Source organism: Reinekea blandensis MED297 (genome assembly GCF_000153185.1).
Taxonomy (GTDB): Bacteria; Pseudomonadota; Gammaproteobacteria; order Pseudomonadales; family Natronospirillaceae; genus Reinekea; species Reinekea blandensis.
Genome location: NZ_CH724154.1, coordinates 138,416 through 189,735, shown reverse-complemented (window position 1 = coordinate 189,735; position 51,320 = coordinate 138,416). Strand labels below are relative to the sequence as shown.

At 53.6% G+C, this 51,320-nt stretch carries 60 protein-coding genes (1 of these 60 cut by a window edge); 31 read left to right on the top strand and 29 right to left on the bottom strand.

What is annotated here, in order from left to right; all coding sequences use genetic code 11:
* Nucleotides 1-398 (bottom strand): protein-tyrosine phosphatase family protein (locus MED297_RS22365; protein ID WP_008047678.1); only part of this gene is annotated, 398 nt, incomplete at its 3' end.
* 231 nt (nt 399-629) lie between these two features.
* On the opposite strand from MED297_RS22365, the gene MED297_RS18480 reads away from it, so the two are divergent.
* The gene (locus MED297_RS18480; protein ID WP_008047677.1) at nt 630-1,310 is read left to right on the top strand and encodes a nitroreductase family protein; all 681 of its coding nucleotides are present in this window, start codon (nt 630-632) and stop codon (nt 1,308-1,310) included.
* Here the strand turns inward: MED297_RS18480 and MED297_RS18475 are convergent.
* The 8 genes from MED297_RS18475 to MED297_RS18440 all read right to left on the bottom strand — a co-directional run bounded on the left by MED297_RS18475 (nt 1,295) and on the right by MED297_RS18440 (nt 10,918).
* Nucleotides 1,295-2,428 (bottom strand): GGDEF domain-containing protein, encoded by a 1,134-nt coding sequence (locus tag MED297_RS18475; protein ID WP_008047669.1) that lies wholly within the window; start codon nt 2,426-2,428, stop codon nt 1,295-1,297. The two genes, MED297_RS18480 and MED297_RS18475, sit on opposite strands and share 16 nt — an antisense overlap.
* 186 nt (nt 2,429-2,614) lie before the next feature.
* Complete coding sequence (locus MED297_RS18470; protein ID WP_008047668.1) at nt 2,615-3,511, bottom strand: DMT family transporter; 897 nt, start codon at nt 3,509-3,511, stop codon at nt 2,615-2,617.
* Between the two features lie 102 nt (nt 3,512-3,613).
* Nucleotides 3,614-5,392, bottom strand: a complete 1,779-nt coding sequence (locus MED297_RS18465; protein WP_008047667.1) for an alpha-amylase family protein — start codon at nt 5,390-5,392, stop codon at nt 3,614-3,616.
* A gap of 174 nt (nt 5,393-5,566) precedes the next feature.
* Nucleotides 5,567-6,247, bottom strand: a complete 681-nt coding sequence (locus MED297_RS18460; protein ID WP_008047665.1) for a TIGR02466 family protein — start codon at nt 6,245-6,247, stop codon at nt 5,567-5,569.
* A gap of 54 nt (nt 6,248-6,301) precedes the next feature.
* On the bottom strand, nt 6,302-7,348 hold the full coding sequence (locus tag MED297_RS18455; RefSeq protein ID WP_008047663.1) for a DUF1513 domain-containing protein: 1,047 nt from the start codon (nt 7,346-7,348) through the stop codon (nt 6,302-6,304).
* Nucleotides 7,338-8,198 carry a hypothetical protein gene (locus MED297_RS18450; protein ID WP_008047661.1) on the bottom strand — a complete coding sequence of 287 codons (861 nt, stop codon included), beginning with the start codon at nt 8,196-8,198 and terminating at the stop codon, nt 7,338-7,340. The genes MED297_RS18455 and MED297_RS18450 overlap by 11 nt, the downstream gene beginning before the upstream one ends.
* A 26-nt stretch (nt 8,199-8,224) precedes the next feature.
* Nucleotides 8,225-9,613 (bottom strand): di-heme oxidoreductase family protein, encoded by a 1,389-nt coding sequence (locus MED297_RS18445; RefSeq protein WP_008047659.1) that lies wholly within the window; start codon nt 9,611-9,613, stop codon nt 8,225-8,227.
* 81 nt (nt 9,614-9,694) lie between these two features.
* On the bottom strand, nt 9,695-10,918 hold the full coding sequence (locus MED297_RS18440; RefSeq protein ID WP_008047658.1) for an imelysin family protein: 1,224 nt from the start codon (nt 10,916-10,918) through the stop codon (nt 9,695-9,697).
* Between the two features lie 137 nt (nt 10,919-11,055).
* Between MED297_RS18440 and MED297_RS18435 the strand changes: the two genes are divergently transcribed.
* Both MED297_RS18435 and MED297_RS18430 read left to right on the top strand, forming a co-directional pair.
* Nucleotides 11,056-11,394 (top strand): hypothetical protein, encoded by a 339-nt coding sequence (locus tag MED297_RS18435; RefSeq protein WP_008047655.1) that lies wholly within the window; start codon nt 11,056-11,058, stop codon nt 11,392-11,394.
* Nucleotides 11,395-11,534: 140 nt separating this feature from the next.
* A complete protein-coding gene (locus tag MED297_RS18430; protein ID WP_154651002.1) occupies nt 11,535-12,209 on the top strand; it encodes a hypothetical protein in 675 nt (224 codons plus the stop codon).
* A gap of 38 nt (nt 12,210-12,247) precedes the next feature.
* On the opposite strand, the gene MED297_RS21595 is transcribed toward MED297_RS18430, so the two are convergent.
* Together MED297_RS21595 and MED297_RS18420 are read right to left on the bottom strand one after the other, a co-directional pair.
* Entirely contained in the window at nt 12,248-13,021 is a 774-nt protein-coding gene (locus MED297_RS21595) for an META domain-containing protein (protein ID WP_008047652.1), read from the bottom strand.
* 63 nt (nt 13,022-13,084) lie between these two features.
* Nucleotides 13,085-14,281, bottom strand: coding sequence for a sugar efflux transporter (locus MED297_RS18420; protein WP_008047649.1), 1,197 nt, complete (start codon nt 14,279-14,281; stop codon nt 13,085-13,087).
* Between the two features lie 131 nt (nt 14,282-14,412).
* On the opposite strand from MED297_RS18420, the gene MED297_RS18415 reads away from it, so the two are divergent.
* Together MED297_RS18415 and MED297_RS18410 are read left to right on the top strand one after the other, a co-directional pair.
* Nucleotides 14,413-15,285: an AraC family transcriptional regulator gene (locus MED297_RS18415; RefSeq protein WP_008047647.1), complete on the top strand. Its 873-nt coding sequence runs from the start codon at nt 14,413-14,415 to the stop codon at nt 15,283-15,285.
* A 109-nt stretch (nt 15,286-15,394) separates the two neighbouring features.
* Nucleotides 15,395-16,510: a GGDEF domain-containing protein gene (locus MED297_RS18410; protein WP_008047643.1), complete on the top strand. Its 1,116-nt coding sequence runs from the start codon at nt 15,395-15,397 to the stop codon at nt 16,508-16,510.
* A 25-nt stretch (nt 16,511-16,535) separates the two neighbouring features.
* On the opposite strand, the gene MED297_RS18405 is transcribed toward MED297_RS18410, so the two are convergent.
* The 4 genes from MED297_RS18405 to hutX all read right to left on the bottom strand — a co-directional run bounded on the left by MED297_RS18405 (nt 16,536) and on the right by hutX (nt 20,852).
* Nucleotides 16,536-17,687, bottom strand: coding sequence for an HmuY family protein (locus tag MED297_RS18405; protein ID WP_008047641.1), 1,152 nt, complete (start codon nt 17,685-17,687; stop codon nt 16,536-16,538).
* Between the two features lie 16 nt (nt 17,688-17,703).
* Complete coding sequence (locus MED297_RS18400) at nt 17,704-19,671, bottom strand: TonB-dependent receptor plug domain-containing protein (RefSeq protein ID WP_008047640.1); 1,968 nt, start codon at nt 19,669-19,671, stop codon at nt 17,704-17,706.
* 231 nt (nt 19,672-19,902) lie between these two features.
* Nucleotides 19,903-20,451, bottom strand: a complete 549-nt coding sequence (locus MED297_RS18395) for a HugZ family pyridoxamine 5'-phosphate oxidase (protein ID WP_008047632.1) — start codon at nt 20,449-20,451, stop codon at nt 19,903-19,905.
* A complete protein-coding gene (hutX, locus tag MED297_RS18390; protein WP_008047630.1) occupies nt 20,448-20,852 on the bottom strand; it encodes a heme utilization cystosolic carrier protein HutX in 405 nt (134 codons plus the stop codon). Before hutX ends, MED297_RS18395 begins: the two co-directional genes overlap by 4 nt.
* Before the next feature lie 137 nt (nt 20,853-20,989).
* On the opposite strand from hutX, the gene MED297_RS18385 reads away from it, so the two are divergent.
* The 11 genes from MED297_RS18385 (at nt 20,990) to MED297_RS18335 (ending at nt 28,964) form a co-directional block, all read left to right on the top strand.
* On the top strand, nt 20,990-21,832 hold the full coding sequence (locus tag MED297_RS18385; protein WP_008047628.1) for a heme/hemin ABC transporter substrate-binding protein: 843 nt from the start codon (nt 20,990-20,992) through the stop codon (nt 21,830-21,832).
* 16 nt (nt 21,833-21,848) lie between these two features.
* Nucleotides 21,849-22,877, top strand: coding sequence for a FecCD family ABC transporter permease (locus MED297_RS18380; RefSeq protein ID WP_008047625.1), 1,029 nt, complete (start codon nt 21,849-21,851; stop codon nt 22,875-22,877).
* A complete protein-coding gene (locus MED297_RS18375) occupies nt 22,874-23,641 on the top strand; it encodes a heme ABC transporter ATP-binding protein (protein ID WP_008047624.1) in 768 nt (255 codons plus the stop codon). Before MED297_RS18380 ends, MED297_RS18375 begins: the two co-directional genes overlap by 4 nt.
* 48 nt (nt 23,642-23,689) lie before the next feature.
* Nucleotides 23,690-24,136, top strand: coding sequence for a hypothetical protein (locus MED297_RS18370; RefSeq protein ID WP_008047622.1), 447 nt, complete (start codon nt 23,690-23,692; stop codon nt 24,134-24,136).
* A 154-nt stretch (nt 24,137-24,290) separates the two neighbouring features.
* Nucleotides 24,291-24,767 (top strand): bacterioferritin, encoded by a 477-nt coding sequence (gene bfr, locus MED297_RS18365; protein WP_008047620.1) that lies wholly within the window; start codon nt 24,291-24,293, stop codon nt 24,765-24,767.
* Nucleotides 24,768-24,778: 11 nt separating this feature from the next.
* The gene (gene bfr / locus MED297_RS18360) at nt 24,779-25,246 is read left to right on the top strand and encodes a bacterioferritin (protein WP_008047618.1); all 468 of its coding nucleotides are present in this window, start codon (nt 24,779-24,781) and stop codon (nt 25,244-25,246) included.
* A gap of 253 nt (nt 25,247-25,499) precedes the next feature.
* On the top strand, nt 25,500-26,339 hold the full coding sequence (locus tag MED297_RS18355; protein ID WP_008047614.1) for a DUF6920 family protein: 840 nt from the start codon (nt 25,500-25,502) through the stop codon (nt 26,337-26,339).
* A gap of 179 nt (nt 26,340-26,518) precedes the next feature.
* Entirely contained in the window at nt 26,519-26,914 is a 396-nt protein-coding gene (locus tag MED297_RS18350; RefSeq protein ID WP_008047612.1) for a GFA family protein, read from the top strand.
* A gap of 79 nt (nt 26,915-26,993) precedes the next feature.
* Complete coding sequence (locus MED297_RS18345) at nt 26,994-27,503, top strand: GNAT family N-acetyltransferase (RefSeq protein ID WP_008047611.1); 510 nt, start codon at nt 26,994-26,996, stop codon at nt 27,501-27,503.
* 136 nt (nt 27,504-27,639) lie between these two features.
* On the top strand, nt 27,640-28,488 hold the full coding sequence (locus MED297_RS18340; protein ID WP_008047610.1) for a hypothetical protein: 849 nt from the start codon (nt 27,640-27,642) through the stop codon (nt 28,486-28,488).
* Nucleotides 28,485-28,964: a pilin gene (locus MED297_RS18335; protein ID WP_008047608.1), complete on the top strand. Its 480-nt coding sequence runs from the start codon at nt 28,485-28,487 to the stop codon at nt 28,962-28,964. Before MED297_RS18340 ends, MED297_RS18335 begins: the two co-directional genes overlap by 4 nt.
* Nucleotides 28,965-29,039: 75 nt before the next feature.
* Here MED297_RS18335 and MED297_RS18330 read toward each other — a convergent pair whose 3' ends face one another.
* Entirely contained in the window at nt 29,040-29,468 is a 429-nt protein-coding gene (locus MED297_RS18330) for an organic hydroperoxide resistance protein (RefSeq protein WP_008047605.1), read from the bottom strand.
* Nucleotides 29,469-29,593: 125 nt separating this feature from the next.
* On the bottom strand, nt 29,594-30,436 hold the full coding sequence (locus tag MED297_RS18325; RefSeq protein WP_008047603.1) for an endonuclease/exonuclease/phosphatase family protein: 843 nt from the start codon (nt 30,434-30,436) through the stop codon (nt 29,594-29,596).
* A 168-nt stretch (nt 30,437-30,604) separates the two neighbouring features.
* On the opposite strand from MED297_RS18325, the gene MED297_RS18320 reads away from it, so the two are divergent.
* The 3 genes from MED297_RS18320 (at nt 30,605) to MED297_RS18310 (ending at nt 31,975) form a co-directional block, all read left to right on the top strand.
* Nucleotides 30,605-30,814, top strand: a complete 210-nt coding sequence (locus MED297_RS18320) for a bacterioferritin-associated ferredoxin (protein WP_008047601.1) — start codon at nt 30,605-30,607, stop codon at nt 30,812-30,814.
* Between the two features lie 227 nt (nt 30,815-31,041).
* Nucleotides 31,042-31,467, top strand: a complete 426-nt coding sequence (locus MED297_RS18315; protein WP_008047599.1) for an RpiB/LacA/LacB family sugar-phosphate isomerase — start codon at nt 31,042-31,044, stop codon at nt 31,465-31,467.
* Between the two features lie 10 nt (nt 31,468-31,477).
* Nucleotides 31,478-31,975: a P-loop nucleotide/nucleoside kinase family protein gene (locus MED297_RS18310; RefSeq protein ID WP_040557612.1), complete on the top strand. Its 498-nt coding sequence runs from the start codon at nt 31,478-31,480 to the stop codon at nt 31,973-31,975.
* A 7-nt stretch (nt 31,976-31,982) separates the two neighbouring features.
* Here the strand turns inward: MED297_RS18310 and MED297_RS18305 are convergent, their stop codons facing one another.
* The 7 genes from MED297_RS18305 to fes all read right to left on the bottom strand — a co-directional run bounded on the left by MED297_RS18305 (nt 31,983) and on the right by fes (nt 37,773).
* Nucleotides 31,983-32,165, bottom strand: coding sequence for a hypothetical protein (locus tag MED297_RS18305; protein ID WP_008047596.1), 183 nt, complete (start codon nt 32,163-32,165; stop codon nt 31,983-31,985).
* 34 nt (nt 32,166-32,199) lie between these two features.
* The gene (locus tag MED297_RS18300) at nt 32,200-32,958 is read right to left on the bottom strand and encodes an iron ABC transporter ATP-binding protein (protein WP_008047595.1); all 759 of its coding nucleotides are present in this window, start codon (nt 32,956-32,958) and stop codon (nt 32,200-32,202) included.
* Entirely contained in the window at nt 32,955-33,947 is a 993-nt protein-coding gene (locus tag MED297_RS18295; protein ID WP_008047594.1) for an iron chelate uptake ABC transporter family permease subunit, read from the bottom strand. The genes MED297_RS18300 and MED297_RS18295 overlap by 4 nt, the downstream gene beginning before the upstream one ends.
* On the bottom strand, nt 33,940-34,878 hold the full coding sequence (locus tag MED297_RS18290) for an ABC transporter permease (protein WP_008047593.1): 939 nt from the start codon (nt 34,876-34,878) through the stop codon (nt 33,940-33,942). Before MED297_RS18290 ends, MED297_RS18295 begins: the two co-directional genes overlap by 8 nt.
* A 3-nt stretch (nt 34,879-34,881) precedes the next feature.
* Complete coding sequence (locus MED297_RS18285; RefSeq protein WP_008047592.1) at nt 34,882-35,781, bottom strand: siderophore ABC transporter substrate-binding protein; 900 nt, start codon at nt 35,779-35,781, stop codon at nt 34,882-34,884.
* Nucleotides 35,782-35,817: 36 nt separating this feature from the next.
* Nucleotides 35,818-36,621, bottom strand: a complete 804-nt coding sequence (locus MED297_RS18280; RefSeq protein ID WP_008047591.1) for a siderophore-interacting protein — start codon at nt 36,619-36,621, stop codon at nt 35,818-35,820.
* Nucleotides 36,622-36,684: 63 nt separating this feature from the next.
* On the bottom strand, nt 36,685-37,773 hold the full coding sequence (gene fes, locus MED297_RS18275; protein WP_008047590.1) for an enterochelin esterase: 1,089 nt from the start codon (nt 37,771-37,773) through the stop codon (nt 36,685-36,687).
* Between the two features lie 188 nt (nt 37,774-37,961).
* Here fes and MED297_RS18270 point away from each other — a divergent pair, with 188 nt between their 5' ends.
* From MED297_RS18270 to MED297_RS18240, 7 genes are all read left to right on the top strand, one after another.
* Nucleotides 37,962-38,387, top strand: coding sequence for a hypothetical protein (locus MED297_RS18270; RefSeq protein WP_008047589.1), 426 nt, complete (start codon nt 37,962-37,964; stop codon nt 38,385-38,387).
* A gap of 50 nt (nt 38,388-38,437) precedes the next feature.
* Nucleotides 38,438-38,878 (top strand): GFA family protein, encoded by a 441-nt coding sequence (locus MED297_RS18265; RefSeq protein WP_008047588.1) that lies wholly within the window; start codon nt 38,438-38,440, stop codon nt 38,876-38,878.
* Entirely contained in the window at nt 38,875-39,735 is an 861-nt protein-coding gene (locus MED297_RS18260; RefSeq protein WP_008047586.1) for a fructosamine kinase family protein, read from the top strand. The genes MED297_RS18265 and MED297_RS18260 overlap by 4 nt, the downstream gene beginning before the upstream one ends.
* Nucleotides 39,725-40,708, top strand: a complete 984-nt coding sequence (locus MED297_RS18255) for a phosphotransferase (protein WP_008047584.1) — start codon at nt 39,725-39,727, stop codon at nt 40,706-40,708. The genes MED297_RS18260 and MED297_RS18255 overlap by 11 nt, the downstream gene beginning before the upstream one ends.
* On the top strand, nt 40,705-41,592 hold the full coding sequence (locus MED297_RS18250) for an inositol monophosphatase family protein (RefSeq protein WP_008047582.1): 888 nt from the start codon (nt 40,705-40,707) through the stop codon (nt 41,590-41,592). The genes MED297_RS18255 and MED297_RS18250 overlap by 4 nt, the downstream gene beginning before the upstream one ends.
* Nucleotides 41,593-41,843: 251 nt before the next feature.
* On the top strand, nt 41,844-42,122 hold the full coding sequence (locus MED297_RS18245; protein WP_008047580.1) for a hypothetical protein: 279 nt from the start codon (nt 41,844-41,846) through the stop codon (nt 42,120-42,122).
* Complete coding sequence (locus MED297_RS18240; RefSeq protein WP_008047579.1) at nt 42,119-42,655, top strand: LOG family protein; 537 nt, start codon at nt 42,119-42,121, stop codon at nt 42,653-42,655. The genes MED297_RS18245 and MED297_RS18240 overlap by 4 nt, the downstream gene beginning before the upstream one ends.
* A 39-nt stretch (nt 42,656-42,694) precedes the next feature.
* On the opposite strand, the gene MED297_RS18235 is transcribed toward MED297_RS18240, so the two are convergent.
* Nucleotides 42,695-43,258 (bottom strand): DUF4145 domain-containing protein, encoded by a 564-nt coding sequence (locus MED297_RS18235; RefSeq protein ID WP_008047577.1) that lies wholly within the window; start codon nt 43,256-43,258, stop codon nt 42,695-42,697.
* Between the two features lie 247 nt (nt 43,259-43,505).
* Nucleotides 43,506-44,405: a hydrogen peroxide-inducible genes activator gene (locus MED297_RS18230; RefSeq protein WP_008047576.1), complete on the bottom strand. Its 900-nt coding sequence runs from the start codon at nt 44,403-44,405 to the stop codon at nt 43,506-43,508.
* A 164-nt stretch (nt 44,406-44,569) separates the two neighbouring features.
* On the opposite strand from MED297_RS18230, the gene ahpC reads away from it, so the two are divergent.
* Together ahpC and ahpF are read left to right on the top strand one after the other, a co-directional pair.
* Nucleotides 44,570-45,127, top strand: coding sequence for an alkyl hydroperoxide reductase subunit C (gene ahpC, locus MED297_RS18225; RefSeq protein WP_473965379.1), 558 nt, complete (start codon nt 44,570-44,572; stop codon nt 45,125-45,127).
* 152 nt (nt 45,128-45,279) lie between these two features.
* The gene (ahpF, locus tag MED297_RS18220; RefSeq protein ID WP_008047571.1) at nt 45,280-46,833 is read left to right on the top strand and encodes an alkyl hydroperoxide reductase subunit F; all 1,554 of its coding nucleotides are present in this window, start codon (nt 45,280-45,282) and stop codon (nt 46,831-46,833) included.
* Nucleotides 46,834-46,900: 67 nt separating this feature from the next.
* Here ahpF and MED297_RS18215 read toward each other — a convergent pair whose 3' ends face one another.
* Entirely contained in the window at nt 46,901-48,121 is a 1,221-nt protein-coding gene (locus MED297_RS18215; RefSeq protein ID WP_008047569.1) for a DUF418 domain-containing protein, read from the bottom strand.
* A gap of 127 nt (nt 48,122-48,248) precedes the next feature.
* Between MED297_RS18215 and MED297_RS18210 the strand changes: the two genes are divergently transcribed.
* On the top strand, nt 48,249-48,608 hold the full coding sequence (locus tag MED297_RS18210) for a MaoP family protein (RefSeq protein ID WP_008047567.1): 360 nt from the start codon (nt 48,249-48,251) through the stop codon (nt 48,606-48,608).
* Nucleotides 48,609-48,628: 20 nt separating this feature from the next.
* On the opposite strand, the gene MED297_RS18205 is transcribed toward MED297_RS18210, so the two are convergent.
* Together MED297_RS18205 and rimK are read right to left on the bottom strand one after the other, a co-directional pair.
* Entirely contained in the window at nt 48,629-49,072 is a 444-nt protein-coding gene (locus tag MED297_RS18205; protein ID WP_008047565.1) for an ATP-dependent zinc protease family protein, read from the bottom strand.
* A complete protein-coding gene (rimK, locus tag MED297_RS18200; protein WP_008047563.1) occupies nt 49,072-49,977 on the bottom strand; it encodes a 30S ribosomal protein S6--L-glutamate ligase in 906 nt (301 codons plus the stop codon). The genes MED297_RS18205 and rimK overlap by 1 nt, the downstream gene beginning before the upstream one ends.
* 183 nt (nt 49,978-50,160) lie before the next feature.
* On the opposite strand from rimK, the gene MED297_RS18195 reads away from it, so the two are divergent.
* Nucleotides 50,161-51,027 (top strand): LysR family transcriptional regulator, encoded by an 867-nt coding sequence (locus tag MED297_RS18195; protein ID WP_008047561.1) that lies wholly within the window; start codon nt 50,161-50,163, stop codon nt 51,025-51,027.
* Nucleotides 51,018-51,320 carry the 5' end (the start) of a mechanosensitive ion channel family protein gene (locus MED297_RS18190; protein WP_008047560.1) on the top strand. 945 nt of this gene lie beyond the right edge of the window, so the window shows 303 of its 1,248 coding nt (coding positions 1-303); its start codon is at nt 51,018-51,020; the stop codon falls past the right edge of the window. Before MED297_RS18195 ends, MED297_RS18190 begins: the two co-directional genes overlap by 10 nt.

Here is a 51,320-nt window from a genome sequence, read left to right as displayed (position 1 = left end):
TCCAGCGATTCGAACAGCGCTTTGGTTGCCTGCAGTTCCTTAAATGTCGGCATCCGGCGCGAGTACATTTTGTGGTTAATCAGTGTCAGACCGGACTGTTCGCAGGCTTCTTTCTCGAGTGCATAAGAGCCCCAGCGACTTGGGCCGCGCAGATTAACAATGGTACGAAAACCTCGACGCGCCAAGCGACGGATACGTCTTGGCGAAGGCTGATTACTGCGCCAGACACTGTGGGTCAGGGGGTGCAGGTTACTCCAGAACGCTCGGAGAAAGGCATGATCGCCCAGGTTTGCGTCTATGTGCGCAAACCATCGCTGACCCCGGCTCTGTATACCGTTGGCCCAGCGTTCCTGAGCCTGGATGTACAGGCGCTTCAGGAAAAAGGATTTTTTGGCCATGAATGTGTAACGTTAGAAATGAGCGCGTATTCTAGGGCCTGTTAACACTATTTGCATCCCTTCTGCCGAGTTTAAAACCATTCAAGACGAGGCTGGATTCGCGAATCGTGGTTTTCCACCTGAGCAAGGGAGAGCGGCGATGTGAATGATTTTAATTCGCCCTAAGGTTGCGTTAAGCCGACAAACGGAAGTGTGATCTCCTGATGATTAAAAAAACAAAAAAGGAAACCTATGAAAAACGCCTACGAGCCCATTCCTCTGAACTTTGAACGATTGACCCCGGACCTGATGGCGCAGCGCGCAGAAGCTTTTTATGCGTCGTTGAAACGACGGCGCACCGTGCGGGATTTTAGCGACGAACCGGTACCGGACGCGGTCGTTCGTAATGCCATTCTCACCGCCGGCACGGCGCCGAGTGGTGCCAATCAACAACCATGGCATTTCGTCGTGATCACTGACCCAGCCTTGAAACGCCGGATTCGCCTGGCCGCCGAAGAGGAAGAGCGGGCGTTTTATCAACAGCGAGCGTCCGAGGAGTGGTTGGACGCGCTTGCACCCCTGGGCACCGATGCCGAGAAGCCATTTCTGGAAACGGCTTCGCATCTGATTGTGATCTTCCTGAAAAAGTTTTCTTACGATGCTGAAGGGCAAAAGCAGAAAAACTATTACACCAGTGAATCGGTGGGCATTGCGACTGGGTTTCTGATCAGTGCGTTGCATCAGGCGTCCGTAGCAACACTGACGCACACACCTAGCCCGATGAAGTTTCTGAATAAGTTGCTGGACCGGCCAACGGATGAACGACCCTATATGATTTTGGTGGCAGGCTATCCGGCCGCTAACTGTCATGTTCCGACCATTGAGAAAAAACCGTTAGCGGAGATTGCCACCTTCATTCAGACGGGCGATTGAACGGAGTTCTCGGCCTCCGGACCCACGACGCAATTACGACCCTGTGATTTTGCCTGGTAGAGGCGGTTGTCCGCTTCTGCGATGGTGCTTTGATGATTCTCCAAATCCAGCATTTCGGCGATACCGAAACTCATGGTCGTGGTCAGCGGCGGTTGGTCACTGTTCAATGGATGCGACTCAATTATGGATCGGATTTTCTCCGCCAATTGCATGGCCTGCCTGGCGTTGGTTTCCGGAAGCAGAAACAAAAACTCTTCACCACCCCAGCGCGCAATGGAGTCCTGTTGGCGAACGGAGTCCTGCAGTAACTGACTGACCTGAATCAGAACGGTATCACCCGTGTCATGGCCATAGTGATCATTGATTTCCTTAAAATGATCAAGATCCGCCAGAATGAAGGTGATCGGTTGGTTGTTGCGCTGCGACCGACGCACTTCATAACGGATACGCTCGCGCATGCCCCGGCGGTTAAGCAGGTGGGTAAGCGTGTCCTGGCTGGCTTGGCGTTCAAAGTCCTGTTTCAGTTCATTCAGTTTCTGATAAGAACTTTGGCGTGACTGTTCATAGACAGCGGCCAGAAAGGTGAGCGTTAAAAAGGAGTACAACAGTCGGGTTTTGAACTCGTAACTGTAGTCAACCGCGCCCAGAGCATTGCCAGGGAAAAACACAATGATCAGATAGCCGAGTACAAACAGGGCGGTGATCATCATGCCGCGTTTCAGTCCGGACAGGAACATCACCACCGGTGGCAACAGATACACCCAAAGCGGACCGGTTTGATTGGCACCGCCGGCATAGACCAGGTACAGACATAAAACAAACAGCACCAACTGAACCAGGCGTGCAGCGAACAGGAAGGCACTCTGGTTACGTTTGATGCGCAGTTGAATATGAGCAAACAAAAAAAGCGCAAACGCAGTGAACAATGCCAGGGCCAGCCAGATATCCTGCGACAGGATGGCCTGTACACCAAGCAAAAACGAAATGCTGAAGCCGACCAGCGCAAACAGGTTTAATACAGAAATACGGCGAACCGTTTCGATATCAGTCTGTTCCGTGGTTCCGGCATGCATAAACCGTTCTATGAAACGCCACGATAAGGTTTTTAACGACTGCATTCGGTCTGTTATGCATGACTAAGTAGTTAAAATGAAGAATAGGACCGCGATGAACCGTGGTAAAGAATTTTGAACCAAATAGTCGGGAATTTCCCAAAAACCGTCGTGTTTTCTCAATAAATGCTGTTAAAACGATGGTTGAAAGTGACTGTCTAAGTTTTGTCTATGTTAGTTCGTTCGTTTGGCTCAGGAAGCGCTGGCTCGGGCGCGAGTATTGATGAATGCCCCGGCCAGAATCAACAGACCTCCGGAGAGTGTCCAGAGTGTTGGGCTTTCGGCAAAGAAAACCAGCCCTAATAAAACGGCAAAGAGCACTTGAATGTAACCGTAGGCGCTGACTTTGCCAGCGTTGTCAGAGGCCATGGCATGGGTCAGCGCCCATTGCCCGATCTGAACAAAAACGCCAATGAGTAACAGCATGCCAAACTGATAGAGCGTCGGCACAACAAACTCATCCCGTATCAGCAGCAGAAAGGCGGACACAGGAAAGGCAATCATCGGAAAGTACAGAATGATCACGGAGGCATCTTCCGTCTGACTCAGTTTACGCACGACAACATAAGCACAGGCGCTGGCAAAGGCGCCGGTCAGTGCCGCACTCAAGCTGAGCCAGGACATCTGTGCCGTTAACGTTGGTGTCCAGTTAGGTGCGGTAACCACCACCAATCCCAGAAAACTGAGCGCAATACAAAGAACGGTCGACAGATGAACGCGTTCTTTGAGAAAGATCAGCGCCAATATCGCAGTAAAGGTTGGGTGGGTGTATTGCAGCAGGGTTGCCTGTGCGATCGGTAAGGTGGTCACGGAATAGAACACAGCAATCAGTCCGACCGTGCCGAAAACACCACGCAAGGCCAGGAAACGACGGTTGTTCCCAAGCAGCGGCAGATGCTTACGACGAATGTCCAGATACGAAATGATCAGCGAAATCAGGGCACGGGCGGCGACAATCTCAAGGATTGGCAAACCCGTGGTACCGACGGCCTTTACGCAGGCGCTCATCAAGGCGAACCCCAGTGAGGACAGCAGCATGAATCGTGCACTTCTGGGCAGATGATTAAAAAGTGCGCTCAACTGATTCATTCTTTCCGACGTTCCTGACAAAAGGCTCGCGACTATAACACGACCCCTCGCTTGAAGTGTGCAGTCGCGAATGAGAATTTTTTACCGTGCTGTTTATGCAGATCAGTTGCTGATTTTAAACACCAGGCCGTTAAAACCCGGGCAGTGAATCGGCACCGTGGCTGCGCCATCATCAGACCAGCCAACCGGTACCTGAAGCCAGGACTCACCGATTTTTTCAAGCAAGATGGCACCTTTGGTCAATCCGGGGAGTTGTTGAACCCGCTCAGCAGGAAGGGTCAGTGTGCAGAAGGCATCGCGAAAATCGAAGTTGATGAACACCAGCAGCCAGTCGTCTCCGTGCTTGCGAATAAAGCTGTATTGGCGTTCGGTGTACCCGTCTTCCGGGTTGAGGTTGTCCTGATGAAGACTGATGAACTCACCCAGCAGGGCAGGCTCTTCGCCAGCCAGCGTCAGCAGCCGCTGATAGGCAGCGTCCAGATCCATCTGCCCGGGCGTTAACCCGCCGCCATCGAAACGCCCATTATTCATCCAGGCCTGATGTGCCGGCACGCCGGCGTAGTCAAAAATTGTCGTGCGACTGGCTTTGCCAAAGCCCAGATCCTGATCCGCTCTTTCGGCCTGTGCCTGGCCGAAATAGAGCATGACGGGACCCCGCCCGAGCAAAGCTGTGGCAATCATGGCCGGCCAGCCCCGCTCTCCGGATCCGGCAAATTCCGGGTGGGCTATGCGCTGCTCATCATGGTTTTCCAGAAAGCGCAGCAGATGCTCATCGATGTCGTCGAGTTTGGCTTGTTCGCCATCGAGTGCTCGACTGTCGGTGCGTTCCTGCACAATGGCTTTCAGCGTGTCATAGACATCCACTTTATCGTACAGATAGTCCATTTTGCCCCGGTACAGATAGTCCCGATAGCGGTCAGGTTGATAAACCTCGGCGATGACTTCGGCGTCTGGACGGTGCTGTTTTATGGCGGAGTTCATGTAACTCCAGAACTCGACCGGCACCAGCTCGGCCATATCGAAGCGAAAACCATCGACGCCAAAGTCCAGCCAGTACAGGGCAATGTCACGAAACTTAGTCCAGCTGTCGGGAACGTCTTTGTCCTGCCAGAAGTCAAAATGGGCCTGAACCGGCCGCTCAGCGTACTCGCCGGGTAACTCGGGAAAGTCGTGGGAGCCATCCGGGCGAACGCCGTAATTGATTTTGACCGTTTCAAACCAGTCATTCCAATGAGGTTGGGCTGTGCGGGCGCCGTTACCGGTCCATTTTGCGGGGATTTCCTGATAGGGCGCTCCCTGAAACTTACCACCCAATGGGGCAAAACCGTCGGGCGTGGCTGGAGGGGAAAACGCCTCTCCCGGTAGATAGTAAAAGTTATTGTCGCGGGCATAGTCGACCTGAGTGTCATCGTCTGCGCCAAAGTCGCGGACACCTTCCGGCGCACTGGTGCTCTGATAATGTCTGGCGACATGGTTTGGCACAATGTCGATGATGACCTTCATGCCGTGATGATGGGTGCGGTCGATCAGCGCTCGGAACTCTTCCAGTCGCTGTTCCGGATCATCGGCCAGATCTGGGTTGACGTTGTAATAATCTTTAACGGCGTAGGGAGATCCGGCCCGGCCTTTAACCACCTGGGGGTGATCGTCACTGATGCCGGAATAGTGACCAATCAGCGCATGGTGCGGAACGCCGGTGTACCAAAGATGTGTGGTGCCATAACCTCGGATGGCCTGCAGTGCCGTGTCGGTAAAATCAGAAAAACGACCGACACCATTTTGCTCTTTTGTACCCCAGGGGAGGTTGGCCGTCACCCTGTTGCCGAACAGCCGGGTAAACACCTGATACACAATCGGCCGGCCGTTTTTTTGAGTTCGCACGCGCAAGGTCCTTGATTCATTGTTTACCACGATTGTAGTGCACAAGGCCGGAAAAGCCGGGATTGAACTGCCGGTGCGGTTGATTTTGGGTTAGGGGTTACGGTCGTTCAGCGGTTTAAATGGTGCTTCGGTACCCTAGTCCATGAATGACTGTGAGTTAGCCATGTTCAGGGATCAAACGTGCAGATGAACCTGCGCATTAAAGGCAATAACGATCCGGTCCTGTTGACCGAAATAAGGTAACGCCGAGTGTTTCAGGTAAGAGGGGAACAGAATGACCTGGCCTTCTTTCGGCTCCATATCGTAGACCCCGTGTGCATTGAGATAGGCGGTACCGGCATCCTGATAATGTTCGGCGTTGACCCTCGGATCGTAAAACCGGTTCAAGCCACTGCGGGAATGAAAGTCCGAATCGCCCGGTTCCAGATAATAGATGCCACACCAGGAACAGTTTGGATGACTGTGCGCATCATGAAAGCCGCCCTGTCGGGTAATGTGATACCAGCTTTCGATGATCTCGGCCTGTGCTTCAGCATCGCCCGGCCAGTGCGCTTCGTTGACGTCGCTGGCAACAGTTAAAATCAGCTCTTCCAGGAAGTGTTTCAGTGTCTGAATATCGGGCTGGTCTCGCTCCAGAAACCCCAGATCACTTTCCGCCAGACCACCCTTGGCAGCCTCGGCGACTTGACTGTTGACGCCGAACCCGGCTTGCTCAGCGTCGGCATAAATAGCCGTTAGCAGCGGTTCTTTCAGCAGCTCATGATAGGGCTGGCTGGCCACAAACAACGGTGTGGACCAGGTGTCGATGGCGTCAATTTCCGGCGCGTCGGAATAAACGGTGGGTGTTTGAGTCATAGCACAGGTCCGTTGAGTGGTGATCAAGACTCAATCATACCACTGTGTGTTTACTCAGCCGACCGTCAGGTGGTTGTCCCAGATGATGCGCGTCTGTATCGAAGGCTCAGTATCACGCCAGAGCTGTCCGGTTCCACTGGCCGCAAACGCCTGCTGTTCGATCGACGTCAGCGCGCAAAGGTCGTGCTGCAAAACCTGGGTCGTCATTGAGAGCGATGACCGGTCAAACACTCCCAGCCAATGAGCTCGGGGACTGCTGGCAAGAATACGCGCACCGCAGGCGTGAATACTGCCGATGTAGCCCTGCAGACGGTCCCAGAGCAAGTTGGGTACCTGAAAAGGGGTCATCGTGTTATTGCGAATGCTCAGCAACAGTGGCTCAGAAGGTTCGTCTAACGCCTGATTCTGCCCGGCAACCAAGATCTGCCCGGTGTTGTCGACGGTGAGATGTCGCCAACTGACAAAATGGGTGTCCGGCCAATAGGCGGCTTCGATGGCCAGGGTGTTGGGGTTGAGCACGAGGACCCCGGATTGAATGGTATCGCGGTTCAGAACGGTGCGACCCTCGGTTTTCAGGCCGCCGATGGCGAGCACCAGTTGCCCCTGTTTAAAGACGATTTCATGTGGTCCTAAATAGTCAAAAGGCCGCTCCCCTGTCCGTGCGAGCTGGCGCTCGTTCAACGTGTAGATTTGCAGGCGGGTCTGCGAGTTGTGTGCATCGCTGGCGGACACGACTAAACGGTTCCCGATCCAGGCCGCGTGACCGTTGAGATGAATAGCCGGGTCAACGGCCAGTTGCTGCAATAACTGACCAGTGCTAACATCAAACAACACCAGATAATGGCCCGGACGTCGGGCGATGGCGACACCTAAACCGTTGTCTGGATGAACAACGACATCATGTCCCCGATCCGGCAATGGCAGTTGCCAATGCAGGCGGCCGTCCGTCGAGATGGCGCTGACGGCATAGTGGTCGGTATCCAGTCGGCTGGCGCCAATCAACAATGTTGGGTCAGTTTCAGCGGCCTGCAAACCGGGCAGGGCTGTGCACAATGTCGTACCGACGCTGGCTTGAATAAATTGTCGTCGGTTAATCGCCATCGAAGTTATTAAACCCGATAAAAATGTTCAACGACGGTGCCAGTGTATCCTCAACGTAACCGGCCAATGCTTCGGCGGCCTGGTTCCACTGTGCGATCTCGGCGCGAGGGGTGTCGATGCTCAGTCGCGGTCGGCTCTGCCATTCCTCTATCTTTAATTGCAGTTCCGGGTTTTGCTCGCTAAATAGCTGCATCAGTTCGAGGCTTTGTTGAATCAGCGCGTTCGCAATGTCAGGCCCTGTCTCAGAGCGCCAGGCCGGTGCCAGTACCCACAGGGTTCGATCTTCACGGCTGATGATTTCTTTGAGAATGGCGTGCAGCGTCAGCGCCGTCCCGTGCAACGCGGTTAGCTGCTCTGCGGTGCCAAAGGTGTAGAACTGTTGCAACTTGGCCAGTTCGTCCGTCTGTTTAACCTGATAGTCTGCGATGGCGTTTAACCAGGGGCAGTGGGAAAGGGGGGTGGCGTCGGTCAGTATCAGTTCAATCGCGGACAGGGATGTAACCGAGCTGGGTAAGGCCGACCAGTCAGTCGCGTCTGGAGGGGTGGTCAGCGCTGTTTGAACCTGGCGTTTTAACCGATCTTTGGGGTCTGGCCAAAACACAAAACGATGGTCAGTCTGCAAAAACTCGCTGGCAGGTAACTGCAACGCCTGAACGGTCATCCACTGGGTGGCAGCGTTGCGAAAGGCGTTCAGGTCGGGTGGTGTTCCTTGCTGACAGCGCTGTGCAATGGTTTCCTGCAACACCGTCTGAGCGGCCACTAACGCTTCAACGCGTGACTGATCGATGGATTGCGCGGCGACCGACGCGGCGCTTAAGCAAAGCACTGTCAGGGGTATCCAGAACTTCATGGTGGTGTGTCTCCTCAGGCCGGGCGTCAAAGTGAGTTCAGAAAATCGAGTAGCGACTGACGGTCTTTCGCAGTCAGGTTCACAAAGGCATCCCGACTGTCTTTGGCCTCGCCGCCGTGCCAGAGAATGGCTGCTTCGAGGCTTTGCGCGCGACCGTCGTGTAGCAGGGCAATCTGGTCGTTGACTTCCATGAGATAGCCGAGCCCCCAAAGCGGCGGCGTGCGCCACTCGCGACCATCGGCCAGAAACTCAGCACGGTGATCCGCTAGCTCCTCACCCATGTCGTGTAGCAGCAAGTCGGTAAACGGATGGAACGTCTGTTCTGACAGGGCTGGCAAGGTTGGCATTACCGGGGTCGAAAAAGTGCTGACATGGCAGGCTTCACAGCCGAGCTCGGTAAAGGTTGCGCGACCATTGAGGACGGACTCTGATTGCGCCTGTCGTTGAATGGGCACCGCCAGATGCTGAGTATAAAAAGTGACAGCGTCGAGCACATCGTTCTGCAGTTCCTTTTCCGGGGCGGTATCGCCGCTGGGGGCATTGCGACAATCCATCTGCGCGGTCGTGCAGTCATCTGCCTCGAACAATTCACTGGTGATGCCGATGTCGCCGTTGAAGGCGCCGGCGTTTTGTTGCCGCAGCGTAGGCATGCCGGCTTTCCAGCCAAACCGACCAAGCACGGTGCGTTGTTCTGAAACATCCCAAACCCGATTGGCCCGTCCGGAGATACCGTCGTTGTTGGCATCATCCGGGTCGGCATTCGCCAAGATAGCCGCTTCAGGTATCTGTTCCAGCAACCCCAGCCCGATCATCTGCGGAGCAATGCGTGCCGATTGCTCGAACTCTTCATGGAATGGGCCGTACGCCAGTTCGGTGATACGGAAATCCGGTGCTCGCAGGGTGACACGCTGACCATCGGGGTATTCGAACTCACGGGGCCGCCACTCCACTTCAATACGTCCTTCGGCATCCACCCCGGGAATGGCGCGATCCTGTAACTGACCGCCATAGTTGGGTTCCGGTAGCGGGCCATACAGCTGTTGTTGTGTTCGCTCTGCATCGGTCTTAGGCGTCACAGAGAGGCGAATCAGCATCGACATGGCATCGTCCTCGGCATCCAGTGGCGCATGGCCGCGGCCGTCCCGAATGTGACAGTTCTGGCAACCGTTGGTGTTAAACAGCGGCCCCAGACCGTCCCGGGCGGTTGTCGATGACGGTGCAATGACCCAGGGGTTGCGAAAAAAAGAATTTCCCACGCTGAAGTCCACGCGTTTCATCAACGGCAGGTTCGCCGCCGGTTGGCTGAATGCGGCCGTTCCGGTTTGTTTGGTCGTGGTGTGCCCGCCGGTCAGCGGCAGCTCAGCAAATGCGGTGCAACACAACAGGCCGGTGAGGATAAGTGGGAAAACTTTCATGTCGGAGTACCAGAATCAAAAAGGGGGTATCGAAACCCGAAAAGGGGCCAATGGGCCCCTTGTTTTAGCCAAGTTGTCAGATCAGAACGCGTGGCCGGCATCGTCCGGCGTCAGTTGCTCAATACCCAGCGCCAGTGCCATGCTTTCAATAGCGGCGGTTTCCTCGACCAGTCGATTAATGGCGTCATTTAACAGTGCCGCGCCGCTGGTGTTGCCAGGTGCGATCATCTGATCGAACGCTTCACCGTTTTCTGCCCGCGTTACCATCGCTGCCATGGATTGCTGCGTGGCTGCAAAAGCCCGGTCAGCGTCAGCGATCAGGTCCGCATGACCGTTAACCAGCAGCAGGTCGCGTAAGCCGACAACACGAGTGGTTTCACCATCGGCGTTGGTATACGAACCAAAGTACAGGTTAGCGACGCCCTTCGCATTGTAATAGTGAGAGTTGTGGGTGTTGTCAGAAAAGCAGTCGTGCTCATCTTCAGTGGAGTTAGCCGTCAGCGCTACCTTGATGCGTTCACCCGCCAGTTCTCCCAGTGCGAGCGAGCCCATGCCAAAGAGCATTTTATTGAGTACGGTCTGTTCGTCTTCCTGCAGCAGTTGCTGACGGTAGTCACCGTCCGGTGCCCACTGTGCCACCATGTATTCCAGATCTTCGACCAGCAGTTCAGCGGCGGCTTCCAGATATTGGCCGCGTCGTTTGCAGTTCTCATTGGTGCAATCGTTGCCTTTAGCATAATCGGTCCACGGTCGTTCACCGGCACCAGCCTGATGTCCGTTCAGATCCTGACCCCAGAGCAGAAACTCAATGGCGTGATAGCCGGTAGCGACGTTGGCTTCTGAGCCGCCAAACTCATTCAGCGAGGCCAGGGTTTCTGGTTTTAATCGGGAAACTTTAAGATCGCCAACGCGTTTGTTGGCAACCAGATTAGCGGTACCGCCGTCGTTACCCAGTTCGAACTCATAGGCACGGTCGTCAACGTAGTCAATCAGGCCCTCATCCAGTGGCCAGGCATTCAACTGACCTTCCCAGTCATCGACCACGGCGTTACCGAACCGGAACACTTCCGACTGTTGATACGATGGACGGGCCTCCAGCCAGGCTGCTTTGGCTGCCGCCAATGCCTCAGCGGATGGATGGTCGACCAGGTTTTCAATGGTTGATTGGAGCGCTTCGGCGGTCTGCAGAGCATCCGCGTAATTGGTGTAGGCGATGTCGGTGTAACCCTCGACAACATCCTGTGAAGTGATTTCTGCGTGTGCGACACCGGCAGCAAGCAATGTCACGGCAATCAGGTGTTTCATAAAACCATCCTTTGATAATGAATCTCATTTGTGTATGAGATTAGATATTAAATGAGACTCGTTTGCAACATTGTATTGGCATCTGATTAACCTCAGTCCTCGTAAATCGCTGGTGAGTTTTTGACGAGGAGAAACCGATGGGGTTTCGGCTGTTGTTTGCAGGTCTGGGCGTAGGCTTGTCGCTCTGGCTGGTGGGTATCCTGGTGTTTGGCAATCCGTATCCGGAGTTCTCGGCTCAGGGTGCAGCCATGATGGATATGGTTTGGGGGCGAATCTCACTGATCGATCTATATGCCGGCTTTTTTGTCGGCATCGCTCTGGTCTGGTTCCTGGAGCCGAAAGCTTGGGTTCGCTGGTTGATCACCCTAGCAACGCCATTGCTGGGGAATCCGGTGCTGGCGCTGTGGCTGGTGGTGCGCTACCGGCATTTGTTGACACTGAGCCGACACCTTCTGAGAGAAGTTTCAGAGCGTTAATGGCGCTACCTGCTCTCCGCACGCGTGATTGAGTTTCACCATGAATCGTGGCTAACTGCTGTTCATCAACTGAACCCTGTTGCCTTATGATCACGACCACCGCGATACTCGCCAAGTTGCCTCCAGCTGAAAGAGTCTACGTGCGAAATACCGCTTTGAAGGTCGAAGCGGTGTTTCCGACGCAACTTGTTGGCGTCTACCTGTTCGGCTCAGCCAGTTATGGGCAGTATGTGCCGGGCGTTAGCGATCTCGATATTCAAGCGGTCATAGAACCTTCGGTCAGTGATGAGCAGCTTGCGCCGTTGGTGGAAGCATTGCTGCACCGAAATCATCCCTGTCCGGCGACCAAACTTGAGTTTGTTTTACATACGCGTAAACAACTGATGTCGGTACCGTCCAGCCCGTATCGACTTAACCTGAATACGGGTCCGACAATTGACGATCACGTCAGTATGGATGCGGGTGAGGATCCATCTCATTGGTTTGTACTCGACATTGCCATCGGTCGGACTCGTGCACTTCCGCTGCTGGGGAAAATGCCGCCCGAGCGGGTGTTCCCTGCGATCACGTCTGAGCAAATTGCACAGGCGATGATTGAATGTCTTGCGTGGTTCGCTGAACATTTTCCAGAATCCGAGGCTTATGCTCAGTGCCTGATGCGTTGCTATGTGTTCGCCAGACATGGCGAACTGGTGTCAAAAAAGGACGCCGCCGTGATAGCAAAAAAAGAACGGGCGACCGACATCTTTAGTGACCGTGGTGCGATTACTCGATTGCATAACGAGGTTGTGCTGGCACTCGATCAATCAGGTTGAGCGCAAACTTACTGCATGTACCATCGTGATCAACGCTGTTAGCGGCTGGCCGTCAGCGACAGCAGTAAAGAGCCCGCATCGTCGAACAACAGCAGAGTGTCTTGTGTTTGCAAGCGAAAGCGATGAACCCGGTTTAATGCATCCAGAACGTCGGACTCCTGGGTCATCGGCAGGCAGGCTTTACGGGTACTGACCAACGATTCGATCTGCAGGCGATTACCAGACACCAGCAAACGTCCGCGTATCGAGTTGCAACCGGCAAAACCCGAAACGATTTGCGTCGATTCAAAATGCAGGAAGGGCGGTTGCTCAGATGGCACTGCCTCAAGCGGCTGCCCATTCAGGTGAGTGATGGTCCAGTTCAGTGGCATTAACTCACCGGTGAGTCGACTGAACCCTGACAGCTGAGTCAGTTGAGTCGGCGTGCCCGGGACGCTCACTGTCGGTTCTGCATCTTGATTGGCGGGCAGAAGTTGCTGCGCTGAAACCAGAAGCTCGATGTCATCACGATCAGCAAACTCAAGCTCAATCGTTTGGTTGTTTCGTGCCCACTGATATTCGCCGACACTGACGCTCAGTGAACCGGTGACGTCTTGCTCCGTTAACCGGACCGGCCCCTGTCCGGACTTAGAACCTTCAGGATAAAGCTGAATTTCCGACAGAGTGTTTGCGCAGTCCGGACAGGTCAGAGTGCCCTGGTATCGGCCGACCCAGTGGTCGGCTTGGTCGTCCTCCACGCTCGGTGGGTGACTTGTGCAGGCGGCAAGAACCAGCACCGGAATCAGGTTGGCGAAAAATCGAAGCGCAGTCATTCAGTTCTCCAGTCGTCAGTCCGTGCAGTGTAGAACAACCTGACTGAACCGGGACTGAATGGTTCAGTGGCTGGGTTCAGTCAGCGGGATCACCGACGATTGTTGATGACGTCCCATCGCGATCAGCAGTACCAGGCTGATGATCCCCAGTGCCAATGCTACGAGAAAGGTGCTGCCAAAGCTGAACCATTGCGCAATCGCACCGGCGGCAAAGTTCCCCAATAGCATGGCCGCCTGTTGAGCATTATTAAACAGAGTGGTTGCCAGTCCAATGGAGCGCTTCATCAGGTCTTGCACCAGGACGATGCCAATGGATGCTGTAATGCCGACAAACAGGCCATTTAACAGTTGCAGTAACACCAACACCAGAATGTTGTCCGTTTGGGTCAGGCCGGCAAAAAAGAGACAGCCGGCGGCGACGCCGATCACCATCAAACGGTGCATACCGAGGCGGGACCCGTAAATACCGGCCAGAATCATCACGGGCACTTCAATGAAAGCGGCCAGTCCCATCAGGTTGCCAACCCATTGTGCACTTAAAGACAGTTCATTGGTGACATAGAGGGGAATGGAGATCAGGTACATGTTCGATGCTGCAAACATGCTGAAGGTGGCGAGCAGAAACAGCACCAGCGCCCGGTTGTGAATCCAATGCGCCGATGGGGCCGCCGGGTCATCATGATCGGTACGCTCAGACCTGGGTTGTTCCGGAACACCTAACAGCATCACAATCACTGAAGCGCTCGCGATCAAAGCTGCAGAAAATGCTCCGGTAAAACCAAACAGACCGTGAAGAATAAAGGCCGACGGTGGGCCAACGACCCAGGCAATGGCGATGGCGGCGCGCATCAGTGCGATGTAGAAGTTCGCCTGACGTCCGAGGTTTCGATCCGCGTGAAGGCGTCCAAGCGTAAAGAGCTGTGGCAATGTCACACTGGACAGACTCATTGCGGTGACGGCCATAAACAGTACAAAGCCGTAGCTTCGGGTCAGCATGAGGCTGAGCAGCATCAGAATAAAGCCTGCCTGGCCGCTGTAGATCAGCGCTTTCCGGCTCCAGCCCGCGTCCGAACGCCGCCCCAGCCAGGTAGAGGTGAGCATGCCGGCACACATCATCAGCGCCATAAAAACGCCCATCGCCAGTGGTGACGCGCCCAGTTCATTCACAAGGTACAGGCTCGTTAACGGAAACAGGAAGGCGTAAGACAAACCAGCAAAGAGTGTGGAAATCAATAAAGCGATGGAGGCATAGCGACGCATGAACAACAACTCGGGTGAAAAATCAGGAGGCGAAAGTGTAGGGCGATGTCTCGTCTTGTGTGATGAAAAGCCCTCATAAAATGATACTATCTGATCAAAGATATCCATTGAACTGAATGTAAGTTATCAGAATGAAGCCATTTGAAGAAAAAGTGAGCCGCGAACGACGGTTTGAGTTTCGCCTTGAGCGTTATCTCTGTGAGGTTAGTCATTTCGAGTGGCACTATCATCAGGAGTACGAGCTGGTGCTGTATCGGCACACCGAAGGTCAGTTGTTTGCTGGTAACTATCACGGCCATTATGAGCACAACAGTCTGGCCTTGTTTGGTCCGCATCTGCCGCATACGGCGACACTGGATCAGTGCACCGGACCGGAGCCGACCACCTATGTGCTTTGGTTCGGGCAAGACTGGATTCAACAGATTCTGACCGCCATGCCCTCATTGCAGCGGGTTGGCGAGTTGTTGGTACGTGCCGGGCAAGGGGTGTCATTTCCGACGGATCTGGGCGAGCAGGTTCATAGCCGACTCGAACGCCTGAGCACCTTGCCGGAGGCTCAGCGCACACTGGAAGTGCTGATGACACTGGCGATGTTGGCTGACAGTGCCGAGTGGCAGGCGCTGAACCCAAATCTGGCACCCGGATCGGTCACCGATGGTGATCGTATTCAAGCTGGTCGCATACGGCGATTGATGAACTACATCGAGCAACATTACCACGAACCCCTGGCGATAGATGACGTCAGCCGGGCGTTGAATCTCAGCCCAAGTACTCTCCGACGCCTGTTTGAGCGCCACTTTCGCGAAAGCTTCAGTGAACACCTGAAACAATACCGAATCGGTAAGGCCTGTGAGTATCTCGTGAACAGTGAGACGCCGGTGGCGCTAATCGCTGAGCAGGTGGGCTTTCAGAACCTGTCGAACTTTAATCGTCAGTTTCGTCAGGTGAAGTCGATGACGCCGAGACAGTTCCGGCAACAGTTTAATCCACTGACACATGCCTGAGATCAGTCGACAGGTTACAAAATCGCACTATGCTCAATGGTTGACCCAGTGCAGTATGTCGCGGAAAGGGCCGACACTGCACCGTTACCTGTTTTTTTAAGTGGACCCGATGCCGACAACTCTGAACCTGGATATCGATTCGAAAGACAGCTGGATTCTGCAGCGCGTTGTACAGTTTCTGGCTCAAAATGCTTTGCAGTCCATCGTGCCCAGCCTGTTGGTGGTGCTGATGTTTACCATCCTTAATCGTCACGACTTCATGTCGTCGCCGATTCTGATTGGTTGGAGTGTCAGTGCGATCTTATTGGCGATTGTGCGGCTTCTGCATTTTTTCCGACTGAAGCATGCCAACAGTTCTGTCCAGCGAGAGAGTTGGCTGAAAGGCTATCGGGGATTGACGCTGATGTCTGGCCTTATCTTCGGCACATTGCCTCTGCTGTTTTTTGATACCGCTTCCGATTTCATGCAATCGCTGATCGTGTTTGTCCTGATTGGGATGCCGGCCGCAGCGGCCGGCACTCATGGGGTCGACAGTTGGACCTTCCGATTATTCTCTCTGAGCATTGTGATTCCTTCGATCGGGTTCTTTTTTGCATCGTCTAACACTGATTACACCATTCTGGCGGTTCTGATGATTCTGTTCCTGATTGTAATGGATCGGTCCGCTGCTCGTACGCGTGCGTCGCTGATGGAAAACATCGAGCTGACCTATGAAATGAGCTATCGGGCGACCCATGATGCATTGGTCGGATTGTTGAATCGAGAAGAGTTGGAACATCAGTTTGAGCTTCGGGCACCGCACGCTCGTCACGGTGTGGCGATGCTGTTTCTGGATCTGGATAATTTCAAACCGTTGAACGACACGCTGGGTCATCAGGCCGGTGATGAGGCCCTGAAGCGGGTTGCCGACATTATTCGAACGGCCATTCGGTCAGATGATCTGGCGGCTCGACTGGGTGGCGATGAGTTTGCGCTGATCCTGTTTTTGCAGACTGAAGCGGAAGTTCAGGAACTGGCCGAATCCATTCTGAATCGGGTCAATCAGCTGATTATTGATGATCGATATCAGGGCTTAAGTGTCAGCATTGGTATCAGCTTTCACACAACAACGACCGGTGTTGGTTTTTCCCGATTGATGCGCACCGCCGACCTGGCGCTCTATGACAGCAAGCGCGCGGGTAAGAATCAGGTTCATCTGCGGCATTTTGATGAACCTGAATATTGAACGGCCCGCAGGCCGTGTTTTTTGATCAGGGTGCCTGCAGATACCGCAGTGTCACATGCCCACTGACGGCCGCTTCATTGTAGTAGTTGATGAACTGAACATAGTAAGTCTCATCGGCGTCCCGGACCGCGTATACGCGATAGTTCGGCCAGATGTTGTGCCCGCCATTCACGCCATAGGCTTGCCATGGAAACTCGCTGAAGACGGAGGACTGACCATCCACATTGTATTTATAGTGATGGGGCGTTAGGTCAAAATCGTCGTTCGCAACGTCCTGAATCGGGTTGACGATCTGGGCGCTATCGGCATTATCAAACGGACCGGCCACGCCGGCGGCGCCGGCACCCGATGTACCGCTGTTCAATCGCAGAGTCGGATTTAACTGACCGCGACCCGTCCCGGTATTGCTGTATTTGATGTCCCAGGCCGCGTCAGTACAGTCAATGCTGGTTTGCGTTTCAATATCAAAACACCCTTCACCAACGCCTTGCGGCGTACTGATTGACCAGGTTACCGGCTCACCAAACGCAGCACTTCCATTTGCGGCGATCTCAAGCTGAAACACCGCTTCGTCATAAGCATCGGCATCTGCATAGGTTTTTTCGGGATCAATGATTTGCGTTGCGGTCAGTTTGGCGTACGCATTCCCGGTGTTAGATTGCACCACATAAAGATTGTCATCGTTGGCGTAAACCCCATGGGTTGTCATGTCATAAAACAGGAAGGCATCAACGTCCATCAGTCCGTTTGAAATAGCAAACTCATCATTCGCTGCTGCGAAATCATCTTCTGCTGGTAACGTCGCATCAATCAGATGATCCAGTTCAGAGCTGGCCGTACTGTTGATAAAGATCGAGGTATTGGCGTTTTCGCCGGTGTAGAAATCGGCTTGTTCGGCGACTATGGCGGCCTCTGCATCCGGATGCAGAATGACATTGTAACGCTGCAATGCCAGGTGCCAGGTGTCGGATTCATCAACGAGGGTGCCCTGTGCCAAGTCAAGATAGTTCCATTGAGTATGGCTGCTGGCATCAATAGTTATGCGTGTCGTGTTTTCATCGATAACCTCATTGACGTTAGGATCGTCAGTATTGTCTGCGCTGGTATCCAGGCAGGCCGAAATAGGTAGTGTGGCAACCAGCAGTGTTGCCAGTTTCAGAGTTGGGGTCACCTTCATTTTTTTCTCCAGTCAGTTATTGGTAGCGAATGGCCATCGACCAGGTTCGGCCCAGCACCGGTCGGGCATCGTCGTCTTGTTCGTTGTTATGGTTATTGGTCAGGTTGTCCACGGACAGGTGCAGCCGCCAGTGATCCGTTATTGAGAATTGTGCGGCCAGATCCACCAACAGATAAGGGGATGCGACCGGACGTGATTCGCCACCGAGTATCTGTTCACCGACGTAGCGGACCTGATGACTAAGCACTGTGTCGTGCCAGTTCGGCAATGACAGTTTTTGGGAAAACTGCACCGACAAGTCCGGACGGTTGATCAGGTCCTGGTCGTTCGAGGTGTCACGTGCTTCCAGAACCTGAGCCGACAGGCGATTGTTCAAGTTCCATGAACCAAGCGACAGTAGCAGGTTCATTTGGGTTTCCACACCCTGGATCCGTGCCTGTCCAAGATTGGTGTATTGAAAGGTGTCGATACCGTTGTCGATATCTTCGTTCAACTCTGTATCGATGAGATTGCGGACATCCTGGCGAAAGGCGGTCACGGACCAGTTAGCCTTCTGCGCAGCAACGCTGAAGTGTCCGCCCAGTTCGATCTGGCTGCCCAGAGCGGTTTCAGGCTCCAGTTCGGGCGAACCGATGAGTTCATAACCGTACTGTTCATGATCGAACCGGTAGTGCCGTTCTTTCAGATCAGGAACCCGGTAGCCCAGTCCAGTCGACGCACGCAGGTATGTTCCCATGTTGTGGCTGTTTTGCAGGTCCCAGCGCAGCGCCAGTTTTGGTGACAGGAAAAAGCCGAAATCACTGTCCCATTGCGCACGTAACCCGGTGATCGTTTCCAGTGAGTCGGTGGTGTACCAGTCGTCCTGAGCAAAGACTTCCAGCGCGCTGCGGTGTTTGCGACTGATTTCGTTTGTGGTTTCACCCTGTTCGGTTTTTGTCTGTTCGAGAAACTCCATTGAAGCAACCAAGCCCAGAGTCAGGTCATGATGATCGGTAAACAGCGTCTGTTGATGACTCAGACGAGGCGCAAGGCTGATCGCTTGACGCGTCAGATCGTAATAATCATCGGCTCCGACAACGGCTTGTCGGGTGTCGTAGCGATCACCGTCGACCTGAATGATCTGTTCGCTGGTCGTGGTACTTCGTCGCAGAGAAGCCGACAGTTCATCGCTGTTTTCAGTTTTGATTCTTTTAAATTCGTTATTGGCTTTAATCTGCAAGTATGGACGCTCGAGGCGTCCGCCCATCCACGTCAGGTTGGATTGAAAGTCTTCCCATTGGTAATCCCCGCTGAGTGTCCATCGGTAGCCGGAGGCGAGGTTGGCACCGTAGCGATCCGGGTTAATATCAACGCCACTGTAACGGGTCAGTGATAACCCCTGTTCGGCAAAGCCGTCACCGAGTGCATAGCCGGTCTGCACGTTCGCGTTAAGTTCGGTCGGCCCCTTCGTCGTATCGGATTCGGTTTGTGTGGCGCCGATTTCTGATGACAGATAGGGCGTTTTCTCGTCGTTGGTGATCAGGTTGATCACGCCGCCCATAGCGCTGGACCCGTACAGTGATGATGAGTTGCCCGGCACGATTTCCACGCGTTGAATCCGGCTGAGATCAATACGTTCGACATTAAACTCGCTATTGGTCTGGCGTGTCGGAACACCGTCAATCAGAATCAGAACGTGCTCCGGGTTCATGCCCTGCATCATCACTGTCTGCCCCTGTTGCCCATGTTGGTCCATTAGCTGCAGGCCGGGTACGGACTTCAGCAAATCATCCAGCCGGGTGGCTCCCTGTTCGCGTATTTGTTGTTGATCAATGACTTCAATCGGAATCGGGCTCTCCGGCAGGCTTTTTTCAGTGCCGGTACCGGTGATGACCAAAGTTGGCAGTGCCGTGGTCTCATCGGCTGACAAGGTACTGCTGATCAGTACGGTCGTGATTGCGGTCGCAACGAGAGTGTTGCGTTGGCGTTGGGTTCGCTTCGTCATAATCTGGAATCCGGAAAAAGAGTCAGCAACCGGAGGACTGCGCAACAACGAAAAACAACAAGTTAAAATCTGCGAATAATCCGCCTTGAGACTTGGAGATCCTGAACAGGAACCGCAGATTTTGAATCGGGCCGTGATCCTTAAATGTTGTCTTCCGCTGTTACCCTCCGGGTTGCTGACTGTACAAAAACTGCAGGCTGGAGAGAGTCAGTCTGCAGCGATTGGAAATCGTCAGGCGCGAACGGGTTCGGCGCGCTGTTCGGTGTCTTTACGTTTGTGCCCATCACGAAGATGCTGCAGGCTTTCCCCGGTCAGTGAACCCGCCGCGAGGGTGTAGGCCTTACCGAACCCTTTGACGTATCGGCCGCCTTTAGAGCGTAATCGGAACAGTTTGAAATCGCTGAGTTCAGACAGGTGCCGAATACGATCACCGTGTCGATCGCTCAATGCGTTGACGCCCGATTGCCAACGGTCATCGTCTTCATTGATGTGCTCGGCTTGAACCCGGTAACTGACGCGCTTACGGGCGAACAGTTCAGCGGCGGTGTCTTCATCTTCAATGATCAACACCGACGCATCAGGATGATCAACCAGATTGCGCCCGTGTATGGCAATCTCACTGATCAGGATGTAAAAGCCATCATCGTCGAAAGCAAACGGTGCATAAGACGCGTAGGGGCCATATTCCTCACTGAGGCTGGCCAGTTGCAGCGTTCGCCGTGAGGCGATGTGATCGCGGATTTCGGTTTGCAGTCGATTTTCCAGTGCCTGGTTTTTCATTGTGAGTTCTCGTCTTGCATAAGTTCAAAAAACGCCGCCTTCTGATGAGCGAGCAGCTCACCCTGGTCATCCCGGCCAAGAAAAATTTTAAAAATGGTGTCGCCATTGCGGTTGTTGAACACCAGCGCGTAACTTTCACGACCTCGGTGTGGCTTGGTCTGAAAAGCGATGTGATCAACGTCGCCAAGGTTCAGGTGACCATGGAAGCCGGGTACCGGACCGTTGAGGTTATAAAACCCGTGACCGACGGAACCGTCCGGAAACGGTCCTTTAAACTCAAACACGCTGCCGAGGTGGATCACGATGGTTGTGACCGGTCCCCAACCGGCGATCTGTTTAAGAAGGGACTCAGCTTGAGCGCCGGGTAATGTCGTTGATTGTGTGGTGTCGATGGTCGTCATATGCATCACTGTCGTTTGATCTTTTTAAACACTAACATCAATCATTCTTATTTGTAAACGATAATTATTCTCATTGAAAAGTTCGACAATTCGGGTACTCTTTTCGACAACAACATCAAAAAAAAGAGAGTACACCCATGAAATCGATAAGCGGCCTGACCCTGACCAGCCTTCTGTCTCTGAGTCTGAGCCTGCCGGTATTGGCGGAGCCGACTGACACGTCACGCATTGCCAGCGTGGATGCCAATGCCACAGAAATACTGATGGGGTTCGGTTTGGCCGATGCCCTGGTAGCGGTTGATGTCACCAGCCAGTCCTTAGTTGGTGAGCGTGGACTGCCCGATCTTGGCTACCATCGGGCCTTATCGGCTGAGGGCGTCTTAAGTACCGAGCCAACCTTGGTGATCGGCTCGACCCACATGGGACCGGCTCCCGTTGTTGAGACATTGACGAGAACCGGGGTGTCTTTGGTGCAGTTGCCTGCGGCCAGCAACGCCGAAGAACTGATCGTGAACATTGCCGATCTGGGTGAGCAGCTGTCACGAACCAGCGAAGCGGCCGAGATGGTGGCGCAGGTGCGTCGTGAGCTCAGTGCGATACAGGAGACTGCCGGCGACGCCAAACCGCGTATGGTGTTTTTGTTGAACATGAGTACGCGGGGATTGTCCCAGGCCGGTTCAGGGACCACCGGTGACGCGCTGATCCAATTACTCGGCGGTGACAACATCACTCAGTACGGCGGCTATAAGACGGTTTCCATGGAAGCGCTGCTGGAGCTGGATCCGGATGTCATCCTGGTTGGCAGTGAAAGTTCACAGGCGGATGCCGCTGCTGATTTAGTCAGTCAGCATCCCTTACTTGAGCACGCGCGCGCCTATCAGAACCAACGGATACTGACCGTTGATGCCGGCAAGATGGTGGCCGGTGTCAGCCTGGGTGTGGTGCGTGAGGCGCATCGGTTGAGTCAACTCGTGTATTAAGCGGCGGAGACTCGGAATGAAACGAACCGTTTCGCACAGCCAGCTTTATCCGGCGTTGATTGTGGTGCTGATTCTCAGCGCCGGCTTATCGGTAACGCGCGGCGCCATGACGTTGCCGGCCGGTCAGAGTCTGCTCGCCATCTGGGATGGTATTTGGGGCAGCTCACTGACCAGTTTGAAGTCGTTTCAGCAGGCGGTGGTCTGGGAACTGAGGATGCCGAGAACACTGTTGGCGATGGCCATTGGGGCCTTACTCAGTGTGTGCGGTGCGATCACTCAGGGGCTGTTTCGTAACCCATTGGCCGACCCCGGCATCATTGGTGTCTCGACCGGCGCCGGGCTGGGGGCGGCCCTGTCCATTGTGCTGCTGCCCATGTCGGTCGCGGCGGTAGCCACGCCCATTGCGGCGTTTTTAGGCGGCCTGTTGACCACCTTGCTGGTGTATCGATTGGCGCAGTCGTCTCAGGGAACGTCAGTCGTCATTCTGTTGTTGGCCGGCGTGGCCATCGCCGCCTTTGCTGGCGCTGCCATCGGATTTCTGACCTACATCGCCGATGATCAGACGCTGCGGGATCTTTCTTTGTGGGGAATGGGAACTCTGAACGGGGCCAGTTTTCCTCTCGCCGGATTGGCGCTGGCGACGTTGGTGATCACCTTGGTGGCGGCACAACGCGATGCCGGTCAGTTAAACGCTTTGCTCATTGGTGAGCCTGAAGCCCGACACACGGGGATCGATGTGGAGCGGTTAAAGCTGCGCATGATTGTTGTTGCCGCCATTGGTGTCGGTGTCAGTGTATCCATTACCGGCGTCATTGGGTTTCTGGGTCTGGTGGTGCCTCACCTGGTGCGCATGTTGGTCGGTCCGGATCATCGGATTCTGTTGCCATTGTCCGCGCTGCTGGGAGCCGGGTTATTGATGATGGCCGATGTCGCGGCTCGGATATTGATGGCGCCAGCGGAGCTGCCGGTCGGCTTGATGACCGCTTTGATTGGCGCGCCGTTTTTCACCGTTTTATTGATCAAACAACGGAGACACCTGCTGTGAGCATTCTGACTTTGAACGATGTGTCGTTGCATCGAAACGGGCGCTGCATTCTCGATGTTCGGGAAGCCGTGTTGACCCAGGGCGACACGGTTGCGGTTCTCGGACCAAACGGTGCGGGCAAGTCGAGCCTGTTGAAAATCATCAGCGGTGAAACGGTGCCAACGGCCGGGCAGATTTGCTTTCACGGCAAACCCCTGACGGCATGGAATCGTCTGGAACGAGCCCGCCATCTGGGGGTGCTGCCGCAATCCAGTCAGGTTGGTTTTCCGTTTACCGCAGAAGAAGTTGTCGCCATCGGCGCCATTCCTTTATCGATGCGCAAACGTCAGATCGCTCAGTTGGTTCGGCGTGCCATGCACGATACCGATGTCGGTCATCTGGCAGAGCAGCCCTACACACGGCTATCGGGTGGTGAGAAACAGCGCGTGCAACTGGCCCGGGTGTTGGTTCAGTTGTCGCAGGCTGAGCGGCCACCCTTATTGCTGCTGGATGAACCTACGTCCGCGCAGGACCTCGGGCATCAACATCTGTTGATGCAAACGCTGAACGACTTGCGGGTGCACCGAGACTTTACCTTACTGGCGGTGCTGCACGATCTGAATCTGGCCTGTCGTTATGGTCAGGGCGTCTGGGTCCTGAACCATGGGCACTTACAACAGGTGGGCGCGGCGGATGCCGTATTAACGCCGGAGACGGTTGAGCAATACTGGCACTACCGGCCAGAAAAAGTCACCACGCGGCAACACCATTTTGCTTTGCTTTGAAGTTGATCATTGTTATTCCTGAACATGTGAAAGGGGGATTCCGGAATCATGAAATTCGTATGTGATGACTGTCATCAGATGTTGCTGAAAAGCGAGGAACATCGACAACGTTTTTTTGCTCAGGCGATTGACCGCGCGCGACGTCTGGTGTCTACCCGGCAATACGACTCGGCATTGCTGTATTATGGCAATGCCTTGGACGCGGCGGACATCGCGCTCGACAAAACCGCACCGGAACAGAACGATATCGACCATTACATTCGTACCGGCATGGAAATGCTGTTTGCGTTACGCAAGGCCGGTTTCTTTTCTGACCTGGCTCCCTTTATCGAGCAGGCTGAACGCCGGCTGAAACAGTTGTCCACCGTCGACAATGTTGGCTGGTTAGTTCGACCGCTTAAAGACATTGCAGAGCACCCCATCTGCGTTGTGGAGTTCTGGCTGTCTTCACTGCTGTCGTCCGTTCACCAACCCCGGCCGGCGGTTCTGCACTGATGGTGTGAGCGCGAAGCGGACTATTGGGAATGAGAAACATTGGCAAATACGAAGAAGTTTGAGAAATCAATAAAGCGTCTGATTTTTTTGATCTTTATCGGCCGTTCAACTAGGTTTGTGTCCTGAATTCTCCAACGCAACCAAGGACCGCCTTATGCAAGGTGATACCGGCATCATTGCCTATCTCAATAAAGTGTTGATGGTCGAGCTGACATCGATTAATCAGTACTTTCTGCATGCTCGCATGTTTAAAAACTGGGGGCTGGAACGCCTCAATGAAAAGGCCTATAAAAAATCCATCAAGGATATGAAACAGGCGGATGCTTTGATCGAACGCATTCTGTTTCTGGAAGGGCTGCCAAACTTACAGGCGCTTGGAAAACTGAACATTGGTGAACACACCGAGGAAATGCTGGCCAGCGACCTCAAGCTTGAACTCGAACAAGTCACGCTGTTAAAAGAATCCATAGCCGCTTGTGAAAAGGCCGGTGATTTCGTCACGCGCGACATTCTGGAAGACTTGCTGGCCGATGAAGAAGAGCATGTCGATTGGCTTGAAGCGCAGGAATACCTGATCGATAAAACCGGCATTCAGAATTATCTGCAATCGCAGATGCACGACGACGATTAAGGAGCAGAACCATGCAAGGTAAACAAAAAGTCATTGACGCATTGAATGGTCTGCTGGCACTCGAACTCACCGCGATGGACCAGTATTTCATTCACTCAGAAATGTACGCGGACTGGGGTCTTTCAAAACTGTATGAGCGCATTGCGCACGAGTTTGATGATGAGAAAGGTCATGCCAAGGCGTTGATTGAACGCATGCTGTTTCTGGAAGGTTCACCGGACATGGCCACCCGGATACCGCTGCGTATTGGCAAAGATGTGCCGGAAATGCTGGAGAACGATCTGAAAGTTGAGTACGAAGTTCAGCAAGCGTTGGTCGAGGCGATTAAACTGTGCGAACAGGAAGAAGATTTTGTCAGCCGTGAAATCCTCGAGAAGCTCTTGGATGATACCGAAGTGGATCACGCCTGGTGGCTGGAGAAACAACTCGGTCTGATCAAACGGGTTGGTTTGCAAAATTACATCCAATCGCAGATGTAACCATCATCCAGCTCAGCAAATGCCCTTCAAAAAACGCCGGCGTAATGCCGGCGTTTTTTTTGTCTGCCGAGAACAGTTTGACTGCGCAATGCAAGTGCCTGTGGTCTTTTTTCAACCGAGACTTGTCGCGCGTTCGCATTGTCATGGATTAGCGATTGTATCGCTCAGTTGTCCGTCCAAAAATGGCGGGGTGATCGGGCACTCGTCTTTCATGGTTTAAGGCAGTGCCTTTGTGATTAAACAGGGAGGGGTCATGAAAGTGCTGTCATTTGTGTTTGGGTTGCTGATACTGGTGGTGCTGGTGATTCTTGGTGGGAAACTGCACTGGCGACTTTCGACGGCCGAGCTGATTGAGCAGATGCGCGCTTCGAATGAAAACAGCCCGGCCATAGTGGATGATTCCCCGTCTTTTACGGCGTTGCCGGAGCCCGTTCAACGGTATTTTTCGATGGTGCTGAAGCGCAACGCGCCGTGGCCCGAGCAGGTGGTCATCCGTCATGAGGGTGAGTTCAACATGGGATCCGATGCGCAACCTAATTGGCGACCGATGGCATCAGAACAGACCATCCAGATTCAGGGAGCCGGGTTCGTCTGGGATGCAAGGATTACGATGGCACCGCTGATGACGGCTCATGTTCACGATGCCTATGTGGATGGGCAAGGGCTGCTGAGAGCCCGATTGTTTGGTGGGATCCCGGTCATGTCGGCCTCAGCGAGTGATGAGTTAAACGAAGGCGAGTTGATGCGATACCTGGCCGAAGCCCCCTGGTATCCGTATCGGCTGTTGCCCAGCGCCTCTCTTCGTTGGCAGGGCATCAATGCGTCGCAGGCCAGAGCGACCTTAACGGATGATGATACGTCTGTTTCTGTAGTGTTTACCTTTGACGATACGGGTCTGATCACGCAAATGGATGCGACACGTTATCGCGATGTGGATGGCCGTTTGATCCTGACGCCTTGGCAAGGGCAATTATGGAACTATAAACATCATAACGACGTACTGATTCCCATGTCAGGTCACGTAGGCTGGCGGATTAACGATTCGACGCAGCTGTACTGGAAAGCTGACATCGTTTCGATTGAAAGTCGTTAATGGTTTTTTTGACAGGTCTGGATATGCATACAGTCTTTGTGTAATGTTGCGCTGCTTGAAAAGATCAAAATATTTCCTGCGAAGTGCGCCTTATATTCGACCTTTCCATGAGCTCTGAAACCAGGCGAACTTCTGACTCAGGACACTAGACCCCCTATCGCTAAAAAGGAACTCAAACCATGATGACAGGAAGTTGTTGCTGCGGCGCAGTTACGTTCGAACTCAGCGAAAAGCCAACCCTGGTGGGTATGTGCCATTGCAGCCGTTGCCGTAAACTCGGTGCCAGTGCATTAGCGTTCGTCAAGGCTGAGTCGTTTCGACTTACGGCTGGCCAAGATTTGATTCACCATTATAAACCTGCACCGCCTTACGAACTGGACCGTTATTTTTGCTCAGCTTGTGGGACGGCATTGGGCGAAGTACTGTCCGACCAACCGTCGTTTCCGATTAACGCTCACTGTCTGGATGTCGACTTGGGTGTCCCGTTAACGTTTCACGAGTTTGTGGCCGATAAGCCCGACTGGTATACGATTGGCGGGGATGCAAAGCAGTTTTTGCAAAACCCCCACGACTGATCCCCGGATGGAACTCCGGTAATCAACGTCTGGCTCACGCATGTTGTGCCAGACGTACACTTTTAAAAGGGCTCTGCAGATGGACCTGACGATTGAACCTCTATCCTTTGAGCATTGTGCCATCCTCGCGGATGCCTTTGCGCAACAAAGCTGGCGCAAGCCAGAGCAGCAGTACCGACAATACGTGATCGAGCAAAATGCCGGCGAGCGGGATTGCTGGGTAGCGTTAGTCGAGGGCCAAGTCGCTGGTTATGTGACGGTCAAGTGGGCATCACCCTATGCGCCTTTTTATGAGCAAGGGGTTCCGGAAATTATGGACTTAAACGTTTTAAAGCGATTTCAACAGCAGGGCATCGCAACGCAGCTACTGGATCATGCTGAATCGGTGGTGGCGCGTACACATGAAGTGGTTGGCATTGGCGTTGGATTGATCGCCGATTATGGTCCGGCTCAGGCATTGTATTGTCGTCGCGGCTACATTCCTGATAAGCGCGGCATCTCGGTCGCCGGTGTGTTTCTGACCTATGGCGACTCGGTGGTGATGGGTGACGATGTCGCGTTGTACTTCACTAAGCCGTTGTCGTCCTGAGCATTAACTTTCGATTTTTATTCTCCTTTATGCGTAGTACAGGTATGGCATTATAGATCCGGTTGCAGAAAGCAGGGGCTTGGTCTCTCATCCGCTGCACAAGACAATCTATTTAATATCAAGGAGCGTTCTTTTAATGACTTGGGAAAGGTTTGGGTACATCTGCCGGAAAGTGGCTGCGGGAATCAGGGAGGACGAAACAGTTTCTGATTGTATTGGCAGAGTGGAGAAAAGCGAGTCCTGTGCGTATTACGGTGATCCGCTTCATCGGCGTTCACTGCCAAAGAAGATACTCGATAAGGTTGCATTAATCGATAGTAAAGAACGAGCGCTTGCGACCCTAAACATCTATCAAGAATTTGATCTCGTTGAAAAGTTCGAAGAGCCAATACGGTTTAAGCGAGTGGTCGCTTATTTGAGCTATGTTACCTTTATTTTCTATATCGTCGTAGGGATCTACCAAGTGAAGGTTGCTCCGACATTCTTAAACGCGTTCAATGATTTTGAGCTTTCGGTTCCCCGTCATCTAGGCTGGTATCAAGATTACTGGGGCTATATTGTGCTTGTTGTTTCAATACTACTTATCGCGTCATTAGTGATCGGGCATAACCTGAGAAAGTTGTTCAGGTTTGATCTGGGGATCGAAAATGGGTTCGTCTTTAAATACTTGGTTTTCAGGAGTATTCGAACATCTTATAAGAAGGTGATGGATATCTTGCAGTTCCCGATTTCAGAGGCTGGCGAACCAGAAGAAAACCGTTCGTCGGAACTGGTCAATCACCTGAAAGAGGTTGAGGCTTCAGAGATGTCAGTTGCGGTGGAAATGCAAGCGTTGCTCCGGGTTCAGATGCGTGTTCTTCTCGAGAAAAGTGAGCAACAAATGAAGCTCATTTCAGTTTTTGTTGCACTTGTGGTGGTAACGGCGATCTTCTTTTTCTTGGCGAGCGCTTATTCGCCAATATTCTTTTTAGGAGAAATTGTATGAATGGAATCAAGGGGTTTACATTAATCGAGTTGATGATTGTTGTTGCAATTATTGGCGTTCTTGCGTCTGTCGCGCTCCCTGCTTATCAGGTTTACGTGCAACGAAGTGAGGTCGTCGAGGCCCTCAGTATGGCAGCGACGATCCGGGAAAATGTGACCAACTACTACGTTGAGGAACTCGAGTTTCCTACGGATAATGAAACGGCTGGCGTGCCGGCCGCTAACTTTCTGATCGGTAACAGGATCACGGGTGTCGTTGTTGAGTCCGGAGCAATCCACGTAACGCTGGGCAACAAAGCATCCGCGCCACTTCAAGGTAAGGTTCTGTCGTTTAGACCTGCAGCCGTAGTTGGCAGTCCTGCCAGCCCGATTGCCTGGCTCTGTGGTTACGATGAACCCGTGAACGGTATGCAAGCAGTAGGCACTAATAAAACAGATTTGGAAAAAGAGTTTCTACCGGCCGCTTGCCGAGGCTAAGTCTGTAAAGGGTTTTCCAGTTAGGATCAAAAAACGGCGCTCAGAGGCGCCGGTTTTTTGTTAACGGTTCATGTCTTAAAGAACGCTCAGTTTGACATCAATGTTACCGCGCGTGGCATTGGAGTATGGGCATACTTCATGCGCTTTTTCAACCAACGTCTGGGCGGTGTCCTGGTCGATGCCAGGAATGCTGACGGCCAGTTCAGCTGCGATACCAAAGCCAGCGCCGACCGGACCGATATGAACCTTGGATTGGATGGAGGTATCTTCCGGCAGTTTAATTTTCGCGGCACCGGCGACCACTTTCAGGGCGCCAATGAAGCAGGCGGCATAGCCCGCAGCAAAGAGTTGTTCGGGGTTGGTACCGTCGCCGCCGGCACCACCGAGCTCTTTAGGTGTGCTCAGCGTGACATCCAGTTTGTTGTCTGAGCTTTTAGCGGTGCCTTCACGACCGCCGGTTGCTATGGCTTGTGCGGTGTACAGTGTTTTTTCGAGAGTTGCCATGATCGTTTCCTGTTGCTGTGCATTTAGTTTGTGCGCAAAACAATACGGTGAAGTAGTTTGCCTGTCAATTGTTTTGCGCGCAAAATATTGTCAGGAAGTTGTATAGTGGCTTCTCGGGTGGGGGGTTAATCTGAAAAACGGATATCTGCACTGATCGGGAAGTGATCACTGGGGTACTCCCCGCCGTATCGGCGGTCCCAAACCTGAACATCGGTATCGGCAACAAAGTCGTCTGATATGAGGATGTGGTCGATGGCCGGTAACAGTTTCAGTCCCAGAATGCGGTTGGTGCTGCCGCCGGGCTTTATTGGTGTCAGCTTCGGTTCAAACCGTTCCACCTCACGAAACCAGACTGGCGCATTGAAATCTCCTAACAGGATCACCGGTGTTTCACCAGCGATCTGCTCGATGCGTTCAGCGGTCAGCTCTGAGGATTGGCGTCGATTGCTGCGACTGGCGAAGTCGTTATGGAAGTTAAACACGAACAGGTTGCGGTCATTCGTGTGATCGAACAGTTCGACCCAGCTGACAAAATAGGGGTAGCGACCATCCCATTGCCTTGAGTAGATGACATCCGGGGTTTCCGAAAAGAAAAAGAACCCCTGCGTTTGCAGTGAAAACCGATCCCGGCGGTAAAGAATCGGCTGGGTGATGGGGAACTGGTCGGCATTATCGCTGAAGGCGCCGGCGTTATAGTCCGGGTGGTGTTCGAGAACCCAGTCCAACTGCAGGTTCTGATGATTCACACCGCCGACAAAGGATTCCATTTCCTGAAAAGCGAGGATGTCGGCGGCCATGTCGTCTATGACGGCAATCACGGCATCCCGGCGGGTTTCCCAGTCATCGTCAGGGTTGTTCGGGAGGATGTAATGGATGTTGTGGGAGGCGACGCGCAGGGGCGTACCTGCCAAGGCGGTCGCGCAAAGCAACAGACTCAAGACCACAGAAACCGACAGTAATCTAACCATGATCGAACTCCCAAACCATTTAAAAAGCTGATCTTACTCAACGCGTGACGTCAATTCTTAACGATAATCATCGCTAACTGTGAATTATTGTTAAATGATTGAATTCTCATTTGAGAATGCGTTTCATTTGGATTATAGTCCACACTATCAACTGCATAGGGTAGAGCAATGTACGTTTGTTTGTGCCGAGGCGTAACCGATACTCAGATTCGCGAAGCGGTGGTCGATGGGGCCAGCAGCCTTCGAGAGGTCAATTCGATCCTGGGGACCGCATCTCAGTGCGGTAAATGCGGTATCGCGACCCGAGACATCATCAATCAAACCTTGGCGGCACTGAATGAGCATGAGGTTGCTGACCTGTTCTACGAGGCCGGCTGACCGGTCTCATTCCGGGTGTCTGCAGATAACCCGCACACCTTTTTGTTTTCTTTTTCCTGTTCTCCTCTCAAACGCCGATCTCACTGACATCCGGCTCAGCCAATATTGAACCCTCTTTCGCGCCTGGGGCCATCGCTTCCTGATGGTTACCCACTTATTAAGTTCGAACACTTCCTATCGTAGACATCGCCTGGCTTTAACCGGATGCAAATAGAGGAGAAACCATATTGATTGTTGCGTTAGCGTGTGACCACGCTGGTTTTTACTATAAAGAGTCCATTCGTAAGGCTCTTCTTGAGCGCGGGGTGTCGGTTCAGGATTTTGGCGCCCACTCGGAAGAGCCGGTCGACTATCCCGATATCGTCCGGCCAGCCGCCGAAGCCGTTGCCCGGAATGATTGTCAACGAGGCATCATCGTCGGTGGCAGTGGCAATGAAGCCATTGTCGCGAACCGGATCCGGGGCATTCGGTGCGCCGTGGTCTGGAACCTCAGAACGGCTGAGTTGTCGATGGCACATGGTAATTGCAATATGATTGCCATTGGGCAGCGCATGATGACCGAGACCGATGCGTTAGCGATCGTTGATCATTGGCTTGCGGCGACCTTTGCTGGCGGCCGACATCAACGTCGGATCGATAAAATTGATGTGTAAGGAATCTGGCATGACGAACAAAGGAACTCTGTATTTTCTGATTGGGAAAATGGGTGCAGGGAAGTCGACCCACTCGAAAACCCTGGCTGAGCAAGTTGGTGCGATACGGATTTCAGAAGACGATTGGCTCAGTTTGCTTTATCCCGATGAGATTCAGACCTTCGACGACTTTGTCGTACGCCATCGTCGTCTGTTGTCCGTCATCCGGCCGCATGTGCAACAGTTGTTGTCAGTCGGCAATGCCGTTGTCTTGGATTTCCCGGCGAACACGCAGCGAGACCGGCAGTGGTTTGTGCAGTTGGCAACCGACGTTGCGGCGGCGCACCGGGCGGTTTATCTGTCCGCGTCAGACGATGTTTGTTTGGCTCGAATCGCTCAACGCCGGGTGGCTCAGCCCGAGCGGGCAGCGTTTGATAACGAAGCGGTGTTTACGGCGGTGACTAAGCTGTTTGAACCGCCACAACAGCGTGAAAATCTGAACCTGGAAGAATGGGTACAGACTCTGTAGCCATGGGTTACCAACCGGGGTCGTGACCGGAATCGCTGTCCGGTCGCCCTGCAATCAGAAAACCAAGGCATCCCAACAGGACCAGTCCTGAAAGCGCGTCTTTGACAGATAGACCGGCCGCGTGTCCGCTCAGTGCGATCAGTAAAATCATCACTAAGAGGCCTGCGAGTGTTCGACTGATGGTTTTCATAGTGTCGCCTCCGGGTGCGAATGTGTAACTGGGTTTACAGGTAATACAGACACAAGCGTTTGTCGTCGATCTGTTGCACACTCAACGGCATGTCGTACAAGTCCATCAGAATATGATCCTGCATCACCTGCTCGGGTGAGCCGCTGTGTGCAATGCGGCCATGTTTCATGGACACAATCTCATCGGAGTAGCAGGACGCAAAGTTGATGTCGTGCAGAACGACCACGATGCTTTTGCTGAGCTCTTCACAGGCGCGTCGTAGTTGCTTCATGATGGCGACGCTGTGTTTCATGTCGAGGTTGTTCAGGGGTTCATCCAGAAATACGTACTGAGTATCCTGAGCCAACACCATGGCAATGAATGCCCGTTGTCGCTGGCCGCCGGACAGCTGATCCAGATAGCGATCCTGCAGGTCCGACATATCGAGGTAATGAATGGCCTGATCAATGACGGCCCAGTCTTCTGCCGTCGGGCGACCGTTGTGATACGGGAACCGGCCAAAGCAAACCAGATCACGCACGCTGATGCGGGCGTTGATCTGATTATCCTGTCGCAGAATGGAGAGCCGCGTTGCCAGGACTCGGTTATCAAAGCTGTCAATCGGTTGTCCATCAATCCGGACTTCACCAGACGTTGGTTTTTGCAACCGGTTCAGGATCGCGAGCAATGATGATTTTCCGGCGCCGTTAGGGCCGATGATGGAGGTCAGACCCTGTTGGCGAAGTGACAGACTCACGTTGGTCAGAATGTCGTTTTTACCATAGCTCAGGCAGATATTGCTCAGTTCAATCATGCTTTCCCCTGTCGGATAATCAACGCCAAGAAGAACAGTCCACCGAAAAACTCAATGATGATGCTGAGTCGGGTGCTGAAGTTAGTGAGGTGTTGCAGAATAAATTCGCCGCTGACCAGGGTCAGCATGCCCAGCAGGGCGGCGAATGGAATCAGAAAACGGTGCTGATAAGAACCAGCCAGCCGATAGGCCAGGTGCACAACCAGCAGGCCGAAAAAGGAGACCGGTCCGACCAGCGCCGTCGACAGACTGACAAGAATCGCCACCAACAGCAGAATCATCAGCACCATGGCGTTGTAGTTTAAGCCGAGGCTGGTGGCACTGTTCTGACCGAGCAGCATCACGTCCAATCGGGCATGTGTGCGCCACAGGGCTACTGCGGTTACGGCCAGCACGCCGAAAGAAATCTGCAGCAGAATAGGATCGACCGCCGCAAAGGTGGCAAACAGCGCATCCTGCAGCACACCAAACTGAGTCGGATCCAGTAGCCGAAACACCAGCGCACTGCCACTGGAAAACAGGACGCCAAAAATAATCCCGGCCAGCATCATGAACTGCAGAGACTGCTGGTTACCACGAAAGAGCAGCCGATACATCATCAGCATGGCGAGGATCATCAGTGCGGTTTCCATGCCCCATTTCATGTAGGGGTTCAGAGTGTTGAAACCGATGACGCCAAGCGTCAGAACCAGAATCGATTGGATCAGCACATAGAGCGCATCGAACCCCATGATGCCCGGGGTCAGAATGCGGTTCTGGCTCAATGTCTGAAACAACAGCGTGGCCGTCGACACCGAAAAACCCACCAGTAACAGCGTGATGAGTTTTTTGCTGCGGTACTTCAGAGTAAACGCCAGGCTCGCTTTAATGTCCCACGTCAGGTACAGGGCAATCGCAAACACCACCAAGGTCAACAAAAGAGCCAGACGCCAACCGGGCGTCAGTGTTGGCCAATGCAATGGCCGCGGACGGGAAACAGCTTCAGTCATATTGACGGTTCCGATGCAGCAGAATAGAAAGAAAGATGACGCTGCCAAACACACCCATGATGATGCCGATGGGCACTTCATAGGGGTAACGCAGCGTTCGCGCGAGCAGGTCGCAGGCCAAGACCAGGCCGGCACCGATCAGGGCAATCCAGGGCAGAGATTTGCGCAGATTATCGCCCATAAACACACTGACCAGATTGGGGACAACCAGACCGAGAAATGGAATGACGCCCGCGTTGACCACGGTGATACCGGAGATGACGGCAACCATACAAACACCCCAGATTACGATCCAGCGGTAATTGACGCCCAGATTTTTCGCCACACTCTCTCCGAGCCCAACCAGGGTGAACTGATTGGCCGTGATGTAAGCAGCAATGCAAAGCACACCACTGAGCCAGAGCAGTTCGTAACGACCGCGCATGATCATGGAGAAGTCGCCTTGAATCCACGTCCAGATGGATTGAATCAAATCGTACTGAAAGGCAATGAAGGTGATCGTCGAACTCATGATGCCGGAGTACATAATGCCGACCAATGGCACAATAACTTCTGACTGAATGCGGATGCGGCTAAGCAGAAACAGAAAGCTGACGGCACCTACGACGGCAAACAGACACGCGACAATCAGCTTGACCATAACGCTGGATTCTGGTGCAAAAATCAACAGCAACAGGATGCCGAGTGTGGCCCATTCCACCGTGCCGGTCGTGGTCGGTTCGACAAATTTATTGCGCGCCAGCATTTGCATTATGACACCGGCGATTGCCAATGAACTGCCTGCCAGCAAGACCGCCAGGGTGCGGGGAATGCGCGTCAAAAACAGGAGCGAGTAATTCTCCTCACTGGCGGAAAGATCCGCCACGCCGACAAACAGGCTGATGACGGCCAGCGCCGCCACCAAACCAAGCGTAAGCAGAAAGGCTTTCATCGGTTATTGAACAAGCGCATCGCGCACTTCGGTCACGGCCGTATCAACCGCGGTCAAACCGAACGCCACCATGTACCAGGCGACACCATCGACATAAACGATACGGTCGTTCTGTGCCGCAGGCATGGAGTTAATGATGTCGTTATCGAGCAGCGCTTTTGCCGCACCGCTGGACTGGCCAATGGCAGCATCGCGATCCAGAACAAACAACCAATCCGGGTTTACATCTTTCAGGAACTCAAAGGAAATCGGCTCGCCGTGAGTCGCCGCTTCAACATCCTGTACGGCTGGCTGCACACCCAGTTCATCATAGAACCAACCGAAGCGAGACCCCGGACCGTAGGCTGAAATTTTACCGCCGGAGGTCAGAATAAACAGCGCGTTACCGGCATCAGCGGCGGCCACATTCACGTCAGAGACTTTCGCACGGATGGCGTCCAGATGTTCTTCCGCTTCGGCTTCTTTACCAACGACGGCTGCCAGTTCTGTGGTCATGGAGTAGAACTGATCCAGAAAGTCGGCACCCCAGACGGAAGCATCAAAGGTTGGCGCAAACTCGTCAAACTGATCTTTGAATTTGGCGCTGCGCGGACCGAGAACAATCAGGTCAGGTTCAAGCGAAGCCGTGGTTTCGACATCCGGTTCAAAAAAGCTGCCAACATCGGTGTAATCGTCGCCTTTAAATTTCGACAGGTAACCCAGCGCGTGCGGCTTCGTTACGCCGGTGACCTTTACACCGAGCGTATCGAAGGTATCCAGAGGCGCCAGATCAAAGGTGACAATGGTGTTGGGCGTACCGTCGATGGTGACGGTGCCTTGAGCATCAGTAAATGTATCGGCAAGGGTGCTGCCTGCGACGGTCAGCGTGGCCGTTGCCAGCAGGGTTTTCAATGCAGCGTTCATGATGAGTCTCCTGTTAAGTCTGTTATTCGTTTTATGTCAGTTGTCCATCACGGCATGTCGTTCAGCGTGATAGGTTTCTTCGTTCATGGTGTGCCGCCAATACGGCACTGCATAAAGCTGTGGTTTCGTAAAGCCCAATCGGCGTGCTTCGGTACGCAAGGCCACCACCGCATTGTGTTCACCGGCGAGGGTCAGGCTGGTCTGTTCCGGTGGCAGGTTTTGCAGGCGCGTTTGTATCGGCGTGAGAAAATCCGGACCGGACGGATGCCCGGAGAAAACACAGGTCAACTGAGTGTCGGCGGCCGGGAAGTAATGACGGCGAATGTCGTCTTCAGAGACACCGTGGGGTAAGTCCAGATAAATCGTCAGGCTGTCCGGGTTGTGAATCTCATTGGCGACGGCTGACAGCGCCGGAGTTGCCGACAGGTCACCCACAAGAAGAAAGTGTTGTGCCTTAGGGTGATACAGGGTGATCGGACCAGGCCCTGCAAAACCGAGCGTATCGCCCGGCTGTGCCTGGCGTGCAAAGTCGGCCGCCGGGCCGGGCGCATCATGCAGAACAAAGTCGACGGCGAGCTCATTCAGGGTCCGGTCATAACCGGCAATGGAGTAGGTTCGGGCGATGGGTTTCAGCTCGGCGGCAGGCCATTGAATCTTACCGTTGGCGTCTCGTTCGGGCAGTACCAGTTGCGACTGTTGTTTAGTTTTAAAGAACAGCTTGATGTGCAACCCGGCGTTGTCCTCCGGGATTCTCTGCAGGCCTTCGCCGGTGAGCACCAGGCGTTTTAAAGCGGTGCTCATGGTTTGGCTGCGAACGACTGTCAGTGTGAGCGGGCCCATGCCAGTTCCTATCGGTCAGAATGGCAGGGATTTTATGGGAGTAATTCTTATTTGTAAATGATATTAATTATCATTCTCTTGATTCGTATCAGCCGGACCGTCAGTCAGGGACCAGATCAGTCCATCCAGCAACGACAGGAACCAACTGGCTCGGTCGTGACCACCAACCACATGGCGTAAGGTAAACGGGACCTGCTGCGCGTCCAGCACCCGAGCCATGGCTTGTGAAAATACCGGCATATTACCTTCTAACGTACCGGCGGTGAGATGAATGGACGTAGGTTTCCGTTGCCGAACGGTTTGCAGCGCCGTATCGACGGTAAAGTCGGTCAGGTGATCGTCCATGGCCGCTTGTCGGTCGGGGTACCAGAACGAGCCCGACTGGCTGATGGCCTTGCGCACGGTATCGCCGAAGTGCAACGCTGCATAAACGGCGGACAAGCCGCCAAAGCTTTGGCCGGCGACCACCACCTCTTCGGGTGATGCACCCAAGGTCTCCTGCATGGCCGGCAGAAGCTCCTGAATCACGGCCTGCCAGAAGCGCGGGTTGTTGGGCAGTTCTCCGCTTCGGCTTTCCAGATTACGCCGGCTGATAAACAGGTATTTGGCGGGCGGTAGGGTACCGGTTTGTGTCATCTGCAGCAGTGTCGGGGCGATTGGCAGGTTTTTTACCCAGTCTTCACCGTCCAGCAGGATGACCCACGGCACCGGTTGTTGATCATCCGAGGGTTGGGTGTTCAGCCACCAGACGGCACGCTCATTGTTCAGCATCTGGCTGCGCCAGGTCTGAACCGGCAGTGACAGAACGCTGAAATCAATGTCCGCCAGTTGGCCTTCAGGGTCAAAAACGGAGGCGCTTCCGCCCCAGGCATTGCCTAAGACCGGACCTCGGTTAGCCGGGTCCGCCACAGCTATGGGCGACAGGTAACGCCAACGTTCGCGACTGCTCGCAAAGGTCGGCAGCGAATCGGTGATGGGCATGAACGCGTATGAACCGATAAAGCCGGTTGGGATCTCCACGTCGATGAACCAGCGTCCTGACAGATCGCGTTGCATTTCTGTCAGTTGTTCGGCGTGATGATTGGTGATGCCGTTGATGTCGATAAATACTCGGTGGGCATCGGCGGCGAAGGTAAAACGCGTGGTTGGCATGGCTGAGTCTCTGATAGCAGGAGCGAAACCATAGCGCACCCTGATCTTTAATGTAAATGATAATTGTTATCGGTTTTCGGTGGCGTCGCTTCTGCATACAGGTGGCGACTTTCCCGTGCAGGTGACAGCGCCCGGAAATGTCCTATGATGTGAGGATGACCTGTTATTGAGGTGTTGTTTGAATCGTCATGGCTGACCGAAAACCTGAGTCTTCATCTGCGTGGCTGATTGTTTCCGTGCTGTTTGTTATCGCTGTGATGGGCCTTTACGTGTTGAGTGAGTTCACCGGTTACTCGGTGCTCGCTCCCTTTCGCAGTGACCAACTGGAGGGTGCCGATCGTGCCGAAGGCAGTCTCCAACCTGCCGTTGAAGCCTGTAAACGCAGCGCCCGCGCCCAAATCGGCAGTGCCTTGCTGGACTCGCGAATGGATTCCATGTCGACCCGGTATCTGGCGGATACTCAGGAATACTTCGTGATTCTGGATCTCACCATTGAAGGGCAGGAGCGCACAGCGTACTACTACGAATGCAATGTCATGGCGGTGTCACAGCAGGTCGTCCGGACGCGGGTCACCGGTCCGCCGGGAACCTTTGAACAGATCGGCATTGAATAAGCCTGATCATCGTCCGACAATGTCCGTTCATTTCGATTTTGGACTATTTTATGCACCACGGAAGCTGCCTATGCGGCGATGTCCGTTACGAGTTTGAGCATATCGAAGGCGATTATGTCATCTGCCATTGCCGTTCCTGTCGCAAAGCCAGCGGTTCGATCGGCGGTATAAACGTCGCGGTCGCACGTGACGACTTCCTTGTTGATGATCCGAATCAACGGCTAACAACTTACGAGTCTTCGCCGGGAAAGCGGCGCTATTTCTGTAGCCGTTGTGGCAGCCCGCTGTTCACTCAGGTTGGCCAAGGTGGCGATTACGTCCGTGTCCGTCTGGGTTCACTCGACACCGATGTGACGCAACAACCGGCCGCTCACATTTTTATGTCGCACCGGGCACCGTGGGATGAACCCGATGCGCATTATCCACAATGGGATGAATGGCCCGATTTTAACCAGGTGGATATTCGCGGCGCGACCCGATCCAAATCATGACTGCGCTCATTCAGCAATTATTACAGCAGTGTCAGTTAGCCGGGGAAGAAAGGCTGACGGCCACGCCCTGTCATGGTGGGCAGATTAATCAGGCCTATCGCGTTGAAGGCTCAGGGCCGTCGCTGTTTGTGAAACTTCAACGAACCGATGACGCTGATTTTTTTACAGAAGAAGCCCGCGCACTGACGGAGTTGTCGGAAGTGGGTGGACTGTCGACACCGAAGGTTTTAGCTCAGTCGGCCGTTGGCGACGTTCAGGCCCTGGTTCTGACCTGGTGTGATCTGAGTGGCTTGCCAGCTGCCGGTTTTTTTATGGCGGGACAGCAATTGGCACGATGCCATCAGGTTACTCAAACGTCCTGTGGCTGGTATGCGGACAACCTGTTAGGGACAACCGTTCAGCCCAATGACTGGCAAAGCAACTGGGGTGATTTTTTCATAGAGCAGCGACTGACCCCCTTGATTCATCAGTTGGACGAACCGGCATTAACGAGACGGCTCCCGGATTTGACCGCCTTTCATGATTGTTTTCGAGAATATCAACCCGCTGCATCGTTGCTGCATGGTGACCTATGGAGTGGCAATCTGGCCGGAGACAAACAGGGGCGACCGGTGTTTTTTGACCCGGCCAGTTACTATGGCGATCGGGAGACTGATTTGGCTTTGACAGAGTTGTTTGGAGGTTTCCCGGCTGAGTTTTATCAGGGCTACGAGGCGGTCTGGCCTTTAGACGCCGGTTACCCGCGTCGACGACCCTGGTATCAGCTTTATCATATCCTGAACCATGCGCTGATATTCGGGGGCGCGTATCTGTCCGATGCGCAGCATCGATTAGAAAGGGTGCTACATGACAACTGACGACACCTTAGGTGGCCTGTTGGCGTCGCTTGGCACAGTCGTAAGCGTCGAGCCAATGCAAACCTTGTGGGGTGGGTACGGGGAATTATCCCGGGTGTTTTTAGACGGGAATGGTCCGCAAACCGTTGTGGTAAAACAGGTCGCCTTTCCATTGCCGGCGGCGGCTCATCCCCGCGGTTGGCAGTCTGATTTTTCTCATCAGCGAAAACTGACGTCCTATCAGGTAGAAACAGCCTGGTACCAACATTATGCGCCACGGGTCTCGAGCGACTGTTATTGTCCGCAGCCTTTGGCGGTACAGCAGAATGAGAACCGGCTCGATCTGGTCTTGGAAGATCTCAGTCCGCATTTTCCGGTGGTTCCTGAACAGATCGAGCTGGTCCAGGTGCGCGTTTGTTTGCATTGGCTCGCTCATTTTCATGCGCGTTTTCTGTCGGTTGAACCGGAAAACCTCTGGCCAACTGGAACCTACTGGCATCTGGACACCCGGCCGGATGAGTATGCGGCCATGCCCGGCAGTCCACTCAAACGGTCGGCTCAGGCCATTGATAGTGCCCTGCGTCAGACGGCTTATCAGACGCTGGTGCACGGCGATGCAAAGTTGGCAAATTTCTGTTTCAGCGAAGACGGCCAACGCGTTGCGGCCGTCGATTTTCAGTACGTCGGACGCGGATGCGGTATGAAAGACGTGGTCTATTTCATGACCAGTTGCCTGAGCGAAGCGCAATGTTTTGCTCACGCGGAGGATTTGTTGAATGTTTATTTTGCGGTGCTGGCGGATGCGTTATCTGATCGCTTGACGCAAACTGAGCGATTGCAACTGGAAAACGACTGGCGCGCACTGTATCCCCTCGCCTGGGCTGACTTTCAGCGGTTTCTGTCCGGTTGGAGTCCAACGCATTGGAAGCTGAATGGTTATATGGCTGAACAGACTGCACAGGCTTTGCATTATCTACACAGGAGTCCCGAATGACGTCGTTTTCTTCGTTGGCGATTGATCACTGTCGGCAGGCTTTGGAAGCGGCGCTTAATGCGGCCGAACAACAGTTTGTTCAGGTTGATCGACAGGCCCTGACGATTCACCGTAAACGCGGTGGAGAATCAGAAGCGTCGCAGGTGGTGACCGACCTCGACATTGCCATTGAAAAATCCATCTACCAAGCCTTACAGCCGGTCAGCGATGAACTGTCCCTGGCCTGGCTTGGTGAAGAAAGCAGCGACAGCCTTGAAGACGAGTCGCACCATTCTCGCTTAACCGCGTCGGCGTTCTGGTGCGTTGACCCACTCGACGGCACCTTGTCGTTTATTGAAGACGGGCAGGGATACTCCGTTGCTATTGCCCTGGTCGCTCAGGACGGTACACCCTTACTCGGTGGTGTTTTACATCCGCCGAGCGGACAGCGCTGGTTGTCCTGGCGCCTGTCCGCGCCGACTCCTGCGGTGACTGTCAAAGAAACGCTGACCTTTTTTACCGACACCGGCTTTTTTAAGCAGCCCGCCTTTGCGCCATTTATGCAGCAACTGACCGGTTTTGCCCGCCAGTTGGGGTACTCGAATGTGCAAATGGTGTCTGACCGGGGCGCTGTCATGAATGCCGTCGGTGTACTGCAATCGTCGCATGCCTTTTATCTGAAACTGCCAAAAGCGAATCGCGGTGGCGGTGCATTGTGGGACTTTGCCGCATCGGCCGGACTGTTCGCCGCCACAGGTAAACCCTGCTCGGATGCTTTTGGACGACCGTTGCCCTTAAACAGCGCAGAATCGTTGTACCTGAACCGCACGGGGGTTGTGTTTGCCAGCGATCCGGCATTGCATTCAGCCTTACTTGAGTTTATTGCGCCTTGGTTGAGCGTCTGAGTTCTAAGGTCTGCATTCAAACCTATTCTGGGTGTGGCTCGATTTTGATGGTTTCGTTTCAGGCTCGCCCGAAGGGTGGTGCGGCATCCCGACTTTCAGAAAAAGTGCCTGTCGTTGTTCCGGTTTTTGCAAAGGTCCAGACATTCGCTGCTAACCGCGCCTAGACAGTCACTTTTTCTGAAAAGCCATAGCACCATCAGGCTTATTAGAGGTACCCTGAAGTAAGGCTTCGTTCTGATCAAAGACAACTCATGAAATCATTACTCACCAAAGTTTGCTGGCCCATTTTACGGTTTTTTGAATCCGATACGGCGCCGGACAATTATCAGAAGTCGCATCGCATGGCTTTGCTGTTTCTCAGTGTGGTGTTTATCGGCCTCTCACTCGGTTCGGCCTGGGTGGCATTGAGCATTGGAAGTTTGGGTGCGTTGGTTCCCGTGGTGTTCTTTTTCCTTCTGGGTTTTGTTGCCCTGGTTATCGCAACGCTGGGTTCCGATGCGGCGGTTGCTAAAATCTGGGGCACCAAATGAGGGTCGCGGTGTTTTGTGGCTCGAAACTGGGTCACGATCCGGCCTTTGCCGAGTCGACGACCAAGCTCGGTCAGGCCCTTACCGATGCCGGCCATTCCATTGTGTACGGCGGTGGGCAGGTCGGTTTAATGGGCGTCATCGCTGATGCAGTTCTGGCTGGAGGTCAGGAGGTCATCGGTGTGATCCCAACGCAGTTGTCACATCAGGAAGTGGCTCATACCGGCTTGACGCGGCTCGAAGACGTGTCAGATATGCATGCCCGTAAGGCTCGCATGGCAGAACTGGCCGATGCGTTCGTCGCGTTGCCCGGCGGTGCGGGCACCTTAGACGAAATTTTTGAAGCCTGGACCTGGGCGCAGCTCGGCCATCATCAGAAGCCTGTCGCCTTTTACAATGTTCAAGGCTACTACGATCCTATGTTTGAGATGATTCAAAACATGCAGCGTTCCGGATTTCTCTGGGAGGACCATGCGGATTTACTGATACAGGATGATTGCCCGGTTCGCCTTGTCAGTCGTCTCAGCGCAAGCTAATAAGCGCTTTATGAATCAGCCCGGTGTGCCGTTTTTCCGCTAAGGTGCCATCTTTACGGTTGAGCTTCCGGCTGCAGTAATCAATGAGTCGATTACACGAAAGCACAGTTCCACGTACTGAATCGCATCGGCCGTGCTCACAGTGAAATCTTCCGCATGGGCGGCTTTGTTGCGCAGTCGTCGAAGTTCATGAAACAACTTGATTTGTTTCGTGCTCAGCAGGTTCTCGTCCATCAGAGCATCGGCGATGTCTTTAAAACGCGTGTCATCAGAAATGTCATCGTCGGCGTCGTGCAGTTGGAGTAAGGCGAGTGCGGCTTGATCGACCTCGCGCCAGGCATCCCGGATGGTCGTACTGGGAAAATGGACCGCGCGAGCCAAGAGCTGAGCTTTGATATCCTGTTGCTGAATAGGAAAGGCTTGTTGGGCAACCTGTTGAACGGTTTGTATGTCTTCGCTGAATTCGATTTCCAGATCTTTGTATTTTAACTTGTTGGCGTGACTCAAGCGTTCCAGCAGTGGTTGGCGGAACAGAAACAGACCGGTGAGAACGATCACCGGCCAGATCAGAACATCCAGAAAATTCAGTGCGGTTTCAGCCATGCGGTGGCCCCCATGCAATGTGAAAACCGCAGTTTACCGTACAGTGGTTGTTCGGTCAGTCTTTTGTGGTTGTCTGCGGTGACGTGGGTTTGCAGACTCGGTCACCGTAGTAGTCATTGCTGTAATTGCAGCGGGTTTCGGTTGTATGTGTCATCTCAGCGCTCCTTTGGGTTGATTTGGACTTGCTGATAACGATGCGCTTACCACATTGATGCTGCAATCAAATAAATCCGAACATCAGCTTCGGCTATTCCGAAGCAGACAGTGCCTCACAGAAAATGCCTTTCAATCGTTCAATGTCTTCAATGCCGGCGTAGTTTGGCCGAATGATGAAGGCGATCTTCCGATGCGGACCGGGTTCATCCAGATGCATGGCTTTCAGTTCCGGGTTATTGGGGATGAAGCTGTTCAACGCCATCTTCGGCACCAGCGTTGTGCCCATTTTGCCGGCAACCATTTGTACCAGCGTAAACAGGCTGGTACCGGCGACACCTTTATCCTGAGTCGGTCGGGGCATGTTACAGACGGACAGTGCATGATCGGTCAGGCAGTGACCTTCATCGAGCAACAGCAATGAGGTGTCCTGCAAGGTGGCCTTGTCGATGTTGTCGACCCGGGCCAGCGGTAAGTCCTGATGACAGATGGCATAGAAGTCTTCTTCCCAGAACGGGAAGGTCAGCAAGCCTTCGGTATCGTACGGCAAGGCGATGATGGCGGTATCCAGTACGCCGCGTCGGACTTTGTCGACGAGATCGGCCGACTGGCTCTCGACCAGCGACAGCTCAAAATCGGGGTATTGGCGTCGCAAAGCGGGCAATACCTGAGGTAACAAGTAAGGTCCGATGGTTGGAATGACGCCCAGCTTCATCGGTTGACTTAAGGGTTCGGAACGGCTTTTGGCTAACTGCTCGATGTCCTGTACCTGGTTAATCACATCCTGCGCCCGAGCCAGAATCTGCTCCCCCAGTGGTGTGATCAGGACTTTTTTGTTGTCCCGCTCAAAAATCTGCACCCCCAACTGGCTTTCCAACTCGGCGATGGCCGAACTCAGTGTGGACTGCGAGACATAGCAGCGTTCAGCCGCCTGCTTGAAATGGCGCGTGTGCTGTACGGCCAAGGCGTAGTTCAGCTGTTTCAGCGAAATCATTACCGGCTCCGAGAGGTCAATGTGTGCAAATCGTACAATCGATTTTTTCGAATATAAAGATCTTTTTAACCTGATTTAAAGAATGACGAGCATGCCTTATCTTTGTCACCAGAGCTGAACGACACAGCAACTAACTGAAACCAAAGAGGAAAACCATCATGACCATGATCAACAAAACCATCCCAGAATTCTCAGTAGAAGCGTTCCACAATGGTGAGTTCAAAACGATCACCAGCGAAGACGTGAAAGGCAAGTGGTCAATCTTCCTGTTCTACCCTGCGGACTTCACGTTCGTCTGCCCAACCGAACTGGAAGACATGCAGAAAATCTACGGTGAGCTGAAAGATCTGGGTGTTGAAGTGTACTCAGTATCAACGGACTCTCACTTTGTACACGCGGCATGGCACGAGCACAGCACTGCGATCAATACACTGGAATACCCAATGCTGGCAGACCCTACAGGCGCCGTGACTCGTGGTTTCGGCATCATGATTGAAGACGCTGGTCAAGCATTGCGTGGTACGTTCCTGGCCAACCCTGATGGCGTGATCAAAGTTGAGGAAGTTCACGATCTGGGCATCGGCCGTAGCGCGAAAGACATGCTGCGTAAAGTGAAAGCGGCCCAGTATGTTCAGAACCACGACGGCGAAGTATGCCCAGCCGCTTGGGAAGAAGGTGAAGCGACTCTGACTCCAAGCCTGGACCTCGTCGGTAAGATCTAAACGATCTTAAATGGCAACTCGACCGGACTCCCCTTATCCGGTCGGACCCTGAGTGATCCGGTCGACGTCATTCCCGACCTGATCGTTTCGCCACCGCTGCGGCGGTGGCTATTTTTACCCCAAATTTTTAACAGTTTTCATAGGACGACTCCATGTTAACGAACGATTTATTGAACGCACTGAAAGGCTATACGGCGAATCTGACTCGTTCCGTTAGCCTGGTGTTGAACACCGGTGAGCACAGCAAGCGTGACGAACTGAAAAAGTTCTTGCAGGACTTTACGTCCGTCTCAGACAAGTTAACGTTTGAAGAGCGTGAATTGCCGCAGCTGCGCAGCCCGATTACCTTTCAGGTGGAAGCCGATGGCCAACCGACTGGCATTGTCTTTTCCGGCATCCCGGGTGGGCACGAGTTTAACTCACTGGTATTGGCAGTATTGTATGCCGACTCCGAACCGCAAAAGCTGGACGACCAGATTAAAAACCTGGTGAAGGCCGTTGATGCGCCACTGAACTTCGAAGTCTTTGTCAGCTTGTCCTGTCACAACTGTCCGGACGTGGTGCAAACACTGAATCAGTTTGCCGTGATGAACGACAACATCACCACCGAGATGATCGACGGCGGTTTGTACAAAGACGAAATTGAAGCTCGCAACATCCAGGGTGTACCGAGCGTGTACCTGAACGGCGAGCCGTTTGCCAATGGCAAAATCAGCACCGCGCAGATTATTGACAAACTGCTGGAGAAACACCCGGAACTGGCCGGGGCTCAAGCTCCGACTGAGTCTTTGCCGTTGCAGGATTCTGTCGTGATCGGTGGTGGTCCTGCGGGTATCGCGGCCGCTATCTATCTGGCGCGTAAAGGCCTGGCGGTAACGATTGTAGCCGACCGTTTTGGTGGTCAGGTACAGGACACCATGGGCATCGAAAACCTGATCGGGACATCGAAAACCACCGGTCCGGAACTGTCTGCGAACATGGCGCAGCACCTTGATGACTATACCGTCACTAAACGCGAACATCTGCGCGTGGATCGCATTGAAAAAGGTGCGACTAAAAAGGTGGTGTTGTCTTCCGGCGAAGAGATCGAAACCAAAACCGTCATTGTGGCGACTGGTGCCAACTGGCGTGAACTGGGTGTGCCTGGTGAGCGCGAGAACGTCGGCCAGGGCGTGGCCTACTGCCCGCACTGCGATGGTCCGTTCTTCAAAGGAAAAGACGTGGCCGTGATCGGTGGTGGTAACTCCGGTATCGAGGCCGCGCTGGATCTTGCTGGTATTGTGAAGTCAGTGAAGGTGTTTGAGTTTATGCCAGAACTGAAAGCGGATCAGGTACTGGTTGAGCAGGCTCAGACCCGCAGTAATATCGAGATTCTGAAAAATGTCGCGACCAAAGAAATCGTGGCAGACAACGGCAAGGTCGTTGGCATTGAGTATCAGGATCGGGCGACAGAAGCCATGAACCGGGCCGAGTTGAGTGGTGTGTTCGTTCAGATCGGTTTGGTACCGAACAGTGCATTCCTCGATGGCACTGTTGAGCGCACGTCTTACGGTGAAGTGATCATCAACGAGAAGTGTGAAACCAGTGAAGAAGGAATCTATGCCGCGGGCGATGTCACCACGGTACCTTACAAGCAGATTGTCATAGCGATGGGTGAAGGCTCAAAAGCGGCCTTAAGTGCCTACGATTATCTGCTCAAGCAATAACACAGGCGGGTTTAAACCGCTGGAGAGAGTAAAACGGAGCGCACAGCGCTCCGTTTTTTTGATTGTGTTATGAACGGTTAGCGAGTGGCTGCCAGTAGGTCAGCCGACGCCACATCCATTCCAATGGGCCATAGCGATAACGAGCCAGCCACCATTTAGAACCAAACCATTGTAAGAGCCAGACCAGCACGACGATGGGGACCAGTTGCCAGCGCGTCAGTTGCCCAAACAGCGATAAGCCGAAGCCGTAAAAAATCGAGGTACAGATCAGTGATTGCGCAATGTAGTTGGTAAACGCCATGCGACCGATTCGGCTCAGCCCTCGGCGCAACCGCCGAACGCGGTCGAGCTGAACCAGTAAGACCATCAGGTGGACGTAACCGAGTGCCACCAGAGCACTGCCAAGATAGTTGAATTGACTGCCGCCCAGCATGGACGATTCTGCCGTCCAGCCATGTACGTGATTGTAAACCAGTCCGGTGATGACCAGGCTAAATCCACCGAGCAAAAACACCGTTGTGCGCTGTGTCAGTTGCCGGTTGGTCAGTTGGCCACTGAACAACCCTTCGCGATAGAGCGCCATGCCCGCCAGCATGAGCCCGCCGGCCTGCCAGAAAATCAGTACCAGCAGGCCATAGGTTTCCATCATGGTGGCCATTGAGGTGCGGAAGGCAAACTGTTGTTGCCAGGTGCCGCGCATGTCATCGATTTCAGCCTGCATAATAGCCATTGCCGGCTGCCAATCGCGCGCCAGGTCCATCCACTCGTCCTCACCCATATAAGGGACGGACAGCTGAATAAGCAGAATGAACACAAATGCGACGCTGAACAGACTGATTCCCAGCACCCAGAGTGACCGGATAGGAAGGGTTCGTGCCCGATACAACAGCAAGCCACAAATGGCGTAAGGGAACAGGACATCTCCCCACCAGATCAGATGGGCATGAACCAAGCCAAACAGAGCCAGCCAACCCATACGCCGAATGTGGACCGGGAACGCGCGGACCCCGCGTGCTTCCAGTCGCTCACAAAACAGGGCAATACCAGCACCGAAGAGTAAAGCGAACATGGACATGAACTTTGCATCAACGAGAATGTGTCCCAGCGTCCAAACCCATTCATTCAGCCCACTGAAGCTTCCCCAGGCCTGAGGGTTAGAGTAAGCGGCCAGTGGCAATGCAAAAGACTGGATGTTCATGACCAGGATGCCCAACAGGGCGAGGCCACGAATGACGTCCATCGATTCCAGTCGGTGAGTCCCCATCGTCGGGGCGGGTTTGGTTTCCATTCAGGCTGACTCCTTGTGCCCTTAAATTGATAAATTTTTTTTACCGTAATGATAAATTTTTTAAGGTTTACGCTGGTTTTGCGCTAATGATAATGCGGAACTGTTATCAACACATCGGTGAGACGATATGGCTCAGGATTCTTTTCAGTCCGCTAAGCAGTTTCGTGACAGTAAGCACTTTCCCTATGGCTTTGGCCGAAGCGGCGTTTTTACCACGCGTCAGGCTATGTTACTGGAGAAACACGGACAGGCCTATGACGATTTAGCGTCGGGTCTGAGAACGCCCCAAACCGCAGAGGAAAGCCAGTTTCTGGAGTTCTGCCAGGGGCAGCGAACGGCACAGAACGATCATGAAAAAATCTGGTTACAGTACCGTCAGCACATTGGCCGGAAGACCAGCTACCTGTCGATGGAAGCCGGTCGCGGTAAGTCACAGCCGGCGATGGCCGATTACAGTGATGACGACAGCTGGGACGACATCAGCTGATCGTGAATAGGGCGCCGGGTTTACTCGGCGTCGTCACTGCCTTCACTGACCAGAAACGTCGCCGACGGGTCGACCAGCAGTCGGTCGCCCATGCCTTGCCGTCCGAGCAGCATCAGGTATGTCATGTCGCTGCGATTGCTCAGCGATAACTCAATGGTCCATTGCTGATCTCCGAGCTGTAATGTGGTGTCGATAATGTATCGCTCTTCGACACTGCCATTCGAGCTTTTAATCCGGCGAATGTCTTTGACCGGTGCCGAGCACGACGCGACCGAGTCGACGTTGTGAATGTTCGGGTGAATGTTAAACCGCACATGCGGTTTTCCCTTTTTCTTGAAGCGCTGAATGCCATCGACGTGCAGAGACGACGTTTTAGCGCCGGTATCCACACGGATGTGCATTTGCTCAATGCTCAGGTCGGGCAAATGCCCACACTCAATGGCGCCTATGATCAGCTTTTCCATCAGCCTTTGCCTCGTGTCCCGGTTTTATAAGGTTTGGCGTTTTCTTCAATGAATTTGTAGATCAAGCCGGCAACATCTTTGTTGGTTGCTTGTTCAATACCTTCCAGACCCGGCGACGAGTTAACTTCCATAACCACCGGACCGTTGTTGGATTGCAGAATGTCCACACCGCAGACATTTAAGCCCATCACCTTGGCGGCTTTGACGGCCGTCGCCCGTTCTTCTTTGCTGAGCCTGACCAGTGTTGCCTGACCACCCCGGTGCAGATTGGAGCGAAACTCGCCTTCCGCGCCCTGGCGTTTCATGGCGGCCACGACTTTGCCGCCAACGACAAAACAACGCAGGTCGGCACCACCGGCTTCTTTGATGTATTCCTGGACCAGAATGTCGGCTTTCAGGCCCATAAAGGCTTCAATGATGCTTTCTGCGGCTTTCGCGGTATCTGCGAGCACGACACCGATACCCTGGGTACCTTCAAGCAGTTTAATGACGACAGGTGCGCCACCGACATTGCGGATCAGGTCTTTAATGTTGTCGGGCTTGTTGGCGAAACCGGTCCGCGGCAATCCGACGTCTTTGCGGCTGAGCAACTGTAAAGACCGCAGCTTATCGCGTGATCGGCTGATGGCGACGGACTCATTGACACAAAAGGTGCCCATCATTTCAAACTGACGCACGACCGAGCCACCATAAAAGGTAATGGAAGCTCCAATGCGGGGAATGACCGCATCGTAGTAGGGGAGTTCATGGCCGTGATAACGGACGGCCGGTCGGGCACGTGTGATGTCCATGTAGCAGTGCAGGGTGTCAATGACATCGACCTCATGTCCGCGAGCTTCTCCGGCTTCTTTCAGTCGGCGTGTGGAATACAGGTTTTCATTACGGGACAGCACAGCGATGCGCATGCAGGGATCCTCCTCAGATCAGCCAGGTCCTAAAAAGCCGAGCAGTGTGTTCGGGTGAAGGGCCGACGTCGAATGAATTGTGTTTGTGGTCAGGATAGATCATATTTATCGTCGTGGCACCGGTCAGGCGCGGACCTGAGCGGCTTTTTACATGATCGGTTCATTTTATCGTAACAGGAAACTATGGATACTGAACTGCTGAAAACATTTTTGGAAGTGCATCAAACCCGGCATTTCGGGCGCGCTGCCGAAAACCTGTTTTTAACACAGGCTGCCATCAGCGCGCGAATTAAACAGCTGGAAACCCTCGTTGGTGCGCCACTGTTCACCCGTTACCGCAATAACCTGCAGTTAACGGAAACCGGTCGGCGGCTGTTGCCCCATGCGCAGTCGATCATCATCGCCTGGGATCGTGCCCGACAGGAAGTTTCGCTTACCCAGCGCAATGAAATCATTCTGAGTTTGGGCGCGTTTGGCAGCCTTTGGGAGCTGTTTTTGCAGGCGGTTATCAGCACCAGTTTTACTCAGTTCAACGATGTCGTACTGCGCGCCGATTCTCTGCCTAAAGACACTCTCATGAGACGTCTGTTGGATCGCACTCTGGATCTTGCGTTTTTGTATGAGGGCCTGAAACACTCAGACATTACCTCCGTGGCACTCGGTGAAACCGAGTTAGTCTTTGTCACCAGTAATCAAAACGATCCTTCATTGGCCACCGCGTTACAACAGTATGTTGCGGTGGACTGGGGGACATCATTCAGCATTCAGTTTGCCAAAACCTTCGGCCAGGTGCCGGTTATTCTGCATTGTGGGCAGTCGCGCATTGCACAGTCTTTTCTGTTGGCGCACGAAGGGGCTGCCTACTTGCCTAGAAAGCTGGTGGATGAACATCCGCCGGGTTGGTTTCACCCGGTCGAAGACGCCCCCGTGCTATCCAGACCGATATTTGCCGCGTACCATAGCGAGAACAAATATGAGCGGCAGGTGCGTTCGATCATCGATCTGGCGGCTGTCGAGCTGAAACAAACCGGAGTGCATGCATGTACCTGAAAAAATGGCTGATGTCGTGGCAGTTGCTGCCTGAGGACCTGATTATTCTGGTGCCCATTCTGGTTCTGGGTCTGTTAGCTTGGTTACTTGCCATTGTCCTGCGGTTGGCCTTGGTCCGGTCTCACCTGAAGCGTCGGATCAGCGTCGTGCGGTACCTGCATCGGTTGGGCGCCGGCGTACTCTGGTTTCTCTTTTTGATTTTACTCGATAGTTATTATCCGACAACGGCCGAAGATCACCGCTGGATCGTGCTGGCGCAAACGCTGATCGGGATTGTATTGCTCGTGCGCGTG

Bases quoted from the DNA above. Each gene is read 5' to 3' on its own strand.
- MED297_RS18265 (WP_008047588.1), top strand. From the start codon at position 38,438: ATGCACCACGGAAGCTGCCTATGCGGCGATGTCCGTTACGAGTTTGAG.
- MED297_RS18270 (WP_008047589.1), top strand. From the start codon at position 37,962: ATGGCTGACCGAAAACCTGAGTCTTCATCTGCGTGGCTGATTGTTTCC.
- MED297_RS18370 (WP_008047622.1), top strand. From the start codon at position 23,690: ATGAAATTCGTATGTGATGACTGTCATCAGATGTTGCTGAAAAGCGAG.
- MED297_RS18330 (WP_008047605.1), bottom strand. From the start codon at position 29,468: ATGGCAACTCTCGAAAAAACACTGTACACCGCACAAGCCATAGCAACC.
- MED297_RS18260 (WP_008047586.1), top strand. From the start codon at position 38,875: ATGACTGCGCTCATTCAGCAATTATTACAGCAGTGTCAGTTAGCCGGG.
- MED297_RS18355 (WP_008047614.1), top strand. From the start codon at position 25,500: ATGAAAGTGCTGTCATTTGTGTTTGGGTTGCTGATACTGGTGGTGCTG.
- MED297_RS18420 (WP_008047649.1), bottom strand. From the start codon at position 14,281: ATGCGTCGCTATGCCTCCATCGCTTTATTGATTTCCACACTCTTTGCT.
- MED297_RS18440 (WP_008047658.1), bottom strand. From the start codon at position 10,918: ATGAAACACCTGATTGCCGTGACATTGCTTGCTGCCGGTGTCGCACAC.
- MED297_RS18410 (WP_008047643.1), top strand. From the start codon at position 15,395: ATGCCGACAACTCTGAACCTGGATATCGATTCGAAAGACAGCTGGATT.
- MED297_RS18285 (WP_008047592.1), bottom strand. From the start codon at position 35,781: ATGAACGCTGCATTGAAAACCCTGCTGGCAACGGCCACGCTGACCGTC.
- MED297_RS18240 (WP_008047579.1), top strand. From the start codon at position 42,119: ATGAGGGTCGCGGTGTTTTGTGGCTCGAAACTGGGTCACGATCCGGCC.
- MED297_RS18300 (WP_008047595.1), bottom strand. From the start codon at position 32,958: ATGATTGAACTGAGCAATATCTGCCTGAGCTATGGTAAAAACGACATT.
- MED297_RS18305 (WP_008047596.1), bottom strand. From the start codon at position 32,165: ATGAAAACCATCAGTCGAACACTCGCAGGCCTCTTAGTGATGATTTTA.
- bfr (WP_008047620.1), top strand. From the start codon at position 24,291: ATGCAAGGTGATACCGGCATCATTGCCTATCTCAATAAAGTGTTGATG.
- hutX (WP_008047630.1), bottom strand. From the start codon at position 20,852: ATGACGACCATCGACACCACACAATCAACGACATTACCCGGCGCTCAA.
- MED297_RS18345 (WP_008047611.1), top strand. From the start codon at position 26,994: ATGGACCTGACGATTGAACCTCTATCCTTTGAGCATTGTGCCATCCTC.
- MED297_RS18385 (WP_008047628.1), top strand. From the start codon at position 20,990: ATGAAATCGATAAGCGGCCTGACCCTGACCAGCCTTCTGTCTCTGAGT.
- MED297_RS18395 (WP_008047632.1), bottom strand. From the start codon at position 20,451: ATGAAAAACCAGGCACTGGAAAATCGACTGCAAACCGAAATCCGCGAT.
- MED297_RS18475 (WP_008047669.1), bottom strand. From the start codon at position 2,428: ATGCAGTCGTTAAAAACCTTATCGTGGCGTTTCATAGAACGGTTTATG.
- MED297_RS18310 (WP_040557612.1), top strand. From the start codon at position 31,478: ATGACGAACAAAGGAACTCTGTATTTTCTGATTGGGAAAATGGGTGCA.
- bfr (WP_008047618.1), top strand. From the start codon at position 24,779: ATGCAAGGTAAACAAAAAGTCATTGACGCATTGAATGGTCTGCTGGCA.
- MED297_RS18445 (WP_008047659.1), bottom strand. From the start codon at position 9,613: ATGAAAGTTTTCCCACTTATCCTCACCGGCCTGTTGTGTTGCACCGCA.
- MED297_RS18320 (WP_008047601.1), top strand. From the start codon at position 30,605: ATGTACGTTTGTTTGTGCCGAGGCGTAACCGATACTCAGATTCGCGAA.
- MED297_RS18215 (WP_008047569.1), bottom strand. From the start codon at position 48,121: ATGGAAACCAAACCCGCCCCGACGATGGGGACTCACCGACTGGAATCG.
- rimK (WP_008047563.1), bottom strand. From the start codon at position 49,977: ATGCGCATCGCTGTGCTGTCCCGTAATGAAAACCTGTATTCCACACGC.
- MED297_RS18480 (WP_008047677.1), top strand. From the start codon at position 630: ATGAAAAACGCCTACGAGCCCATTCCTCTGAACTTTGAACGATTGACC.
- MED297_RS18195 (WP_008047561.1), top strand. From the start codon at position 50,161: ATGGATACTGAACTGCTGAAAACATTTTTGGAAGTGCATCAAACCCGG.
- MED297_RS18405 (WP_008047641.1), bottom strand. From the start codon at position 17,687: ATGAAGGTGACCCCAACTCTGAAACTGGCAACACTGCTGGTTGCCACA.
- MED297_RS18250 (WP_008047582.1), top strand. From the start codon at position 40,705: ATGACGTCGTTTTCTTCGTTGGCGATTGATCACTGTCGGCAGGCTTTG.
- MED297_RS18470 (WP_008047668.1), bottom strand. From the start codon at position 3,511: ATGAATCAGTTGAGCGCACTTTTTAATCATCTGCCCAGAAGTGCACGA.
- MED297_RS18295 (WP_008047594.1), bottom strand. From the start codon at position 33,947: ATGACTGAAGCTGTTTCCCGTCCGCGGCCATTGCATTGGCCAACACTG.
- ahpF (WP_008047571.1), top strand. From the start codon at position 45,280: ATGTTAACGAACGATTTATTGAACGCACTGAAAGGCTATACGGCGAAT.
- MED297_RS18350 (WP_008047612.1), top strand. From the start codon at position 26,519: ATGATGACAGGAAGTTGTTGCTGCGGCGCAGTTACGTTCGAACTCAGC.
- MED297_RS18325 (WP_008047603.1), bottom strand. From the start codon at position 30,436: ATGGTTAGATTACTGTCGGTTTCTGTGGTCTTGAGTCTGTTGCTTTGC.
- MED297_RS18340 (WP_008047610.1), top strand. From the start codon at position 27,640: ATGACTTGGGAAAGGTTTGGGTACATCTGCCGGAAAGTGGCTGCGGGA.
- MED297_RS18205 (WP_008047565.1), bottom strand. From the start codon at position 49,072: ATGGAAAAGCTGATCATAGGCGCCATTGAGTGTGGGCATTTGCCCGAC.
- MED297_RS18460 (WP_008047665.1), bottom strand. From the start codon at position 6,247: ATGACTCAAACACCCACCGTTTATTCCGACGCGCCGGAAATTGACGCC.
- MED297_RS18245 (WP_008047580.1), top strand. From the start codon at position 41,844: ATGAAATCATTACTCACCAAAGTTTGCTGGCCCATTTTACGGTTTTTT.
- MED297_RS18235 (WP_008047577.1), bottom strand. From the start codon at position 43,258: ATGGCTGAAACCGCACTGAATTTTCTGGATGTTCTGATCTGGCCGGTG.
- ahpC (WP_473965379.1), top strand. From the start codon at position 44,570: ATGATCAACAAAACCATCCCAGAATTCTCAGTAGAAGCGTTCCACAAT.
- MED297_RS18450 (WP_008047661.1), bottom strand. From the start codon at position 8,198: ATGAAGTTCTGGATACCCCTGACAGTGCTTTGCTTAAGCGCCGCGTCG.
- MED297_RS18290 (WP_008047593.1), bottom strand. From the start codon at position 34,878: ATGAAAGCCTTTCTGCTTACGCTTGGTTTGGTGGCGGCGCTGGCCGTC.
- MED297_RS18230 (WP_008047576.1), bottom strand. From the start codon at position 44,405: ATGATTTCGCTGAAACAGCTGAACTACGCCTTGGCCGTACAGCACACG.
- MED297_RS18280 (WP_008047591.1), bottom strand. From the start codon at position 36,621: ATGGGCCCGCTCACACTGACAGTCGTTCGCAGCCAAACCATGAGCACC.
- MED297_RS21595 (WP_008047652.1), bottom strand. From the start codon at position 13,021: ATGACTGCGCTTCGATTTTTCGCCAACCTGATTCCGGTGCTGGTTCTT.
- MED297_RS18380 (WP_008047625.1), top strand. From the start codon at position 21,849: ATGAAACGAACCGTTTCGCACAGCCAGCTTTATCCGGCGTTGATTGTG.
- MED297_RS18415 (WP_008047647.1), top strand. From the start codon at position 14,413: ATGAAGCCATTTGAAGAAAAAGTGAGCCGCGAACGACGGTTTGAGTTT.
- MED297_RS18255 (WP_008047584.1), top strand. From the start codon at position 39,725: ATGACAACTGACGACACCTTAGGTGGCCTGTTGGCGTCGCTTGGCACA.
- MED297_RS18335 (WP_008047608.1), top strand. From the start codon at position 28,485: ATGAATGGAATCAAGGGGTTTACATTAATCGAGTTGATGATTGTTGTT.
- fes (WP_008047590.1), bottom strand. From the start codon at position 37,773: ATGCCAACCACGCGTTTTACCTTCGCCGCCGATGCCCACCGAGTATTT.
- MED297_RS18400 (WP_008047640.1), bottom strand. From the start codon at position 19,671: ATGACGAAGCGAACCCAACGCCAACGCAACACTCTCGTTGCGACCGCA.
- MED297_RS18435 (WP_008047655.1), top strand. From the start codon at position 11,056: ATGGGGTTTCGGCTGTTGTTTGCAGGTCTGGGCGTAGGCTTGTCGCTC.
- MED297_RS18210 (WP_008047567.1), top strand. From the start codon at position 48,249: ATGGCTCAGGATTCTTTTCAGTCCGCTAAGCAGTTTCGTGACAGTAAG.
- MED297_RS18455 (WP_008047663.1), bottom strand. From the start codon at position 7,348: ATGGCGATTAACCGACGACAATTTATTCAAGCCAGCGTCGGTACGACA.